Annotated in this window: 42 protein-coding genes, 3 tRNA genes and 1 pseudogene (1 of these 46 running past the window's edge); 23 read left to right on the forward strand and 23 right to left on the reverse strand. The window is 70.8% G+C overall.

Going from position 1 to position 57,671, the window contains the following annotated elements; translation table 11 throughout:
• Together OJ962_RS21645 and OJ962_RS21650 are read right to left on the reverse strand one after the other, a co-directional pair.
• Positions 1-993, reverse strand: a pseudogene (locus tag OJ962_RS21645) (hypothetical protein); the annotation flags it as partial.
• A gap of 697 nt (positions 994-1,690) precedes the next feature.
• Positions 1,691-1,990, reverse strand: a complete 300-nt coding sequence (locus OJ962_RS21650; protein WP_270006591.1) for a hypothetical protein — start codon at positions 1,988-1,990, stop codon at positions 1,691-1,693.
• Here OJ962_RS21650 and OJ962_RS21655 point away from each other — a divergent pair.
• The gene (locus OJ962_RS21655; RefSeq protein ID WP_270006592.1) at positions 1,989-11,204 is read left to right on the forward strand and encodes a polymorphic toxin-type HINT domain-containing protein; all 9,216 of its coding nucleotides are present in this window, start codon (positions 1,989-1,991) and stop codon (positions 11,202-11,204) included. The genes OJ962_RS21650 and OJ962_RS21655 overlap by 2 nt on opposite strands.
• Positions 11,205-11,452: 248 nt before the next feature.
• A complete protein-coding gene (locus OJ962_RS21660; protein ID WP_202952502.1) occupies positions 11,453-11,650 on the forward strand; it encodes a hypothetical protein in 198 nt (65 codons plus the stop codon).
• A 679-nt stretch (positions 11,651-12,329) separates the two neighbouring features.
• Here the strand turns inward: OJ962_RS21660 and OJ962_RS21665 are convergent.
• Positions 12,330-12,403, reverse strand: a tRNA-Gly gene (locus tag OJ962_RS21665).
• Positions 12,404-12,577: 174 nt separating this feature from the next.
• Between OJ962_RS21665 and ftsH the strand changes: the two genes are divergently transcribed.
• Positions 12,578-14,470 (forward strand): ATP-dependent zinc metalloprotease FtsH, encoded by a 1,893-nt coding sequence (gene ftsH / locus OJ962_RS21670; RefSeq protein WP_270006593.1) that lies wholly within the window; start codon positions 12,578-12,580, stop codon positions 14,468-14,470.
• Here ftsH and OJ962_RS21675 read toward each other — a convergent pair whose 3' ends face one another.
• Together OJ962_RS21675 and OJ962_RS21680 are read right to left on the reverse strand one after the other, a co-directional pair.
• Complete coding sequence (locus OJ962_RS21675) at positions 14,471-15,418, reverse strand: NAD-dependent epimerase/dehydratase family protein (RefSeq protein WP_202952505.1); 948 nt, start codon at positions 15,416-15,418, stop codon at positions 14,471-14,473.
• 10 nt (positions 15,419-15,428) lie between these two features.
• Positions 15,429-15,563, reverse strand: coding sequence for a hypothetical protein (locus OJ962_RS21680; protein WP_255525651.1), 135 nt, complete (start codon positions 15,561-15,563; stop codon positions 15,429-15,431).
• 197 nt (positions 15,564-15,760) lie between these two features.
• Between OJ962_RS21680 and OJ962_RS21685 the strand changes: the two genes are divergently transcribed.
• The 8 genes from OJ962_RS21685 to OJ962_RS21720 all read left to right on the forward strand — a co-directional run bounded on the left by OJ962_RS21685 (position 15,761) and on the right by OJ962_RS21720 (position 22,871).
• The gene (locus tag OJ962_RS21685; protein WP_202952506.1) at positions 15,761-16,756 is read left to right on the forward strand and encodes a C40 family peptidase; all 996 of its coding nucleotides are present in this window, start codon (positions 15,761-15,763) and stop codon (positions 16,754-16,756) included.
• Positions 16,757-16,801: 45 nt separating this feature from the next.
• The gene (locus tag OJ962_RS21690; RefSeq protein ID WP_202952507.1) at positions 16,802-17,041 is read left to right on the forward strand and encodes a hypothetical protein; all 240 of its coding nucleotides are present in this window, start codon (positions 16,802-16,804) and stop codon (positions 17,039-17,041) included.
• The gene (locus OJ962_RS21695; RefSeq protein WP_202952508.1) at positions 17,038-17,388 is read left to right on the forward strand and encodes a hypothetical protein; all 351 of its coding nucleotides are present in this window, start codon (positions 17,038-17,040) and stop codon (positions 17,386-17,388) included. The genes OJ962_RS21690 and OJ962_RS21695 overlap by 4 nt, the downstream gene beginning before the upstream one ends.
• On the forward strand, positions 17,381-17,755 hold the full coding sequence (locus OJ962_RS21700; protein WP_202952509.1) for a hypothetical protein: 375 nt from the start codon (positions 17,381-17,383) through the stop codon (positions 17,753-17,755). The genes OJ962_RS21695 and OJ962_RS21700 overlap by 8 nt, the downstream gene beginning before the upstream one ends.
• Positions 17,745-18,323, forward strand: coding sequence for a hypothetical protein (locus OJ962_RS21705; RefSeq protein WP_202952510.1), 579 nt, complete (start codon positions 17,745-17,747; stop codon positions 18,321-18,323). The genes OJ962_RS21700 and OJ962_RS21705 overlap by 11 nt, the downstream gene beginning before the upstream one ends.
• Positions 18,310-20,001, forward strand: a complete 1,692-nt coding sequence (locus tag OJ962_RS21710) for a hypothetical protein (RefSeq protein WP_202952511.1) — start codon at positions 18,310-18,312, stop codon at positions 19,999-20,001. Before OJ962_RS21705 ends, OJ962_RS21710 begins: the two co-directional genes overlap by 14 nt.
• A gap of 195 nt (positions 20,002-20,196) precedes the next feature.
• On the forward strand, positions 20,197-21,600 hold the full coding sequence (locus OJ962_RS21715) for an Nramp family divalent metal transporter (protein WP_270006594.1): 1,404 nt from the start codon (positions 20,197-20,199) through the stop codon (positions 21,598-21,600).
• A 233-nt stretch (positions 21,601-21,833) separates the two neighbouring features.
• On the forward strand, positions 21,834-22,871 hold the full coding sequence (locus tag OJ962_RS21720) for a hypothetical protein (protein WP_270006595.1): 1,038 nt from the start codon (positions 21,834-21,836) through the stop codon (positions 22,869-22,871).
• 49 nt (positions 22,872-22,920) lie between these two features.
• On the opposite strand, the gene OJ962_RS21725 is transcribed toward OJ962_RS21720, so the two are convergent.
• From OJ962_RS21725 to OJ962_RS21745, 5 genes are all read right to left on the reverse strand, one after another.
• Positions 22,921-23,328: a VOC family protein gene (locus tag OJ962_RS21725; protein ID WP_202952514.1), complete on the reverse strand. Its 408-nt coding sequence runs from the start codon at positions 23,326-23,328 to the stop codon at positions 22,921-22,923.
• A gap of 56 nt (positions 23,329-23,384) precedes the next feature.
• Positions 23,385-23,810 carry a helix-turn-helix transcriptional regulator gene (locus OJ962_RS21730; RefSeq protein WP_202952515.1) on the reverse strand — a complete coding sequence of 142 codons (426 nt, stop codon included), beginning with the start codon at positions 23,808-23,810 and terminating at the stop codon, positions 23,385-23,387.
• Positions 23,807-24,691, reverse strand: coding sequence for an alpha/beta fold hydrolase (locus tag OJ962_RS21735; protein ID WP_202952516.1), 885 nt, complete (start codon positions 24,689-24,691; stop codon positions 23,807-23,809). The genes OJ962_RS21730 and OJ962_RS21735 overlap by 4 nt, the downstream gene beginning before the upstream one ends.
• Before the next feature lie 22 nt (positions 24,692-24,713).
• A complete protein-coding gene (locus OJ962_RS21740) occupies positions 24,714-25,526 on the reverse strand; it encodes an alpha/beta fold hydrolase (RefSeq protein ID WP_202952517.1) in 813 nt (270 codons plus the stop codon).
• 7 nt (positions 25,527-25,533) lie between these two features.
• Positions 25,534-25,604 (reverse strand) — tRNA-Cys (locus OJ962_RS21745).
• A gap of 66 nt (positions 25,605-25,670) precedes the next feature.
• Between OJ962_RS21745 and OJ962_RS21750 the strand changes: the two genes are divergently transcribed.
• Positions 25,671-25,744, forward strand: a tRNA-Val gene (locus OJ962_RS21750).
• Between the two features lie 20 nt (positions 25,745-25,764).
• Here the strand turns inward: OJ962_RS21750 and OJ962_RS21755 are convergent.
• Complete coding sequence (locus OJ962_RS21755) at positions 25,765-27,660, reverse strand: M13 family metallopeptidase (protein WP_202952518.1); 1,896 nt, start codon at positions 27,658-27,660, stop codon at positions 25,765-25,767.
• 31 nt (positions 27,661-27,691) lie between these two features.
• Positions 27,692-29,716, reverse strand: coding sequence for an alpha/beta hydrolase domain-containing protein (locus tag OJ962_RS21760; protein WP_270006596.1), 2,025 nt, complete (start codon positions 29,714-29,716; stop codon positions 27,692-27,694).
• Positions 29,717-29,852: 136 nt separating this feature from the next.
• Between OJ962_RS21760 and OJ962_RS21765 the strand changes: the two genes are divergently transcribed.
• On the forward strand, positions 29,853-30,719 hold the full coding sequence (locus tag OJ962_RS21765; RefSeq protein WP_202952520.1) for an alpha/beta fold hydrolase: 867 nt from the start codon (positions 29,853-29,855) through the stop codon (positions 30,717-30,719).
• 56 nt (positions 30,720-30,775) lie between these two features.
• Entirely contained in the window at positions 30,776-31,420 is a 645-nt protein-coding gene (locus OJ962_RS21770) for a hypothetical protein (protein WP_270006597.1), read from the forward strand.
• Here the strand turns inward: OJ962_RS21770 and OJ962_RS21775 are convergent.
• The 5 genes from OJ962_RS21775 to OJ962_RS21795 all read right to left on the reverse strand — a co-directional run bounded on the left by OJ962_RS21775 (position 31,417) and on the right by OJ962_RS21795 (position 34,700).
• A complete protein-coding gene (locus OJ962_RS21775; protein ID WP_202952522.1) occupies positions 31,417-32,391 on the reverse strand; it encodes a hypothetical protein in 975 nt (324 codons plus the stop codon). The two genes, OJ962_RS21770 and OJ962_RS21775, sit on opposite strands and share 4 nt — an antisense overlap.
• Positions 32,392-32,463: 72 nt before the next feature.
• Positions 32,464-33,150 carry an SDR family NAD(P)-dependent oxidoreductase gene (locus tag OJ962_RS21780; RefSeq protein ID WP_202952523.1) on the reverse strand — a complete coding sequence of 229 codons (687 nt, stop codon included), beginning with the start codon at positions 33,148-33,150 and terminating at the stop codon, positions 32,464-32,466.
• Entirely contained in the window at positions 33,137-33,868 is a 732-nt protein-coding gene (locus OJ962_RS21785) for an LLM class flavin-dependent oxidoreductase (protein ID WP_238930955.1), read from the reverse strand. Before OJ962_RS21785 ends, OJ962_RS21780 begins: the two co-directional genes overlap by 14 nt.
• A 14-nt stretch (positions 33,869-33,882) precedes the next feature.
• Positions 33,883-34,386 (reverse strand): SRPBCC domain-containing protein, encoded by a 504-nt coding sequence (locus tag OJ962_RS21790; RefSeq protein ID WP_238930956.1) that lies wholly within the window; start codon positions 34,384-34,386, stop codon positions 33,883-33,885.
• Positions 34,383-34,700, reverse strand: coding sequence for an ArsR/SmtB family transcription factor (locus OJ962_RS21795; protein WP_270006598.1), 318 nt, complete (start codon positions 34,698-34,700; stop codon positions 34,383-34,385). The genes OJ962_RS21790 and OJ962_RS21795 overlap by 4 nt, the downstream gene beginning before the upstream one ends.
• A gap of 54 nt (positions 34,701-34,754) precedes the next feature.
• Here OJ962_RS21795 and OJ962_RS21800 point away from each other — a divergent pair, with 54 nt between their 5' ends.
• Positions 34,755-35,297, forward strand: coding sequence for a PASTA domain-containing protein (locus OJ962_RS21800; protein WP_202952524.1), 543 nt, complete (start codon positions 34,755-34,757; stop codon positions 35,295-35,297).
• 143 nt (positions 35,298-35,440) lie between these two features.
• On the opposite strand, the gene OJ962_RS21805 is transcribed toward OJ962_RS21800, so the two are convergent.
• Together OJ962_RS21805 and OJ962_RS21810 are read right to left on the reverse strand one after the other, a co-directional pair.
• Positions 35,441-37,831, reverse strand: coding sequence for an ATP-binding cassette domain-containing protein (locus OJ962_RS21805; RefSeq protein WP_202952525.1), 2,391 nt, complete (start codon positions 37,829-37,831; stop codon positions 35,441-35,443).
• 48 nt (positions 37,832-37,879) lie between these two features.
• Positions 37,880-39,280 carry a serine/threonine-protein kinase gene (locus OJ962_RS21810; protein ID WP_202952526.1) on the reverse strand — a complete coding sequence of 467 codons (1,401 nt, stop codon included), beginning with the start codon at positions 39,278-39,280 and terminating at the stop codon, positions 37,880-37,882.
• 182 nt (positions 39,281-39,462) lie between these two features.
• Here OJ962_RS21810 and OJ962_RS21815 point away from each other — a divergent pair, with 182 nt between their 5' ends.
• Positions 39,463-40,743, forward strand: a complete 1,281-nt coding sequence (locus tag OJ962_RS21815) for a M20/M25/M40 family metallo-hydrolase (protein WP_238931126.1) — start codon at positions 39,463-39,465, stop codon at positions 40,741-40,743.
• Here the strand turns inward: OJ962_RS21815 and OJ962_RS21820 are convergent.
• From OJ962_RS21820 to OJ962_RS21835, 4 genes are all read right to left on the reverse strand, one after another.
• Positions 40,706-42,151: an Ig-like domain-containing protein gene (locus tag OJ962_RS21820; RefSeq protein WP_202952528.1), complete on the reverse strand. Its 1,446-nt coding sequence runs from the start codon at positions 42,149-42,151 to the stop codon at positions 40,706-40,708. The genes OJ962_RS21815 and OJ962_RS21820 overlap by 38 nt on opposite strands.
• 139 nt (positions 42,152-42,290) lie before the next feature.
• Entirely contained in the window at positions 42,291-42,836 is a 546-nt protein-coding gene (locus OJ962_RS21825; RefSeq protein WP_202952529.1) for an LOG family protein, read from the reverse strand.
• Positions 42,833-43,897, reverse strand: a complete 1,065-nt coding sequence (locus OJ962_RS21830) for an aminotransferase class V-fold PLP-dependent enzyme (RefSeq protein ID WP_202952530.1) — start codon at positions 43,895-43,897, stop codon at positions 42,833-42,835. Before OJ962_RS21830 ends, OJ962_RS21825 begins: the two co-directional genes overlap by 4 nt.
• Positions 43,898-43,909: 12 nt before the next feature.
• The gene (locus OJ962_RS21835; RefSeq protein ID WP_270006599.1) at positions 43,910-44,509 is read right to left on the reverse strand and encodes a transglycosylase family protein; all 600 of its coding nucleotides are present in this window, start codon (positions 44,507-44,509) and stop codon (positions 43,910-43,912) included.
• Positions 44,510-44,712: 203 nt separating this feature from the next.
• On the opposite strand from OJ962_RS21835, the gene thrS reads away from it, so the two are divergent.
• The 7 genes from thrS to pheS form a co-directional block, all read left to right on the forward strand.
• Positions 44,713-46,671 (forward strand): threonine--tRNA ligase, encoded by a 1,959-nt coding sequence (gene thrS, locus OJ962_RS21840; protein WP_238930957.1) that lies wholly within the window; start codon positions 44,713-44,715, stop codon positions 46,669-46,671.
• 196 nt (positions 46,672-46,867) lie between these two features.
• Positions 46,868-47,443 carry a translation initiation factor IF-3 gene (gene infC / locus OJ962_RS21845; protein ID WP_202952531.1) on the forward strand — a complete coding sequence of 192 codons (576 nt, stop codon included), beginning with the start codon at positions 46,868-46,870 and terminating at the stop codon, positions 47,441-47,443.
• Between the two features lie 305 nt (positions 47,444-47,748).
• Positions 47,749-55,230, forward strand: coding sequence for an OmpL47-type beta-barrel domain-containing protein (locus OJ962_RS21850; RefSeq protein ID WP_202952532.1), 7,482 nt, complete (start codon positions 47,749-47,751; stop codon positions 55,228-55,230).
• Between the two features lie 73 nt (positions 55,231-55,303).
• Positions 55,304-55,507 carry a 50S ribosomal protein L35 gene (gene rpmI / locus OJ962_RS21855; RefSeq protein ID WP_202952533.1) on the forward strand — a complete coding sequence of 68 codons (204 nt, stop codon included), beginning with the start codon at positions 55,304-55,306 and terminating at the stop codon, positions 55,505-55,507.
• On the forward strand, positions 55,504-55,863 hold the full coding sequence (gene rplT / locus OJ962_RS21860; RefSeq protein WP_202952534.1) for a 50S ribosomal protein L20: 360 nt from the start codon (positions 55,504-55,506) through the stop codon (positions 55,861-55,863). Before rpmI ends, rplT begins: the two co-directional genes overlap by 4 nt.
• 106 nt (positions 55,864-55,969) lie before the next feature.
• Positions 55,970-56,722 carry a TrmH family RNA methyltransferase gene (locus OJ962_RS21865; protein ID WP_202952535.1) on the forward strand — a complete coding sequence of 251 codons (753 nt, stop codon included), beginning with the start codon at positions 55,970-55,972 and terminating at the stop codon, positions 56,720-56,722.
• On the forward strand, positions 56,719-57,671 hold the 5' portion of the coding sequence (pheS, locus tag OJ962_RS21870) for a phenylalanine--tRNA ligase subunit alpha (RefSeq protein WP_202952536.1). 109 nt of this gene lie beyond the right edge of the window; the window shows 953 of its 1,062 coding nt (coding positions 1-953); it begins with the start codon at positions 56,719-56,721; its stop codon lies beyond the right edge, outside the window. The genes OJ962_RS21865 and pheS overlap by 4 nt, the downstream gene beginning before the upstream one ends.

The following is a 57,671-nucleotide window of genomic DNA, read 5'->3' on the forward strand; positions in this document are numbered from 1 at the left end:
CGGTGCCCGCCTGCCGGCGGGCTCGGCAGCCGCGGGCGCGGACGCCGTGCGCGGCGCTCCCATGACGCGCCGGGCCGGTTCGACGTCCGGCGCCTGTGGTCGAGCCGCGGACGGACGTCGCCCTCCGTCATCGCCGCCGGTACCTTGCGCCGCCGCGCCTCCGCTCGGAGGCGGCGGAGGCGGTGAACCACCGACGGGCGGAGGCGTCGTCGGCGGCGGCGCGCCGCCCGAACCGGTGGGAGGGGTCGGCGGGCGCGTCACCCCACCCGCGGCGTCGATCGTGATCGGCGGCAGGTTCAGCAGCCGCCGCCCCTGCGCGTAGTCCCAGGTCGAGTTGACCAGCGGCACGGAAGTGCACTCGGGCGCCAGGCGAAGTCCTCGGATCGTCGCGGTGACGCTGCCGGCGTTGCGCCGGTACGCGCGATCGAGGCTCCACAACTCCGCGTTCGACGCGCGCGCCTGCGTGGCCACCAGCAGGTCGTCGTCAGAGAGCGCGTTGGACCTGAGGTTCGCCGCGTAGTCGCGGACCCGGTCCGCCATCGTGGAGCTCGATCCGGCCGGGGCGACCGTCAGCTGCAGGTCCGCCAGCATCGCGCGGTAGGCGGCACGCATCTGCGGGTCCTCGATGTCGTCCGTGATCTCTCGCATCGCCTGATGGGTGACGTACAGCCGGTGCCCGGCCTGCTGGAGCCCGCGCAGCGTGCTCGCCGCCGCTGCGTTGCCCCGATTGATCTGGTCGAGCACGTTGCCGTCGAGCATGATCGTCCGCGTCTGCGGCGGGGCGACCGTCCCCGTGCCGCCGCCTCCTCCGCCACCGCCGCCCTCGCCACGCCCGTTGCGCGCCAGAACACGGCCGAACGCTTGGTTGCCGATCGTCGCGGCGAGCGACCGCGCCCGCTCGGGCGTACCGGCCAGCGCCAGCTCCAATGGTGGCGCCCCGACGCGCTCGGGCACTGAGGCCGGCGTTTCCTGCAGCGCGCGCTCGTGTGCCACGGAGAGACGCTAAGCCGATCCTGCGGACAGGTCAACCGGCCGATTGCGCCTGCCTATAAGCCTGGAAACTGGGTTCCGGACCGCCAGATTCTGGCCCCGGTCACACGCGACGGTCCTGAGGGATCTATGGTCCGTGAAACGGTGCCGGCCGGGGCGCGGGAAAGGGAGAGCGGGTACGAATCGTCCAACCTTTGCCCGGCACACCCGGCCGGCGGACGAGTGCGGCGCCGATCTGCCGTGACGCGTTGAGTAGGCGCGTCACAGCGCGTCGCAGCTCGACGTTGACAACTTAGCCACTCGGTGCCCGTCGACGGCACTTTTTCGCGCGCGCCGGTCCGGACCGCACCGACCGTGCCTCGGTCTCGGTGTCCGCGCGCGTACCCGCGCCCGGGCACTTGAAACTCAACTTCCGGGCCATGTCCCTGCGCGGACATTCTTTCAATGAGGCGTCCGTGAGCGGTTGACAGAACCTGGATCGGCGTGTTGGGTTCTGACCGAGTCGCTGCGGGGGAGCCTGCGGCGGACCCCAATAAGAGAGCGGGTACGAGATGTTCGCCTCTACGGCGCGTCGGGTCGTTCGCTGGTGGCTGTCCCGGTTCGGTGGTGAGGACGCCAGGCCGACTCGATTCGTCGTGGTGGCGCTCGCCACGCTCGCGGGGCTGGCTGCAATCGCGACGGCTGGAGCTCCGGTCCGCGCTCAGCGCGCGTCCGAGACGGCGACACCTTCGAGCACCGCGCCGGCCGGGACACCCACCGGCACAGCGCCGGCCGCGACGCCGACGGGCACCGCGCCAGGGGTTACACCCACCGCCTCGCCAACTGCGACGCCGACACGCTCGGCGGCAACGCCGACACCGGCGCCGGCAGCACCAATCAGGCGGCCGAAGCATTCAAGCGAGCCGAACGCGGTCGCGAACCGGGCAGCGTCGAAGACCGCGTTCCGGACGCTCAGCGCCGACGCTGCCGGGCGCTTGGCCTTGGACCGGTTCCCCGGCATGGTCGGGCCTCGCCGGTCCGTGTTGGAGCGCGTCGGCTCACCGGCTGAGAGCTCGCGGCTGCAACGTCCCAACGCCGCGCTGCTGACGGACAAGCAGGGTGAGACGTCGGCGCTCGTCTCGTCGGCGCCGGTGCAGTCGGCGGTGGGCTCGGGTCGGCTCGCCCCCGTCGACCTGGGCTGGCGCGCGTCCGCGTCCGGCTTCTCGCTCAAGAATCCGCCGCGCGAGGTGGCCGTCGGCGCCTCGGCGCCCGACGGTGCTCGCTTCAAGGACGGCGGCATCGGGTTCGCACCCGTGGGAGCGCCGCGAGCTCCGGGCGAGATCGTGGGCGGCAGCGTCTTCTACGCCAACGTCGCGAGCGACGTCGACTACCTGGTCGCCCCGCGCACCAGCGGCCTCGAGGCCATGTTCGTGTTGCGTTCGCAGGACAGCCCGGAGCGCGTCGCGCTCGAGTACCGGCTGGAGCCGGGCCTGACCGTCCGCGCGCCGCTGGCGCCGGGTCGATCGGCCGAGATCGTGCGCGGTGAGACGGTGATCGGCGCCACGACGCCGGTGCGGGCCGTCGACGCCGAGGACGTCCCGGTCACGACGCGGGAGTCGGTCGTCGACGGCAAGCTGGTGATCGAGATCGCTCACCGCGGCGCGGGTCTGCACTACCCGATCCTCATCGACCCGACGGTCTACTACATCGAGAACGCGGTGGGCTTCTTCCAGCCGGATCTGAGCGCGCCGGTCCAGGGTTCCAACGGCTACCTCCAGTACTACCTGAACAACCAGTCCGGCACGGCTCCCGGCGACTGGGGCGAGTTCCGCTATGAGCCGCCGGGATCGGCGTACGTCGTGGCCGCCGGCGGCGAGCTCTATCGCTATGGCGCGGGCTACAGCGAGAGCGTCCTCGGACTCCGGGACTCCGGTGGTTCATGGGTACCCGGCAGCCCGGTCGCGGCGCCGGACGGCGCGGTCACCGTGTGTGTGATCTACAGCTGCGAGGAGCCGGAGTCCTACGACAGCCCGACGAACGATCTCTCCTACTTCTCGGGCACGCAAGCGGTGTTCCGGATGGACGTGTTCGCACCGACGTCATGGGAGGACCACATCGTGTTCGCGCCGTGGCTGCAGGTGGATGACCCGGACGTCCCGACGCTGTCCGCGGTCACCGGCGCATCCGGCGGCTGGGTGGGGACCGCCTCGCGCACCGTGTCGGCGACGGCGTCGGACGGCGGGCTCGGCGCCATCGCCTTCGAGCTCGTCCGCAACGGGACGGTGCTGGCGACGACGGACCGCACGGACTGCACGCCCGGCTCTCCTGCCACCGGTGGTTGGTACCCGTCCTGCTCGAGCAATTGGGCGGCTTCGCTCTCCTACAGCGCCAGCTTGTTGCCGGACGGCGCCTCCACGCTCGGCGTGCGCGCTCGCGACGCCGCCGGCCACGTCTCGGCGCTGCAGACGTGGAACGTCCAGGTGGATCGCAATGCGCCGACGGTGTCTTTCAGCGGGTCGTTCGCGAACCCGGTGGGTTCTGGCAGCGACATCGGCATCACGGGCACTGACAGCTCGGGCGGCTCAGGCATCGCCAAGGTGCACGTGAGCGTTGACGGCGTCGCGAAGCCGTCGATCGACTTTTCCTGCTCGGGCGGCTGCTGGAACTCCCGGACTGGCTACCACTCGTTGGATCCCGCCTCGTATTCCGAGGGGCTGCACACGATCACGGTGCGGGCGGAGGACGCTGCGGGGAACCTGTCGACCGCGCTGACGCGCAACATCTACGTGGTCCATCCGGACGGGCTCAACCGCGGCCGGTTCGGGCTCGAGAACTTCTTCGCCTACGAGAGCACGCCGACGGGCGCGGGCACCGCGGCGCACGTGAACGCCGCCAACGGCAATCTCGTCTGGCATTCGACCCCGGTCGTCAACCCCGGTCGCGGGTTGTCGAGCGTGGTCAACCTGACCTACAACTCGCAGGATCGCGGCGCCTACGTCGGCTCGCTGATCCGTGAGGGCGGCACGAAGGTCGTCGGCTATTCGATCACCTCCGCCGGCTATCTCAGCGGCACGGTGTACGGCGAGGCCGGACACGGCTTCTCGCTGGGCATCTCCGGCCTCACGCGCCTCAACGAGCCGCTGCGTCGTCTCGCCGGCGCGAGCGCCGATGATCCGTCCACGCTCGGCCTCACCGACGTCGACGGCACCTATCACGAGTTCTGGCGTGTTCCGAACACCAACCGGTTCTCGGCGCCGGCCGGGGTGGAGCTGGCGTTCCGGATCTACTCGACCACCGACCCGGCGCGCAAGTTCGCCGCGACGCGCCCTGACGGCGTGACGTTCTTCTTCGACACCGAGGGCTACCAGACCTACATCACGGATCGCAACAACAACACGATCCGCTTCGACTACGAGCGCTACTCGAAGGTCACCGGCAACGTCTCGGACTGCAACGGCTCGCCCTCCGCGAACCTGCTGTGCACCAAGCGCGTGATCCGGGTGGTCGACCCCTACGGCGTCCAGCACGGTGGGGCCGAGACCGCCAAGCGATCGCTGACCATCAGCTACCGACCCGGGCCGACACTGCCCACCGGCAGCCACACCCTCGACATCCACGACGTCCAAGCGCTCGCCGGCCCGGTCGGAGGTCGCGCCGGCCGCATCTCGCGAATCGTCGACCACGCCGGCCGCGTCACCGACTTCGGCTACGACGCCGACGGCTACCTGACGACCCTCAAGCAAGGCGAGGTCGTCTCGCCCAACGGCACGCCCAGCACCGCGCACGTGCGCACCACCACGTTGACCTACGCGGGCTCGGGCCCCAACCGTCAGCTCGCCAGCGTGATCGACCCCCGCGGCAACGACACCACGCTCGCCTACGAGACCCCGGCGGCGCCCGGCGCGGCCGGCGTGAAGAGCGTCGGCATGCGCTCCACCTCGATCACCAACCGTCGCGACCACGCCACCGCGTTCTCCTACGACGACCCCAACCGCTGCTTCACCGCCACCGCCCCGGTCAACCGCGACACCAAGTACTGCACCGACACCGTCGGTCGCGCCGTGACCATCACGGACGAGCTCGGCACCGTGACCGAGATGGGCTGGAGCACGGACAACTACATGACGCGCTACGAGGTCGCGGCCAACCGGCCCGAGGCGGCTGAGACGGAGATCACCTACACCCGTCTCGGAGACCCGGTCACGATCACCGACCCGCTCGACCGCGTGACCACGCTCAGCTACCGCTTCGGCACCGAGAGCGGCCCGACCAACGGCGGCCTCGACGACGGCACGCAGTACGTCACCGACCTCACGTCGCTGCGCCGGCCGGCGCGCGGCAACACGTTCCTGTTCCCGGCGCCGACGGTGACGTTCGGCCTGGACAACGCGGGCAACGTGACCAGTCGCACCTACGCGGGGTTGGCGCCGGCGCAGACCGAGTACGGCAGCTACGGCCTCATCAACTGGGAGGAGGACGAGCACGACAACCGCACGAGCTACTCGAGCTACGACGCCAACGGCATGCCGACGGTCGTGGTCGATCCGCGCCAGAACGCGGGCGAAGCCGGCTACGACGGTACGTGGCGTTACAACTACGACCCGGTCGGCAATCTGCTGGCGGTCACCGACCCGCGCGGCGGGACGTCCGCAACGCCGGGCCAGCCGTACACCACGTCGTTCGTCTATGACGCGTTCGACCGCGTGCGCGAGTCGTGGACGCCGAAGTGCACGGACCCGAGCAACGACCCGGACGAGGGCTGCCCGACCAAGACGTGGAGCCATCGTCTGACCGAGTACGACGCGAACGGCAACCCGACGCGCTCGACCGACGCCGAGGGCGCACACACCGACCGCGAGTTCACGGCGATGGACGCCGTGTCGTTCGAGCTCGCCCCCGCCGTGAACCATCACGGCGAGCAGGACCCGGCTCGTGAGAAGACGTCCTACGACTACGACGCGCGCGAGAACGTGACGCTCGTCACCTCGCCGGAGGGCAGTCAGTCCGCGAGCGTGGCCGGGGATCACGCGACGGCGTACGAGTACGACGCGATCGACCGGCTCGTCGTCGAGCAGCGCCAGAGCCGCGGCGACGCGGTCAAGAACCTGATCACCTCCTACGCCTACGACTGGCGCGACAACGTCGTGGGAGTCGCCGACCCGCTGGCCAACAAGGTCGGCGACGCGAAGACGAACGCCGCGTCGGCCAGCGCCCAGCGTTGGCTCTACCGCTACGACCTGGCCGACAACCGCGTCGACCAGATCGAGAACCCCGACGCCAGCGGCGGGGTCCCCGCGCTGCGCACGTTCCGGACCTTCGACGCCAACAACAACCTCGCCAGTGTGATCTCGCCGCGCGGCATGACCCTGACCGGCCCGAACGGCACCGCCGCCGAGTTCACGACGACGTTCCAGTACGACGTGCACGACGACGTCACGCTGATAACGCGCGGGGGTCAGCGCACCACGGCGTACGCGCGACGCGACGACGGCAGGATCACGGCGATCACGTCCCCGCGCGGCGTCGCCAGCACGACGGTCGCAGGCGACTTCCAGACCGCGTACACGTACGACCGCAACGGCGACGTGGCCACGGTCACGCTCCCGCGTGCTCCGGGCCAGGTCCCGTCGCGCGCCGCCAAGGTCAAGTACGGCCGCAACGCGGTGGGCGACCCGATCGACATCAAGGACCCGCGCGGCAACGACGAGGCCAACGGCACGCCCGCGCCGCCGGCGCACTACTTCTCCAACCGCTTCTACGACACCGGCGAGCTGCGCTGGACGGACCGCCCGAGCTGGTGGACGGTCGAGCCCGGCGGGCAGCCCGAGGTCCGCGAACGCACCCCGGACGAGTGGCTCTTGTTCGATGGCAGCCGGCCGCAGCTCCCTCAGGGCCCCGGTGACTTCGGCAAGGTCACGGGCATGCCGCTGCCGGACCTGCTGCCGATGGCCGGCGGGACGGAGCTCCGGTACGACGGCGAGATGCGTCTCGAGAGCGTCGTCGACGTGGCCGGCAAGGTCATCGATCTGCGGCGCGACGACCTGGGCCGGATCAAGGGCATCGAGTACCCCTACAAGGCCGACGACTCCTCGACGACGTCGGTCGACGAGGAGGTCCGCATCCCCGCGGAGTTCGGCTTCGATCGCAACGGCAACCTGGTCATGTCCGAGGACGGCGAGGGCGAGCAGACGGTCACCGAGTTCGACCAGTTCGATCGCTGGGTCAAGCGCACGTCGCCTGGCGCCCTGACCGACGGCGGCGACCCGGACGACGATCCGCTGCCGACCGGCGGCTTCCTGGAGGAGGTCACCGAGGCCACCTGGGACGAGAACGGCAACCAGACCGTCTTCGAGAACGCGCGCAACAACGCGACGACCAGCACCTACGACGCGGTCGACCGTCTGCGGAGCGTCAAGGACCCGCTCGATCACGTCACGACCTACGACTACGACGCCAACGGCAACCAGACGTGTGAGCGCATGCCGCGAGGGAACACGTCCACGTCGACGACGTGCGCCGCCGGCGACTTCACCACGATCCGCGACTACACCCGCTTTGACGAGCTCAAGACGGTGTCGCAGCAGGCGGGCTACGAGAGCGAGGCCGACCAGGTCCTCACGACGACGTTCGCCTACGACCTGGACGGCAACCAGATCACGGTGACCGCGCCCGGGGCACGGCGCGGCCCCGGCGGCGGTCTTCGCACGCAGGTCACCGAGCGCCGCTACGACGGTGCCGGGCGGCCGTTGATCGTGATCGAGGGGAGCAAGCACACTGGCGACCAGGAAGACGCCGCCTTTGACGATCGCACCGTGACGGTCATGGAGTACGACCTCTCGGGCAACCTGCGCCGGGTCGTCAATCCGAGGGGGGCACCGAACCCCGACAACATCAACCTCGACAACCCGGGCGCGGCGCTCGCGGCCCTGACCAACGACGACGGCTCCTCGATCCCGCCCGTGGGCAGCAATCCGCCGGCCACCGCCGCCACGTATCACGCCACGGTGTTCTCGCTCAACGAGGACAACCATCTCCGCTCGACCTGGCTGCCCGTCGGCGCCAACAGCACCAACGACAGCGAAGACGACGTGCAATGGCGCTCGATCGTCGAGCGCGATCAGCGTGGCCGGGTGAAGTGGATCGACGCCCCGTACCGGAGCACGACGGCCAACCGCGCGCGCACCGGCTACTACTACTACGACAACGGCTGGATCCGGGAGTCGACCGACGAGTACGTCGTCGACCCCAACGAGGACGACGATGACGACGGCCTCCGCGAGGGCGCGTACACGTACGACTTCGACAAGCGCGGCCTGCAGGTCAAGTGGGACGCGGAAGGTCCGCGTAGCGTCACGCGCCACTACTACCCGAACGGCCAGCTGCTGCGGCGGATTGCCACCGGCGATGACACCGGCCCGCGGCGCTACAGCTACGGCTACAACCGCAACCGCTCGACGATCAGCATCCGGCAGACCAATGACGGCCGCGAGACGCACAGCGTCTACGACGTCGCCGAGCGCCTCACCGAGGTCAACGAGGTCGACACCAACGACAGCTGGGACGACGACAAGGACACCTTCTACGACTACGACGCGGACGACAACATCACCGTCCGCAAGACCGACGGCAACCTCGGCACCAACCCGGCGTACTCCGGCGGCAAGACGTCGACGTTCGAGTACGACTCGATCGGCCGCGAGCGCAAGGTCACGGTCGACACAAGCAACCAGGCGGACCGGATCACCCGTACCACGTGGTGGCCGGCCGGCCGCAAGGCCAACGTGCTGCGCCAGAACGGCGAGGTCTGCCAGCGCACCTACTTCGACACCCAGGGCCGCGTCACCGCGCGTGGCCGGACCACCAACGCCGATGAGCGCGGCTGCGAACACGCGGAGACGAACTACCGCTACTTCGAGTACGACGGCAACAGCAACCGCAAAGACGAGTACCGCTGGAGCAATGCCACTCCGCCGACGAGGGTGTTCTACAACCGGCACGAGTACAACTCGCGCAACCAGCTCGTCTGGTGGAAGCGTGGCGTCGACGCGCGGCCGGTCGACCGCCCGCATCCGGAAGCCGACGAGCCTGTCGTGGGCTCCGAAGTCAAGTACAAGCTCAACGGCGCCGGCGCCACTACCCAGATCCGCGACGAGCGGGCCAACAACCACGTCATCGAGACCGACTTCGACGTGGTCGGCTATCGCCTGAAGACAGCGCGCTATCAGGACACGCGGATCAACAACAACGCCGAGCAGACGCAGTACTTCAAGTACGACTCCGCCGGCAACCTGGCCTGCTCGAGCAGCACCGACAGCAGCAACAACGTCGACAACTGCGCGGGCGGAACCCGCCTCCGCTACGACGGGTTCAGCCGCCTCACCTCCACCGAGGGCGCGAGCACCGACAAGCGCTACGAATACGACGGTCTCGACCGTCGTGACAACGAGTGCGTCCGCGCGACGTCCGGCTGCGCCTCGGGGACGACGCGCGAGCACAGCTACGTCGGCATGACCGAGCAGCTCTCGCGGACCCGCGACCCGAGCGACAGCAACGACACGGTCAACACCTACGACTACGACTCCGCACTCGGGCGCATCGGCCAGGCCAGCGACGACGCCGACCAGAACCGGCACGACTACCACAGCTACTTCACCGACCCGGCCAACGGCAACGTCATCGGACTCGAGGACCCAGCGGGCACGATCGACCCGGACGACCGCTACGACCTGAATCCGTACGGCGAGCAGGAGAATCCCAACAGTCCGAGCGTCGAGGCGGGCGAGAACCCGTTCCGGTTCCAGGGCCACCACTACGACGGCGGCATCCGCGCCTATGACATGCAGGCTCGGTCCTACCTGCCGTCGATCGGCCGCTTCAGCACCGCGGACCGCTTCGAGGACGCCCTCGGGGACTTCGCGCTCCAGTCCGATCACCTGACCCAGGAGCGCTACGCCTTCGGCGCCGGCAACCCCGTCAACCGCGTCGAGTTCGACGGCCACCGGGCCGCCGACGGCGACTGCACCGGGATGACGGACGGCAAGGGCGGCTACCGCAACTGCAAGGCACGGCCGCCGGCGCCCACCGACACCCCCCCGCAGCCCAATCCCCCAGATCACGGACCCGGCTCAGACCCGACCAACAACCCCGCGCAACCTCCAGCCTCGCCTGACGCCGGCAAGACGCCTACTGGCGGCCCGCCGCCGCGGTTCTCCCTGCGCAACATCGGCACGTCGGACTCGCCGCCGGAGGGGTACGAACTCGATCGCGACATCGAGGACGTCCACCTGACGCTCGACGGCCTCGGCCTGTTCCCGTGGCTTGGTGAGCCGGCGGACCTTGCCAACTGCGGCATCTACGCCGTCCGCGGAAAGAAGCTCGACGCCGGCCTCTCGTGCGGAGCTGCGGTGCCCGGCCTGGGCTGGGGCGCAACGGCCGGGAAGTGGAGCAAGCGGGGAGTCGACGGCGCAAAGAGTGGTGCCAAGGTCGCTGTCGACTCGGTCCCCCCGCAGAGCGCGGGGCGGCAGCTCCTCAAGTCGTGCACTGCCATTGGCGGACTGCGCTCGTTCAGCGCAACGACGGGTGTCCTGATGGCGGACGGGACGCTGCGGCCGATCTCACAGATCCGGGTTGGCGATCGGGTAATGGCCGCGGATCCCTTGACCGGCGTGCGCGGGTGGCGACGTGTGCTGGCGGTCTGGAGTCATGACGACACGCTCGTCGATCTGACGATTGGAAGCGAGCGACTGACAACCACTGAGGACCACCCGTTCTGGAACGCCACTGACGGCGAGTGGCAGGACGCCGCCGATCTCACGCCCGGCGATTCGGTCTTCACGGTCACGGGGGAGCGAATCAGCGTCGGCGGCGTGCGGCCCGAGTCTCTCCGGCAGGGGCGCGCGTACAACCTCAGCGTTGAGGATCTCCACACGTACTTCGTCGGTGAAGCCCGCGTGCTGGTGCACAACGACTCGTGCGCTGTTGAGCCCGCGTCCGACGTCCTAAGGTACGCTCCGACCCACGGCCTGAGAGCAGAGACCAGCGCGTACATGCAGAGTCTCAGCAACGACGAGCTTTTGGCGCTGGTCAACAATGCTGAGAGTCGCGAGGGCATCTTGGTGACGCCCGGCGGGAAGCTGATCGGTGGCCACCACCGAGTGGGCGAGCTGCGTCGGCGCATCGAAGGAGGAAGCTTGGATCCGAACGTGAAAGTCCGGGTGGAGACGTTGGACTACTAGTGGCCGGGTCTCCGCCCATTCCGCCCGGCGCCGCCGTTGAGAAGGGAGATCCGGATTTCTGCCTAGCCGTGATCGACCGCAGCCAACTCGCTGTGCTTGAGCAGGAGGCTCAAGCAGCGGGTTGGCCGGCTCGGTGGGGCTCCGCAGCGGCTCTCGAACGTCAGGTTGGGCTTGGCCCCGTCTACGTCCGGCCGATCGTTCGGGAGCGTAGGGACGAGTCTGGTCTGGTCCTGGCATACCGCTGTCTCGTGCTGTTCAGATCGGCGTCTGATCAACGGCCGATTGTCATGACGCTCGATGTCGGGGCCAGCTCTCTGCGATCTCTCGACGTCGTTGAGTTGCAAACGAACGCCGGACGCGCGGCGCTGGACATCTTCTCGCTGCTGCTGCGCGTGACCGATGTTTCGCCGCATGATCTCGGTGGACTTCCAACGCCGTCGACATGATGGTGTGCGACCGAATACGGGCGCTGGTGAGTCGCCAGCGTCCGCAGTCCGATGGTGAAACGCCAGCGGTGTGCCGAGCGACGTTCGGAACCGTGCTCGCGAACTCCGCGAATGTCTGCGGCGTTCGTCGTCGAGGAGCGCAAGTTGTGTGGGGCGCCCCAGTCCGTACAGTGCCTGCTGGGTCTTGCGGGCGACCCTCGGCCACCATAAACGCACGTGGCTACGACACTCGACCGCCCCGACCGGCCGGATGATGGCCGGCCGTGGGCGCTGTACGAGGGTGATCGGATGCTGGGCCAGGGGGTGCGCGAGGCGCGCACGGCGGGCCAGCCCTGCAACACCCGCTGTCCGTGGCGGTCACGATGTTGGTCTACCGCGGGTGCTCGACATAAGCGACGACGCCACCTACATCTCGAAGGGCTCCTCGGCCGCGACCTCGACGACATGTCTCGTTGCTGTCGGCCGCGCGCGGCGCGTCGAAGGCCTCAGCGACACGAGCCCGCTGCCGCCGCGCCGGCCAGCCCTGAGAGGCGACCGGCTCTGACAGTGACGGCGTCGTCCCGCGCCGGCTCGACGGCCGGACGGCTCGCGGTCGGCGACAAGACCGCTCCATGCGCGCCGCGGCGCCGGACTCCGCCCGAGACGACGAAAGCCCCGGAGATCCGGGGCTTTCGTGAGGAGCGGATGAAGGGACTCGAACCCTCGACCTTCTGCATGGCAAGCAGACGCTCTAGCCAACTGAGCTACATCCGCGCGGTGGGCGTCGAGTATAGCCGCCCTTAGGAGCTCTTCCAGGGCGGCCAGTACATTCATTTCATGGCGGACTCCCCAACCGAGCGACGGCCCCGGACTCCGTTGCCCCCGCGGCAGGACGGTAAGCCCCCGGCGCAGCGGCCCGGGAACCAGCCCCAGGGGCGCGCGCCGCGGATGCCCGGCGGGCGCAACTTCTGGATCATCGTCCTCAGCCTGCTGGTCCTCAACTACGTGCTGATGGCCGTGTTCTCGCCCGGGCAGAAGCCGAGCGTGACGATCCCGTACAGCAGCGCGCAGGGCGCGCCCGGCTTCACGCAGATGGTCGACCAGGGCAAGGTCGCGCGGGTGAAGATGGAGGGCGCGACGGTCACCGGCGAGTTCAAGCAAGAGCAGCGCTATCCGGACGCCGAGGCCGAGCCGGCGAAGAACTTCGACACGGAGCTGCCGACGCCGGTCGTCTACGACGGAACGGCGCTGCTGGACCAGCTCAACGAGAACAACGTGGAGATCACGGCCACGCCGATCAACGACGGGCGCGGGTTCTTTACGTCCCTGCTGCTCGGGTTCGGCCCCGTGATCCTGCTCGTGTTCCTGTTCATCTGGCTCTCCCGCCGCGCCGCGGGCGGCCAGATGGGCGCGCTCGGCCAGTTCGGGCGCTCGAAGGCGCGCCGCGTGGAGGGCGACCAGACGAAGGTCACGTTCAACGATGTCGCGGGCATCGACGAGGCCAAGATGGAGCTCACGGAGGTCGTCGACTTCCTCAAGAACCCGCAGAAGTACCAGGCGCTCGGCGGGCGGATTCCGCGCGGCGTGCTGCTCGCCGGCCGCCCGGGCACGGGCAAGACGCTGCTCGCGCGCGCCGTCGCGGGCGAGGCGGGCGTGCCGTTCTTCTCCATCTCCGCGTCGGAGTTCGTCGAGGCCATCGTCGGCATCGGCGCGTCCCGCGTCCGCGACCTGTTCAAGCAGGCCAAGGAAGCGTCTCCGGCGATCATCTTCATCGACGAGCTCGACGCGATCGGCCGCCAGCGCTCCTCGGGCGGCGGTCCGTTCTCCGGCGGCAACGACGAACGCGAGCAGACGCTCAACCAGATCCTCACGGAGATGGACGGGTTCGAGACGGGGGACACGGTGATCGTGCTCGGCGCGACCAACCGCCCCGAGATCCTCGACGCCGCGCTGCTGCGCCCCGGCCGCTTCGACCGGCGCGTGACGGTCCCGCCGCCGGACAAGGAGGGCCGCAAGAAGATCCTGCAGGTCCACACGCGCAGCCTCCCGCTCGACCCGGACGTCGACCTCGACGACATCGCCGCGATCACGCCCGGCATGGTCGGCGCGGACATCGCGAACCTGTCCAACGAGGCGGCACTGCTCGCGGCGAGAAGAGGCCACGCGAAGGTCCAGCGCGTGGACTTCACCGACTCCCTCGAGAAGATCGTGCTCGGCGCGCCGCGCGGCATCGTGCTCTCCGAGGAGGAGAAGCGCCGCACCGCGTACCACGAGTCCGGCCACGCCATCGTCGGCATGCTCACGCCGGGCGCGGACCCGGTGCGCAAGGTCTCGATCATCCCGCGCACGATGTCGCTGGGCGTGACGATCTCCAGCCCCGACTCCGAGCGCACGAACTACGACGTCGACTACCTCACGGGCCGGATCAAGGTCGCCCTGGGCGGCCGGATCGCGGAGGAGCTGGTGTACGGCTCGATCTCCGCGGGCGCGGAGTCCGACATCCAGCAGCTCACCGGGATCGCGCGTCAGATGGTCGGCCGCTGGGGCATGAGCGAGGCCGTCGGCCCGATCGCGGTGATCCCGTCCGACGCCCAGGGCCCGCTGCTGCCCGGCGTGTCCGAGGTGTCCCAGGCCACGCAGCAGCTGATCGACTCCGAGGTCAAGCGGATCGTCGACGAGCAGTACGCGCAGGTCGTCACGCTCCTCGCCGAGAACCGCGACAAGCTCGACAGCCTCACCGAGCGCCTCCTGGAGGAGGAGACGCTCGACATGGATGACGCCTACGCGGCGGCCGGGCTCACCGCCCCGCGCGCGCCGGTCGACGTCCCGCTGAACGCCTGATCAACCCAGCGCGGCGCGGCCGCGCTGCACGCCCGTCTCACCCCGCGCGAGCCGCTCGCGCGGGGCGTCGAGCAGCAACCCGTCCTCGTTGAGGTAGTCGCGCCACGTGTGCGCGGGCTTGTAGCCGATCAGCCGCTCGGCCTTGGCGTAGGAGATCCCGCCGGCGTCCGCACGGGCCAGCTCGCCGACCGCCACCGCCTCACCGAAGTGGTGGGCGATCAGCTCGCGCAGCGGCCGCCCGGTGCCGTTGTCGGCCGAGACGACGTACAAGGCCTCATGACCCGCCGTCCGGGCCTCCGCGGCCAGGCGCAGGCCGTGCGCGAGGTCGTAGATGTCGATGTAGCTCCAGAACGACTCGCTGGGCGGCGCGCTGAACGGGTCACTCACCCAGGGCTTCAGGGAGCGCTCGTAGTTGCCCTCCCACTGCACCCAGGACGGTCGGATGGACACGGCGGTGACGTCCGAGCGGGCGACCATCGCGTCCATCAGCTGCTCGCCGAACACCTTCGCGAGCGCGTACGGGTCCTGCGGGCGCGCCGGCACCGACTCGTCGATCGGCGCGGCGGCGGCGTGGAACGGCCGCTCGGCGAACGCCATCCCGGTCACGGTCTCGCTGGAGACGTTCACGACGCGGTCCACGCCCATCCGCACGGCGGCCTCGGCCACGTTGAACGTGGCCATCACGTTGTTGCGGAACACCGTCGAGCCGACGTTGCGCGTCGGCTCGGGCAACGCGGCGCAGTGGATGACCACGTCGGCGCCGCGCACGACCGCGAACGCGTCGCCCGCGTCGGTCAGGTCGGCCTGCACGTAGTGGGCGCCGAAGTCGCCGCCCTCGTAGACCGGGGCGACGACGTCGCAGCCCGTCACCTCGTGGCCGGCCGCGATCAACTCGTGGATCGTCGCCGCGCCCACCTTGCCGTGGGCGCCGGTGACCAGGATTTGCATCCCGCGTGTACTACCAGTCGCGGACGACGAACACCGCGTAGGCGAACGCCAGCGCCCCCACCAGGCCCGCCACGACCGGGATCTGCGTCCCCGCGACGGCCGCGAACGTCGCGTGGCCGGTGGCCGCGTAGGCCGTCGCGGCCAAGCAGCTCGGACGCGCACAGGCCGATGCACAGCCGCCCGAAGATCTCGGGGGCGCCGAGATACGGCAACGTCAGCCAGGCGCCGAACGTCAGGTAGATCGTGAGCCCGATGGCGAGCTCCATGCCCACCATGGTTGCGCGGTCGGACCGATGACGCAACGTTCAATCGTCCCGCGGGTTCAACCGATCTAGAACGCAGATGCGCCGATTGATCGTTGCCGCCGCCGCCACGCTGGTCGTCGCGGCCCCCGCCGAAGCCAAGACCCGCGCCAACTGGAACCTCGACCAGCAGGAGCGGGTCGCGGAGCAGGGCGTGCTCGGGCGCCTGGCCGACGGCCGCTTCCACGGCGAGCGCCCGCTCACCGGCGCCCAGCTCTCCAACGCGCTCACCGTCATCACGGGCGAGCCGGTCGCAGCGTCGTCCGCCGCCAAGCTCTCCGTCATCGCCTTCGACGCGCGCCTGGTCCGCGCGCTCGGCCTCGACGACGTCGCGCAGCACGTGCAGCGCACCGCCCGCGACGCCGGCCTGCGCCCGCCGCGCCACTTCGGCACCGAGGTCGTCGCCCGGTTCCTGGGCCTGCGGACGAACCACCCGTTCAAGGACGACGCGCTCGAGCTGTACCCGTGGGAGCCGATCACCCGCGCCGAGGCCGCGCACTCGCTGGACACGCTGCTGCGAATCGGCGACTGGGGCGCCGAGCACGCCCGCGCGCAGCTCTCGACGTTCAGCCTCCCGCGCTACGGCGCCCAGACGCGCAAGGCCCTGCGCGTCGCGGTGAGCAAGATCGGCATGCCGTACATCTGGGGCGGCGAGACCGACGCCAAGTCCTCCTACTGGGGCTATCAGGCGCACGGCGGCTACGACTGCTCGGGCTTCGTCTGGCGCGTGTTCAGGCTCTCCGGCCATCCCGCGGGCCGGCGCGTCGGCGGGCGCACGGCGGCCCAGCAGGCGGGGGAGATCCCCAAGGCCAAGCGCATCCGGCTCGACGCCGTCCGCGCCGGCGACCTCGTGTTCTTCGGGCGCGCGAGCTTCACCGCCAAGGCGACCGAAGCCGGCGTCGATCACGTCGGCATCGCCCTCAGCGACCGCTGGATGATCCACGCGTCCGGTCAGGGCGTCTACGTCTCCTCACTCGAGGAAGACTGGCGGCGCGATCGCTTCACCTGGGCCCGCCGGATCGTCAACCCGAAGTGACGCGGGTTTTCGGTGCGTTGAGCGCCGGGAACCCCTCGCTCCATCATGGAGCGACACCCTGAAGGCCTGAGCGAGCGCGAGCTCGCCGAGCAGGACGCCGCCGCCCTTCCCGACCGCGAGGCCATGTCGACGATCTCGCCCGACATCACGGGCTCGTTCGACAACTTCGCCATGCCGATCAACGAGGCGCTGGCGGTCAACAACAACTCGGTCTCCTCGGTCGCCGCGGCCGACGCGGACCAGACCGTGATCATCGGCCAGGTCGACCAGGAGGACCCGTCGTGAGCGAGAAGGGCCTGACCCCGGAGGAGATGGCCGCCGAGGACGCGACCGCGCTGCCGGACCGCGAAGCGATGTCCACGCTGCCGGCGATGCCGCCGATCCTCGACCTGGACGCGAACATCGACGCCGCGCTCGACCTCGCCGCGCCGGTCAACGCGAGCGTCGCCGCCAACGCCAACGCGGCGCTGCCGATCGACGCCGCGGCCTCGGCCAACGTCCTCTCCGAGGGCGCGCAGGCCGGCGCGAGCGCGACGCAGACGTCCGTCATCGGCCAGAGCCTCGAGGGCGAGGCCAACGCCACGTCCGACCAGGTGTCCGACATCGAGCAGGGAGAGCCGACCGATGGCTGATGAGCTGACCCCCGAGGAGCTCGAGGCGCAGAACGCCGCCTCGCTGCCCGACCGCGAGGCGATGTCGACGCTTCCGCCCTCGTTGCCCGGGAGCGAGGCGCTCGACCTCGCCGGGGCCGGCGGGCTGCTCGACCTCGACGTCAACGTGGACCTGAGCGCCGACGCCGCCGCCCCGGTGGGCGCGGCGGTCGCGGCCAACGCGAACGTCGCGGCGCCGATCGACGCCGCCGTCGCGGCCAACGTCGCCTCGCCGGACGCCACCGCCGCCGCGGCGGCGACCCAGAACTCCACCATCGTCCAGGACCTCGACGGCGTCGCGAACGCCGAGACGAACCAGGACTCGAACATCGGTCAGGGTGGCGACTAGGGCGCTTGCCGCCCTCGTGGCGGCGCTGATCTGCGCGGCGCCCGCGAGCGCCGCGCAGGCCCGCGACAACACGGCGACGGCCACGATCGAGACCGACGGCGGGCGCGACTTCGACTTCGCGTGGTCGCTGGATCGCCAGCGCGGCGGCGTCGTCGAGCACCGCAACGTCGCCCAGGCGGGCGCGCGCTGCAGCGACTGCCGCTCGACGGCGATCGCGTTCCAGATCGTCATCGTCGAGGGCCAGCCGGAGAAGTTCGCGCCGGTCAACCAGGCCGTCGCCGTCAACGACCAATGCACGCGCTGCGTCGTCTACGCGGGCGCGCGCCAGCTCGTCCGGGTGGTCGACAAGCCGGTGCGCTTCACCGCGAAGGGCCTGCTCACGCTCGCGTCGGTGCGGCATGAGCTGCGCAAGTTGGAGGATCAGGACCTGACCGTGGATCAGCTCGCGGACGCGCTCGAGGCCCAGGAGGCGCGGGCCCTCGACGTGCTGCAGAACGAGCTCGTTCCGCGCTCGGGCAAGTCGTGGAAGGTGCTGCGCTCCCGCGACCGCGGCGATGACGACAGCTGAGACCGTCCACCGGCCGCAGCCCGCGGAGGGCGTCGAGCTGATCGGCGTCTACGAGGGCTCGGGGTTCAAGGAGCCGCCGCACATCGTGCGGCGCTCCGACGGCCAGGTCATCCAGCTCACACAGCTCCTGTACCTGGTCGCCGAGGCTGTCGACGGCACGCGTACCTACGAGGACATCGCGGCCGTGGTGACCGAGGGCTACGGCCGGACGGTCAGCGCCGACAACGTCCAGTTCCTGGTCGAGAAGAAGCTGCGCCCGCTCGCCGTGCTGGCCGCGGCGGACGGGACCTCGCCGAAGCTCGAGAAGCGCGCGCCGCTGCTCGGCCTGAAGTTCCGGCGCGCGCTCGTGCCCGAAGGCCCGGTGCAGCGCGTCGCGGCCGTGTTCCGGCCGTTGTTCTGGCCGCCGGTGCTGCTGCTCGCGCTCGGCGCCGTGATCGCGCTCGACGTGTGGGTGTTCTTCGCCCACGGCGTCGCAGGCGGGTTCCGCGACGCGCTGTACTCGCCGCTGCTGCTGGTCGCCATGTTCGCGACGGTCGTGGTCGCGACCGCGTTCCACGAGATCGGGCACGCGTCGGCGTGCCGCTACGGCGGCGCGCGACCGGGCGTGCTCGGCGCGGGCGTGTACCTCGTCTGGCCGGCGTTCTACTGCGACGTCACCGACGCCTACCGCCTCAACCGCCCAGGCCGGCTGCGGACCGACCTCGGCGGCGTCTACTTCAACCTGCTGTTCGCGCTGGCGGCGGGCGCGGCGTTCGCCGTCACGCGCTGGGACCCGCTCGTGCTGGTGATCGTCGTCATGCACACGATCGCGTTCCAGCAGCTGCTGCCGCTGCTGCGCTTCGACGGCTACTACGTCGTCTCCGACCTCACCGGCGTGCCGGACATCCTGTCGCGCATCAAGCCGATCTTCGCCTCGCTCGTGCCGGGGCGGGAGGCGGACGCGCGCGTGCAGGAGCTCAAGCCGTGGGTGCGCGTGGTGGTGTCCGCGTACGTGCTCGCGCTCGTGCCGGTGCTGGCGTTCATGCTCGTGGTCGCGATCATGGGCGCGCCGCGGATGTTCGCCACGGCGTGGGACTCGCTCGGCCTCCAGCTCGACCGGTTGGGCGACGCCGACGGGCCGCTCGCGGTCGCGGCCGCCGTGCTGCAGGTGCTGGCGCTGGCGCTGCCGTGCGGGGCGATCGCGTTCAGCCTCGCCCGCGCCGGACGCCGGCTGCTGGCCAGGCCACGGGTCGCGACGGTGGTCGCGCTCGGCTTCAGCGCCTTTGCTGCCTACACGTGGTGGCCGAACGGCGACTACGAGCCGATCCGGCCGGGCGAGAGGGGCACCGTCGGCGAGGCGGTCGGCGGCGTGCGCGAGATCCCGGGCGGCCGGCCCTCTTACACGCCCGCGCGTGAGGCGCGCTACGGCGGCGTGCCGACCGAGCGCGAGGCGCGCGAGCCCGCGCCGACCCCGACCGCCACGCCCACGGCCACGGCCACCCCGACGGCGACGCCGGAGAAGACCGAGACGCCGACGCCGACGCCGACGCCGACCGAGACCGCGACGCCTGAGCCGACCGAGACGCCGACGGCCACGCCCGAGCCGACCGAGACGCCCGCGGTGGAGCCCCCCGCGACCGCCACGCCGACCCCCACGGAGACCCCGGTCGCGACGGCGACGGCCACCGCCACGCCCTAAGAACGTTTGACCTTTTGACGGTCCGGCAACAAAGCCACTGTTCCTTGACACAGGCCGCGGCCCACGAGCGGGCCGTGGAGGAGAGGTGAGGACATGGCGGGAACCGTGGGACGCGGAGCCGAGACCGAGAACACTCGGACAGGTGGGCGGTTCGACCGGGGGGAGGCGCCGGGGGAAGCCCTCTACGCCCCTGAGGTGCGCAGCGATGTGCTGCCGCCGATGGAGTACATGGACATGCCGGAGCCCTTGCCGCTGCGCAAGGTGCTCGGACCGAGCGTGATCCTCGCCGGGGTCGGCGTGGGCTCGGGCGAGTACATCCTGTGGCCCTACATCACGACCAACGTGGGCCTCGGCTTCCTCTGGCTGGCGGTCGTGGGCGTCACGTTGCAGTACTTCCTCAACATGGAGATCGAGCGCTACACGCTCGCCACGGGGGAGACCGCGATCGCCGGCTTCGCGCGCTACTGGAAGCCCTGGGGCCTGGTGTTCTGCGTGGGCGCGATCGTGCCCAACCTCTGGCCGGGCTGGGGCACCGCGGGCGCGACCACGTTCACCTATCTGGTCGGCGGCAACCCGACGACGATCGCGGTGATCGTCTGCATAGCCATCGGGGTGGCCTTGACCACCTCGCCGGTGGTCTACAAGGCGCTCGAGACCGCCGAGTTCTTCAAGGTCGGCCTGACGCTCGTGTTCCTCGCGGTCGCCGTCGTGGCCGCGATCGAGGTGTCGGCGTGGGGCGAGCTGCGCGAGAACGCCAACACGCTCGGCACGCTGCCGACCGGTGACGTCGCGATAGCGACGCTCCTCGCGGGTCTCGTGTTCGCGGGCGCGGGCGGCGCCAACAACCTCGTGCAGTCCAACTGGATCCGCGAGAAGGGCTTCGGCATGGGCAAGTACGTGCCCAAGATCGAGTCGCCGCTGACCGGCGAGCCGGAGCCGCAGCCCTCGACGGGGCACATGATCAAGCAGGACGAGGAGAACCTGAAGCGCTGGAAGGGCTGGTGGAAGGTCGCCAACAAGGAGCAGCTCGTCTCCTTCTGGGCGATCTGCCTCGCCTCGATCATCACGTTCTCCGTGCTGGCGTACTCGACCGTCGGCGTCGGCGCGAACCTGTCCGAGAGCCCCGACTTCGACTTCATCCTCGCCGAGGGCAACGCCCTCAAGGACGTCGTCGGCCCGTGGTTCGGCACGTTCTTCTGGATCTTCGGCACGATCTCGCTCGTGCTCGTGGCGCTCGGCGTGATCGACTACGTCGCGCGCCTCGTCGCCGACGTGCTCAAGACGCTGCACCTGCGTGACAACGAGAAGTGGAGCGAGTCCAAGATCTACACGTTCGTGGTGTGGGGCATGTGCACCGCCGGCGTGTGCGTGCTGCTGTCCGGCATGGACCAGCCGCTGGTCCTGCTCGTGCTCAGCGCCTGCCTGAACGGCATCGTGATGTTCGTCTACTCGTGCCTGCTGGTGAAGCTCAACCGCACCGGTCTGCCGAAGGCGATCCGCGTGGGCGGCGTGCGCCTGGGCGTGCTGCTGTTCTGCGTCGCGTTCTACGGCTTCTTCGCCGGCTGGTACGTCATCGTCCAGGTCGGGGAGCTGATGTGATGCTCGGACGCAGGCTGTTCGCCCGCTTTGTAGTGTTCGCCGCGACGTTCGCGGTGCTGTACGTCGCCGCGGCCGTCCTCGGCCTGCTGTCGACCTGAACCTTCGTCTGGACGATCGGCCGAGTTGACCTTCGGCCGATTCAAGTCAAGCTTGTCAGGACCAGGACGGGACCCGCATGGAGGCGCGGCAGCTTGTCAGCACGAAACAGCAGCACTAAGGCGATTTTGGTGGCGGTGCTCGCGCTCTGCGCGTGGCCGTCGATGGCGTCGGCGCAGTCCCGCCCGTGGGTGAGCGGGACCCCGTCCATCAGCGGGACCGCGCACATCGGCAAGACGCTGACCGCGAGCGGCGCCTCCGCCGGCGGCCCGCAGGGCGTGCTGATCGAGTACGTCTGGCTGCGCTGCGATCAGACGAGCACGTCGCCGGAACGCTGCGTGTGGCTCACCGACGACCTCGGCTCCACGTACACGGTCACCGCGAACGACAACAACAAGTACCTGCGCGTCGTGAAGGCCGCGGCGATGTGGTGGGACGTCGTGCGCGGGCTCGACTTCGACAAGATCGAGTACCGCTCGTCCGCCCCGACCGCCAAGGTCACGGCGGCGCCGACGCCCACGCCGACGCCGACCCGCACGCCGGTCCCCACGGCCACGCCGGTCAAGACGCCCGTCAAGACGCCGGTGCCGACGGCCACGCCGGTCAAGACGCCCGTCAAGACCCCGGTGCCGACGGCCACGCCCGTCAAGACGCCGAGCCCGGTCGTGACGGTCACGCCGGGCGGCGAGGTCCCCGGCACGCCGACGCCGACCCCGGCCCCGGACGCGCAGCCCACGCCGCAGCCGGACCCGCCGGCCGCGTCGCAGAGCACCGCTGCGGTCCCCGCCGCCGGCGGCGTGCTGGGCGCGACGGAGCGCGCGACCAGGATGATCAAGCCGTACCCGGTCGTGCGCATCAGCGGCCGCCTCACCACCGGCGGGGCGAACATCACGGTGCTGTCGGTGAAGGCGCCGAAGGGCGCGACCATCACGGTCACCTGCTCCGGCAAGGGTTGCCCGACCAAGTCGGTCGCGCGCGCCACCAAGCTGTTCCGGATCACGCAGTTCCAGCGCGTGCTGCCCGCGGGCATCAAGCTCCGGATCGCGATCTCCAAGCCCGGCTACATCACCAAGGTCTCGACGATCCAGATCCGCAAGGGCAAGGCGCCGCTGCGCACGGACCAGTGCCAGCAGCCGGGCGAGTCCAAGCTCACCCGCTGCCCGAAGGGAAAATGAAGGCGGGACATCCCCTCCGCCCCACCCCGATCATCTGACCTTAGGCGCGCTACTCCGTCGGGGGCTGGTCGATCCGGACCATGTTGCCGGAGGGGTCGCGGATGGCGAAGTCCCGCACGCCCCAGAACTGATCCGTCGGCTCCTGGATGATCTCCGCGCCGGCCGCGCGCACGCGCTCGAACGTCTCGTCCACGTTCGCGGTGGTGAAGTTCACGCCGTTGAGCGCGCCCTTGGCCACCAGCCCGGCGACCGCCTCTCGGTCGGCGGGCGAGCCGTCCAGGTAGTTGGTCAGCACGATGTTCACGCTCGGCTGCGAAGGAGCGCCGACCGTGATCCAGCGCGAGCCGTCGTTGGCGACGTCGTTGCGCACCTCGAGGCCGAGCGTGTCGCGGTAGAAGGCGAGCGCCTCGTCCGGGTCGTTGACGACGACGAAGCAGGTTGAAAGGGAGAGTTCCATGCCCGGGAGGCTAAGCCGCGACCGCCCGCTTGGCTTCTCCATTTCTGCTCCTGCCGTCAGGGAAGACCGGCAAGCGTCTTCGTGTTGCGTGCCGGGCGCGTGAGTTGCTTGGCGACGCACCCCGGCACCCGCACGAGCGCGCTGTGATCGCTCACCCGGTACGCCGACGGCGTCATCCCGACCAGCTCGGTGAAGCGCGCGCTGAACGAGCCCAGTGACGTACAGCCGACCGCGAAGCACACCTCGGTGACGCTCATGTCGCCGAGCCGCAGCAGCGACTTCGCCCGCTCGATCCGGCGCGTCATCAGGTACGAGTACGGCGTCTCGCCGTAGGTCTCCTTGAACTGGCGGCTGAAGTGCGCCGTCGACATCAGCGCGGTGCGCGCGAGCTTGGGGACGTCGAGCGGCTGCGCGTACTCACGGTCGATCTGGTCGCGGGCCCGGCGCAGATGAGCGAGGTTGGCGAGCTCCTCCGGGTTCACACCGCGAGCGTATCGCCGCAGAGCGTGGCGAGGATGTCGCGCGCGCGACGGCGGAAGAAGAAGTGCCCCTCGCCGGGGTCGAACCACGCGCGGCAGCGCGGCAGGCTGGCCACCAGGTGCAGCGCGTGGTCGGCGGGGACGAACGCGTCCGCCATCCCGTGCCAGACGTGCACCTCGCCGCGCACCTCGTCGAGCGGGAAACCCCACGGGCGCGAGGTCACCAGGTGGTCTTCGACCAGCCCGGCGACCCCGCCGCGCGCAGCGGTCAGGAAGGAGCTGTGCGCGTGGCTGTTGGTCGCGGCGTGGACGCGGTCCACGGGCGGCGCACCGACGGTCATCGCCCGCTGCAGGAGCACGGGGTGGCGCTGGACGAGCGCCACCGCCCGGTCGCCGAGCCGCGCCGTGAGCTTCGGCGCCGCCGCGAGCGCGCGCAGCGGGAGCCGGATCCGGCGTGGGAGGCCGGGTACGTCGACGGGCGCACACAGGGGCGAGAGCGAGGAGACGACCGCGGCGGCGGTGAGCCGGTCGTCGAACCCGTGCGCGCACGCGACCGCGTACGGGCCGCCCGCGGAGACGCCGACGACGCCGAAGCGGTCGATCCTGAGCGCGTCGGTGAGCTGCTCGAGGTCGCGGACGAAGTCCTGCAGGCAGCGGCCGGGATGCGCGGTCGACTCGCCGAACCCGGGACGCTGCGGCATCAGCAGGCGAATGCCCAGCTCCTCCAGCGCTTCCGCGAACTCGCCGTGGCAGTCGAGCGGGGCACCGAGCGCGCCGTGGATGTAGATCACGGCCTGACCGTCGAGCGGGCCGGCGTCGCCGAACGCGAGCCGACGGCCGTCCGCGAGGCGCACACTGGTGGTCGAGACACGCAGCTGGTTCACGGCAAATTCCCTGCAAATCACCCTAGTCCGTGACGCCCTCCGTGATGTTTTCAGTCGGTGACAACGCGCGCAGGGTTCGCACGAGCGCGGCGGCGAAGGCCTGCGGGCGCTCCATCATCGGGATGTGCCCGGTCCCGGGGACGCGCTGCACCGGCGCGCCCGGCCGCGCGGCCAGCAGCGTCTCGACCCCGCCCGACGGGATGATCCGGTCGCGCTCGCCCCAGATCGCGCCGACCGGCATCGGCAGCCGCGCGAGCCGCTCGCGCAGGTCCGCCGAGGCCGCCGCGCGCAGCGCGTCCGCGATCCGCTCCGCGCCGGCCGACGCGTGAAGCATCGCCCGCACCTCGGCGGGCGGGATCGAAGCCGGATCGGCGGTGCCGGGCGACATCAGCAACCGCCGGCCCCACTCGGTGTCGGCCAGCGGCGCCCCGAAGCGCCGGACCGGGATCGCCCGCTCGGCGGCCGCGCCCACCACCCGCGCGAGCGGCGCGGGCATACGCCGCAGCCCGGCGGGCGCGACCAGCACGAGTTTCCGCACCCGCTCGGGGTGGCGCTCGGCGAGCGCGATCACCAGCGACCCGCCGAGCGAGTGGCCGACCAGGTCGATCGGACCGTCGATGTGCGCGAGCCCTTCGGCGATCACGTCCGCGACCGCCTCGAGCTCGAACCCGGGCCCCGCGGGCGGCGACTCACCGAACCCGGGCACGTCGAGCGCCGTGATCTCGCGCCCGTCGCGCAGCAGCGGCACCACGCGCCGCCAGATCAACCGCGTCGTCGCGAGCCCGTGCACCAGGACGAGCGGCTCGCCGCTGCCGTGAGTGTCGAACGCGAGCAACGAAAAGAGGCGCCGACCGGAATCGAACCGGTGTACACGGCTTTGCAGGCCGCTGCCTAGCCACTCGACCACGGCGCCGGGGTAGGGCGGATGATCTTAGCCCGTCGGCGGGCGGACGCGGTTGCTACTCTGATCGCCCCGTACGGGCGATTAGCTCAGTTGGTTAGAGCGCACGCTTGACATGCGTGAGGTCACTGGTTCGAATCCAGTATCGCCCACTCGCGAGCCCGGCGGTGCGCTACCAGATCTCGATGCGCTCGCCCGGTGGCCGCATGATCGGCGCGTCGTCGGCCAATCCGAACGCCTCGCGAAACGCCTCGAGGTTCGAGACCGGGCCCAGGACCCGCAGGCTGCGCGGGCTGTGGGGGTCGATCCCGGCGAGCGTGCGCGTGTACTCGGGGCTGATGTTCGCGCGCCAGAGGGTGGCGTTGGACAGGAAGAAGCGCTGCGCCGGGGTGAGGCCGTCGACGGCGGGCGCACCGGCGGACACCCGGGCGTGGGCGCGCTGCGCGAGCGCGAGGCCGCCGAGGTCGGCGATGTTCTCGCCCAGCGTCAAACGGCCGTTGACGGGGAGGTCGCCGAGCACGGTGTAGGCGTCGAACTGGGCGACGAGGCGGTCGGCCAGCGCCTTGAAGCGCTCGGCGTCCTCGGGCGTCCACCACTCGCGCAGCGCGCCGTCCGCGTCGTAGCGGCGGCCCTGGTCGTCGAAGCCGTGCGTGACCTCGTGCGCGGTGACCATGCCGATGCCGCCGAAGTTGACGGCGTCGTCGGCCGCGGCGTCGAACAGCGGCGGCTGCAGGATCCCGGCGGGGACGACGATCTCGTTCAGTGACGGGTGGTAGTAGGCGTTGACGATGTGGGCGGGCATCTCCCACTCCTCGCGGTCGACCGGCTCGGTGAGCTTCGCCAGCTGGCGGTCGAGCTCGAAGCGGGTCGCCCGGAGCCGGTTGGCGGCGTAGGTCGTGCGCCCGAGTGACAGGCCGGACCAGTCGCGCGGCCGATCCGGGTAGCCGATCTTGACCCGCATGGCGTCGAGCTTGGCCTCGGCGCGCAGCTTGGTCTCGGCGCTCATCCAGTCCCGCGTCCGGATGGACGCGCGCATCTCCTCGAGGATCGCGGCGACCATCGCCGCGGCCCGCTCCTTGGCCTCGGGCGCGAAGTGGAGCGCGACGTAGCGCTGCGCGAGCGCCTCGCCGAGGTCCTCGCCGATCGCGTCGATCACCCGCTTGCCGCGCTCGTGCTGCTCCTGCTGGCCCCGGATCCGCCGGCCGTAGAACGCGAAGTCCTCGTCGTCGATGCGCTTGGGGAGCGCGTTGGCGACGGTCCGCACCACCGTGAACGCCAGGTAGGCGCCCAGCACCTCGGGATCGACCTCCGCCAGCACGCCGGGGAGCGCTTCCAGCAGCCGCGGATTCTCGACGTTCACGCTCTCCGCCGCGCCCGCGCCGATCGCGAGCAGATAGCCGGGCGCGTACTCCTCGACGTCGGCCGGCGTGCGGCGGTTGTGCGTGCGGTCGACGTCCCGGCGCTCCTCCGCCTTCAGGTGCAGCCCCGCGAGCCGGGTCTCGAACGCGAGCACGTCCGCCGCCCGCGCGGCGTCGAAGCCGACGTGGGCGAGCTGCGCCGCGATGTGCTCGACGTACGCCGCGCGCAGCGCGACGGCGTCGTCGGCGGGGTCGAAGTATCGCTCGCGGTCGCGCAGACCGAGCCCGGCCTGCACCAGCCACAGCAGGTAGCGGCCGGAATCGTCGTGGTCGACGGTCACGTACCAGCCGAACAGCGCGAAGATCCCGGCGCGGTGCAGCGCGGGCAACGCGGCCGCGGGATCGTCCTCGATCGCCCGCAGCAGCGGCGCGATCGGCTCCAATCCGGCGGCCTCGATCGCCTCCAGGTCCATGCCGGCGGCGAACGCGTCCCCGAGCAGCCCGTCGAGCGCGTCCGCGGGCGCCTCGGCGGCCCGCTCGAGCAGCTCGCGCAGCGCGAGCTCGTTGCGCCGGCCGACCTCCTCGAACGCGCCCCACGAGCCGTAGCCCGCAGGAATCGGGTTGGCGTCCAGCCAGCCGCCGTTGGCGAAGCGGTAGAAGTCGACGCCGGGATCAGCCGACGGGTCGCGATCGGAACCGAGCAGGGCCATGCCTCAAGGGTATGGCCCTGCCGGCCGCGGCCTACGGGTTGGTGGTGGACAGCGTGAACGTCAGCGTCTTGGAGTAGGTCCCGGTTCGCAGCGGGTCCTTGTCCTTGATCAGCTGCTTGAACGTGATGTCGACCTTCTCGCTCGGCACCGGGCCGGTCCAGGAGGACTTGGAGAACGCGACGCGCAGCGGTTCGGGGAGCGTGAACGCGCCGTTGGTCAGGTGGCCCGGCTCGGAGACCGACAGCGTCGTGTCGGCCGCGGCGCTGGTCACCGTCGCCTGGGTCGAGGTCGTGTAGTCCTGCGTGACGCCCGGGATGAACGGCGGGAACGACGCCGCACCGGCGAGCTCCAACGACAGCGTCCCGGCGGTGACGCCGGCAACGGTCGTCTGGACCGAGACGGAGGTCGGCGCGTCGATCTGCTTCCACAGCAGCGCGCTGACCGCCTTGGTCTGGCGCAGGATGCCGTCGCGCGCGGCGGCGTCCGTGACCGAGTGGGACGTCAGCGAGGACGCCATGTCCAGGTAGAGCATCGCGCGGTACTTGTCGTCGGCCTCGCCGGCCGCCTGCGCGGAGGCGATGAGGGCCTTCAGCTGCGCGGCGTTGCCGCCGAGCCGCGTCCCGTACTCGTCGATCAGGTCGCGGATGTCCGTGTACCAGGCGGGATCGCGCGTGAAGTCGGCCGGGATGAAGCCCTTCTCGGCGTTCTCGAGCGTGACGGCGACGACCTCGTCGACGTAGGCCTGCACGGTCGGGTACAGCTCGGCCAGCTGCGAGTCGGTCAGCGGCACGGAGCTGCCGTCCAGGAAGCAGAAACCGGGGCCGGTGTTCGAGCCGCTGTTGACGCGCACCGGCACCTCGTGCTGGGCGAGGCGGATGCCGCCCTGTCCGAGGCCGAGGCTGTCCCGCTCGACCGTGTTGGTGCCGCTGGTCGTGATGACGGGTGCGGTCGGCGGCGCGATCCCGTACGCGACCCACTTGACGGTGTGGTCGACGAGCGCGTTCTGCACCATGTGCTGGGGCACGCGCGAGAGCGACGGCAGCGCGCACGTGTTCGGCTCGCCCGGATAGCCGCCAGGGTAGGTGCCGATGTCGCGCTTGCGCAGCGGGCCGTAGTCCGTGATCAGCTTCCAGTCGCCGTGCGAGGCGCCCGCGACCTCCCAGTTGCGGTAGGTCGCCGAGTCGGCCTGGCGGGAGTTGTTGCCGATGCCGCTGGAGATGTCGCCCTCGGAGTTGATGCGGAACACCGGTGTCGGCAAATCGGTGCGGATGGTGCCGCCGTTGCCGTGCAGGATGATCGCGTCGAGGATGTTCGACAGCGGCTGGATCGAGTTCGCGTACGTGCGCAGACGGCCGCCGGACTGGGAGTGGCCGGTCGCGATCACGTAGTCGGGCGCGGCCAGCGGCCCGAGCGGGTCGGTGCCGGCCGGGCTGCGCAGCGCCTTGACGGCCTGCGAGAAGATGTCGAAGGACAGCGTGTCGTCGGTGATCGTGTTGCCGGCGGTCGCGTCGAGCGCGCCGTAGCGCGTCGGGCTCCACGCCTTCAGGCCGGTGGCCGAGTGCAAGCCCACGCGCTGGGCGGAGATGCCGACCCAGACGTAGCCCTGGCGCAGCAGGTGCTCGTGCGTCTGGAACCAGTCGACCTCCTGGTCCCACTGGTTGCTGACGTTGTTCCACTCGGCGATGACTGTGCCGTTGAACTTCGCGGCCGAGGTGGGACGGCGCACGACGATGCGCGTCGTGTACGGATGCCCGGTGCTGGTGACCGTCGCGGTCGTGGTGCTGTTGCCGGTGGCGTAGCGGGTCGCCTGCCCGGAGATCAGGAACTCCTCTTCCACGTAACCCGCCTTGGCGAGGTCGACGTCGGTGGCCAGGAACGGGTAGCCGTGTGCGGGATCGCCGACCGGCGACGTCCTCGCGACCGGGCCGCTGACGGTCGGCGCCGGAACGGTCGCCCCGGTGGCCGTCGACGGTCGCGGCGGCTCGCCGTTGGGACCGGGCGGCACGGCGGCCGCGGGCGCGGCGAGCCCTGCGGACGCCGTCAGCGCAATCAGCAACGCCGCGCTGCGAGCAGTGCGTGCGAACAAAGTTCTCCTCCACCTCAAGTTCGGGACCTGGCGAGCGAAGTATCCCTGCGTTCACTTACACGTGTCAACGCCGATGACTTTCCAGCTGACCGGGAGTCTCTGCGCCATGACCACCACGCACGTCCTCCCGCACGCCGGTGCCGACATCACCTACGACGTCCACGGGTCGGGCGAAGGCCCGCCGCTGATGCTGATCGGCCAGCCGATGGACGCGAGCGGCTTCCGGGCGCTCGCGAAGCTGTTCCCGGACCGCACGGTCATCACCTACGACCCGCGCGGGATGGGCCGCAGCACGCGCCACGACGGCCGCGTCGACGCCTCGCCGACCGTGCAGGCCGAGGACGTGCACGCGGTGATCGAGGCGGTCGGCGGCCCGGTCGACCTGTTCGCGAGCTCCGGCGGCGCCGTGACCGCGCTCGCGCTCGTCGCCGCCCACCCGGAAGACGTGCTCACGCTCGTCGCGCACGAGCCGCCGCTGATCGACATGCTGCCCGACGCCGAGGCCGCCCGCCGCGCCACCCAGGCCGTCCAGGCCACCTACCAGGCCAAGGGGTGGGGCCACGGCATGGCGGCGTTCATGCGGCTGACCACGTGGGAGGGTGAGTACACCGACGCCTACTTCGCCCAGCCCGCGCCCGACCCCGCGATGTTCGGCATGCCGACCGAGGACGACGGCACGCGTGAGGACCCGCTGCTGAGCGACCGCGGGGCCGCGATCCGCGACTACCGCCCGGACCGCGAGGCGCTCGCGGCGGCTCCGACGCGGATCGTGATCGCGGTGGGGGAGGAGTCGCGCGCGACGTTCACCGGCCGCACCGGCGACGGCACCGCCGCCTACCTGGGCCAGGAGGCGACCGTGTTCCCGAGCCACCACGGCGGCTTCCTGGACGGCGAGTTCGGGTGGGCCGGTCAGCCCGAGGCGTTCGCCGCCAAGCTGCGCGAGGTGCTACGAGAATCGTCCGTCAGGGCTTGACGCTCGTGCCCGCGCGCCCGACTCTGCTCTCGATGCAGCGGGAGGAGCCTCAGTTCGTGGCCACGATCGGCGATGCCCCGCCGGTCGAGCACCCGACCGCGATCCTCGCGCCGACCACCGAGTTCCACGCCGCGGCGCCGCCGTACGCCCCGCCCGCGCGCCGCACCCCCGCCTGGCGGCGCCGGCGGGGCGGCCGGCGCGTGATGTCGCGCGTGCTGCTCGTCGCCATCGTGGCTGCCGTCGCGGTGTGGACAGCGGGCGTCGGCGGGGAGCTGTTCGGGCTGCTGCGCGAGGGGGCGTCCGCGCGCGCCGTCCCCGCGGAGGGCGGCTCGCTGCTGCGCGCCGTGGCCCTGGAGCGGGCGCTCACCGGGATCCCGGACGGTGCCCGCGTGGAGACGCTGCGGGTGACGACCGACCACCTCGACGCGCGCGTGGTCGTCAACGGCCGCGTCCGGCTGGTCCGCGTCACGTCGAAGGGCTTGGTCACCGACCTGCCCGCGGCCGAGAAGCCGACGGGCGAGGCCGTGCGGGTGGACCCGCGCGCGCCCGCGCGGATCGTCCGCACCGTCACGCGCCGGACGAACCGGCGCGTCACGTCGATCTCACACGTCGCCCTCGAGGGCACGCGCTGGCAGCTCACCTTCAGCGACGGCGCGCAGTTCTCGGCCAACGTGCACGGCCGAGACGTGCACCGCGGCTAGTAGATGCGCTGGTACGTGGCCCAGACGTTGGCCCCGTAGCCGGTCTCGTTCGGGTTGTTCTGCTGGGCGACGCGCTCGACGATCTGCTGCTCGGTCGGGCGCGGGGTCTGCGCGAGCTGAGCGTCGACCCGGCCGCGCACGACCGGACCGGCGAGCGCCGTGCCGCCGGACGAGGTCGCGACCGCGTTCACGCGCTCGCCCACGTTGCCGGGCATCAGGTTCACGGCCAGCCGCTGCCAGGCGGCGCGGTTCTCGCCCCAGTTGCGCGGCGTGCGGATGTAGGACGTCAGTGAGCCGACGCCGAGCCCGAGCCGGTCGCCCTCCGGGATCTCCTCCGCCGCCTGCTTGGCCGTCTTGGTCTTGCCCAGCTCGCCGTGCTTGGTGTCGATCGTCTCCTTGAGCTCGACCGCGCTGAACATCGTGCGCACGTGCTCGTCCGACAGGCCGGTGGGCGTGATCTGCGCCTGGCGGTCGCGGATGAAGTCGTCGGGCGACGTGCCCGCGGCGGCCGCGGTGGTGATCGCGGTCAGCAGCGTCGGGACGGCCTGCACGCGCAGGATCGCGGCGTCGATCTCCTCGCGCGTGAGCGGCGGCTCGGCCAGGTTGCGCAGCGAGACGTGGCGGCGCAGCGCGTCGAGCGCGTACGGCATGGTCGCCTGCTCGATCGTCGCCATGCTCGCCTTCACGCCGGCGACGGTGTCCAGCGAGGACTCCTGCGGGTTGGGGGCGTCACCGCCCCGGTTGGTCTCCCAGATGCCGATGCAGTTGGCGATGCGGGACGTGAGCTCCTCCGCGCTGGGCAGCGTGGCGGCGGCCGCTGGGGCGGCCTGGCGCGACAGCATCGCCGCGACGCTGGCGTTGCCGGCCGAGCGCTGCAGGTCCAGCACCTGGTGTTGTGGGGAGGTGGCCGCGCGCGACAGCACGGCGGATTCGGAGCGCTCGGCAGGCCGCTCGCGGACGGTGCGCCTCATCGCGCCGAAGTCTGCACGGTGAGGCGCCCACGTGCGCCGCGTTCCTGTGAACTGTCCGCGTGCCGACCGCGCTCAGAGCTCGCGCGCCTCGGGGTCGTGGCCGAGGACCGACCGCCCGCCGTCGACCGGGATCACGGCGCCGCTGACGAACCCGGGCGCCAGCAGCGAGGCCACGACGTCCGCGACCTCCTGCGGCGTGCCGATCCGGCCGAGCGGGTGCAGCCGCGCGAGCTCCGCGGTGAGCTCGGGCCGGGCATCCGAGCGCGGCGTGGCGATCGACCCGAGGGCGACCGCGTTGCAGCGGATGCCGTGCGGCCCGTAGTCCACCGCGACCGCGCGCGTGAGCCCTTCGAGCGCGGCCTTGGCGACGGCGTAGGGCAGCGCGCCGCGGACCGGTCGCAGCGCCTGGTGGGAGGAGACGTTGACGATCGCGCCTCCGCGGCCGGCGTGCAGCCAGTGCCGCACCGCGACGCGGCAGCCCGTCACGGCGAGCGCCAGGTTCGCCGTGATCAGGTCGAGCACCGGCTCGTCCTCGTGCAGCCACGCGTCACGGAACACCGCCGCATTGTTGACCCACCCGGCCAGCGGGGCGACCGTCTCGGCGCGCGCGATCGCGTCCGCCGCGACCGCCTCGTCGGCGGCGTCCTCGCCGTTGACGACGTCCAGCACGACGACGTGCCCGGGTAGCCGGTCCACGATCGCTCGCCCGATCCCGCCCGCCCCGCCGGTGACGATGAACGCGCGTTCAGGGTCCGGCATCGATCACCGCCTCCACGGCCGCGACCGTGGGCTCGGGCCCGAAGCCCGTCAGCACCCACGTCGCGCCCGCCTGGAACCACGGCGCCGGGTCCACGTCCGGCTGGTTGACGACGATGATCGGGAACCCTTCGCCCAGTGCCACGGCCATCTCGCGCACGTCGTCCGGGGATCGGGTCTCGACCGGGAAGTAGCCCTGCCACTTCGCCGCGCGCGCCAGCGGCTTCTTGCGCGGCCAGCGCCCGCCGACCCAGATCGGGATGCGGCCGTGGACGGGGCGCGGCTCGAACTCGCCGTCCCAGTAGCGCACCAGGCGCTCGAGCCCGTCGTCGAGGAGCCGCGCGCGCTCGCGCATGTCGCCCTCCTCGCCGAAGCGCGCCGGGTCGAACTCGCCCGTGGTCTCGGAGCCGATGCCCACGCCGAGCACGAGCCGGCCGCCGCTCAAGCGGTCCACGGAGACGGTCTCGCGCGCGAGCTGGTGCATCCGGCGACGTGGGAGGGGCGTGATCAGCGGGCCGATCAGCACGCGCGAGGTGACCATCGCGACCGCGCTCAGGCACACCCACGGGTCGGCCAGCTCGCGGACCGGCGGCTTGTAGGCCACGTGGTCCCAGACGAAGAACCCGTCCCACCCGCGCTCCTCGGTGCGGCGGGCCAGCTCGGCCACGACCCGCGGCTCGCTCAGCTCCCCGAACGGGGCCACGAAGATCGCTCGCTTCATGGCGCCGCAGTCTGTCAGCCCGCGGCCATGTGCGACCCCGTCTCCAGCACCGACTTGAGGTCGCTGAGCACCCACGCCCAGCCCCCGCCGCCGCCCTCGGCCTCGATCCCGCCCGCGACCACGTGCGCGTTGCGCGGCGCGTTCTCGAGCTCGTGGGTGACCGTGAGCTTGGTGACGCCTTCGCCGACGGATTCGATCTCGTAGGTGAGCGTCGTGAAGCCTTCGGCGGCCAGGTCGGCGTCCATCAGCATCCGCCACGTCTGCTTGAGCCGGCGCGGCGGATCGACCTCGAGGAACTCGCCGTCGATGATCGTGTCGGGCACGTGCGGGAACTCGCGCATCCCGGCGCCCGGCCGCATGTTGGCCTTGCCGCCGACCTGCAGGTCGAAGTCGGCGACGCCCTGGTACCCGTAGCGCTCGGTCCACTCAGGCTTGGTGATCGCGTCCCACACGGCCTCGGGCGAGGTGCGGATGTAGACGCGGTAGACCTGGGTCGTCTCAGCGGTCATGGTGCTCATGCGTTCTCCAGCTCGTCTTTGAGGTCGAGGAGCGCCGACACGCGGTGCTCCGTGTACTTGTCGATCCAGCGGTCGTGGATCTGGCGGATCGGCACCGGGTTCAGGTAGTGCAGCTTCTCCCGGCCCGAGCGCCGCGTGACCACGAGGTTCGCCGCCTCCAGCAGCTTGAGGTGCTTCATCACGCCGAAGCGCGTCATCTCCAGCTCGGATTCCAGCTCGGTCAGCGTGCGGCCGTCACGCACGAACAGCCGGTCGAGCAGCAAGCGCCGCGTGGGGTCGGCGAGGGCCTTGAACACGCGGTCGTCGTCGGTCACACCCACAATATACGTGACCAAATGGTCACATGTCAAGAAGTAGCCTTGACTGCGATGCGCGCGCTCGTCCTGCTTCTCGCCGCCGGCCTGCTCGTGGCCGGCTGCGGCGACGAGCCGCGGGCGACCGCGAACCCGCCGCGCGTGACGCTCAAGCTCACGACGCCCGACGACGGCGGGACGACGTTCGAGGACCGCGTCGAGGTGCGCGGGACCGTCTCACCGGCGGACTCGGCGGTGCTGATCGCGGGGGAGAGCGCCGAGGTCGACGCGGGCGAGTTCCACGCCGAGGTGCCGCTGGACCCGGGCGCCAACATCATCGACGTCAGCGCGAGCTCGACCGGCCGGCGCCCGGCGACGGACGCCGTCCGCGTCACGCGCGACATGCGCGTGCGGATTCCGGAGCTGGTCGGGCTGGAGTTCGATCAGGCCGCGGACGCGCTCGGCAAGCTCGGCCTGAAGGCCGTGGAGGAGCAGGGCGGCAGCTGGCTGGACCGGGTGATCCCCGGCATCAGCCGCGTGTGCGCCGTCGATCCGGTGGAGGGCACGCTCGTCGACCGCCGCTCCACCGTCACGCTCCTCACCCAGCGGGACTGCTAAACACCGGCTCACGCCAGTACGCACGATTCTGCGGTCGCCGATCACCGCCTGGCGCCACCCGGCGACCGGTCATGGGCCACCAGCACACTTCCGGTCACCGGTCGCCCCCAGCCGGCGCCGGCGACCCCGAGCGATCGCGCGTACTAGCGCTCACCGGTGCCCACGTAGTCCGCGAGGTGCTCGCCGGTGAGCGTCGAGCGCGCCGCCACCAGGTCGGCCGGCGTGCCCTCGAACACGACCGTGCCGCCGTCGTTGCCGGCGCCCGGGCCCATGTCGATGATCCAGTCGGCGTGCGCCATGACGGCCTGGTGGTGCTCGATCACGATCACGGACTTGCCGTCCTCCACGAGCCGGTCGAGCAGGCCGAGCAGCTGCTCGACGTCGGCCAGATGCAGGCCCGTGGTGGGCTCGTCGAGCACGTAGATGCCGCCCTTCTCGGCCATGTGCACGGCCAGCTTCAGGCGCTGGCGCTCGCCGCCCGACAGCGTCGTGAGCGGCTGGCCGATCTTGACGTAGCCGAGCCCGACCGCGTGCAGGCGCGCGAGGATCTTGTGCGCCGCGGGCACCTTGCCGTCGCCCTCGCGGAAGAACGCCTCGGCCTCCTCGACCGACATCCCGAGCACCTCGCTGATGTCCTTGCCGCCGAACGTGTACTCGAGCACGGAGGCGTCGAAGCGCTTGCCCTCGCACTCCTCGCACGTGACCGAGGTCGAGGCCATGATCCCGAGGTCCATGTAGATCACGCCCGCGCCGTTGCAGTTCGGGCACGCGCCCTCTGAGTTGGCGCTGAAGAGCGCGGGCTTGACGCCGTTGGCCTTGGCGAACGCCTTGCGGATCGGGTCCAACAGGCCGGTGTAGGTCGCGGGGTTCGAGCGCCGCGAACCGCGGATCGCGCCCTGGTCGACGGTGACGACGCCCTCGTGGCCCTCGACCGACCCGCGGATCAGCGAGCTCTTGCCCGACCCCGCCACGCCGGTCAGCACCACCAGCACGCCGAGGGGGATGTCGACGTCCACGTCGCGCAGGTTGTTCATGTTCGCGCCGCGGACCTCCAGCTTGTCCTTCGCCTGCCGGACCGTGTCCTTCAGCGACGCCCGGTCGTCGAGATGGCGGCCCGTGATCGTGTCGCTCTCGCGCAGCCCGTCGACGGTCCCTTCGAACATGATCTCGCCGCCCAGCGAACCGGCCTTGGGCCCGATGTCGACGACGTGGTCGGCGATCGCGATCGTCTCCGGCTTGTGCTCGACCACCAGCACCGTGTTGCCCTTGTCGCGCAGCTGGAGCAGCAGGTTGTTCATCCGGTTGATGTCGTGCGGATGCAGGCCGATCGTCGGCTCGTCGAAGACGTAGGTGATGTCCGTCAGCGCCGAGCCGAGGTGGCGGATCATCTTCGTGCGCTGCGCCTCGCCGCCCGACAGCGAACCGGACGGCCGGTTCAGCGACAGGTAGCCGAGCCCGATGTCCACGAACGAGTCGAGCGTCTCGCGCAGCGCCTTCAGCAGCGGCGCGACCGACGGCTCGTCGAGCGTCTGCACCCATTTGGCGACCTCGCGGATCTCCATCGCGGCCACGTCCGCGATCGAGACGCCGTCGATCTTGGACTCGCGCGCTTCGCGGCTCAGCCGCGTCCCGTCGCACTCCGGGCAGGTCTTGAACACCACCGCCCGCTCGACGAACGCGCGGATGTGCGGCTGCATCGCCTCGACGTCCTTGGACAGCATCGACTTCTGGATCTGCGGGATCAGACCCATGTAGGTGAGGTTGATGCCCTCGACCTTGATCTTCGTCGCCTCCTTGTAGAGGAGGTCGTGCAGCTCGCGCTTGTTGAAGTCCTTGACCGGCTTGTCGGTCGGGAAGAAGCCCGAGCCGCGGAAGATGCGGCCGGTCCAGCCGTCCATGCTGTAGCCGGGGATCGTCAGCGCGCCGTCGTCGAGCGACTTGTTCTCGTCGTAGAGCGCGGCCAGGTCGAAGTCGTTGATCGCGCCGCGGCCCTCGCACTTGGGGCACATGCCGCCGGTGCGGCTGAAGCTCGCGCTCTCGGTGATCGTCTTCTCGCCGCGCTGGATCGTGAGCCCGCCGCTGCCGGACACCGACGCCACGTTGAACGAGTACGCGCCCGGCCCGCCGATGTGCGGCTGCGCGAGCCGGCTGAACAGGATCCGCAGCATCGCGTCGGTGTCGGTGACCGTGCCGACCGTCGAGCGTGGGTTCGCGCCCATCCGCTCCTGGTCGACGCTGATCGCGGTCGTGATGCCGTCCAGCACGTCCACGTCGGGCCGCGCGAGCGCCGGCATGAAGCCCTGCACGAACGCGCTGTAGGTCTCGTTGATCAGCCGCTGGGACTCGGCCGCGATCGTCCCGAACACGAGCGAGCTCTTGCCCGACCCCGAGACGCCGGTGAAGACGGTCAGCCGCCGCTTCGGGATCTCGATGCTGACGTCCTTGAGGTTGTTGACGCGCGCGCCGTGCACGCGGATCAGGTCGTGGCTGTCAGCGGCGTGAGCCGTGGGCGATTGCGTCTCCGTCGTGGCCATGCCGGGCACGCTAGCGCCCATTGCGGCCACTTCGCTTCTCGGATACTGCTAACCGGGATCCGGCTCGGACGCGATCAGCTTGATGCGCGCCCGCGTGCGCTCGCGGATGACGTTGAACGTGATGCGGCCCGTGACGCGACCGGTCGTGTAGCGCGCGGTGAGCCGGCCGACGGGCCCGCCGGAGACCTCCAGCTCGCTGAGGTCGAAGCGCGTGATGTTGCTCTCGGCGAACTGCTGCTCGTACGCGGCGGTGACCTCGTCGCGGCCCTGCTGGCGCTCGTTGGGCAGCACGCGCTCGGCGTCGGTGGTGATGATGCGCCGGATGCCCGCCGGCTCCTCCTTGGCGTACGCGTTGGCGAACGAGCGCGCGAGCCGCTCGATCTCGTCCTCGCTCACCGGGGAGCCGGGCGGCGGGACCTTGGCGTCGCCCGGGATCACCGCGACCGCCACCGCGGCCGCCGCGAGCAGGCCCACGAGGGGGAGCAGCAGCCAGCGTGGCCGCTTGCGAGCGCGGTAGGTCTTGACGGGCGGGAGCTCCTCGATCGGCGCCTCCGGCGGCGCGTCGACGGTGCCCGACCACAGGCGCTGCATCGTCGGCGCGGCGGCGCCGCGCGCGACCGACCGCTCCTCCTCGGTCACCGAGCGCCCTTCGGCGGCCGCGAGCGCGGCGCGACCGAAGTCGCCGGCCGACGGGAAGCGGTCCGCCGGGTCCTTGGCCAGCGCACGGGCGAGCACCCGGTTGAAGTCGCCGGGCGCGGGCGGCGGCGGGTCGTGCAGGTGGGCGAGCATCGTCTGCGGGACGGTCTCGCGCACGAACGGCGGGCGGCCGACGAGCGCGGCGTAGAGCACGCAGCCGAGCGCGTAGACGTCGGCGCGCGCGTCGCTCGGGCCGGGCCGGAACTGCTCGGGCGCCATGTAGTCGACGGTGCCGAGGAAGTGCCCGCCGGTGGTGACGTTGGTCTCGGAGTTCGCGAAGCGCGTGAGCCCGAAGTCGGCCAGGTAGGCGTGCTCGCCGCTGAGCAGGACGTTGGCGGGCTTGACGTCGCGGTGGACCAGCCCGGCGGCGTGCGCGGAGTCGAGCGCGCCCGCGACCTGATGGACGATGCGCGCGGCCCGCGCGTGGTCCATCCGGCCGTGCGCGCGCAGCTCCTTGTGCAGGTCGGTGCCCTCGACCCAGCGCATGACGATGTACAGGCGCCCGTCCTCCTCGCCCGCCTCGTAGACCGGGATCACGTTCGGGTGATCGATCGCCGCCGCCATCCGCGACTCGCGCTGGAAGCGCTCGCGGAAGTCGCTGTCCGCGGCGTGCTCGGGCGCGATCAGCTTGAGCGCGACGGGGCGGCCGAGCGACAGCTGGGTCGCCCGGTAGACGATCCCCATGCCTCCGCGGCCGGCGACGGACTCGATCCGGCACCCGGCAATATGAGCGCCCTCGAGCACATCGGTCACGCGCTCAAGTGTGACGGACCCGGCGACCGTTTCCGTGCGCTGCGAGCCAGTCCGCGAGGCGTTCGCCCAGTTCGGCGCGCTTGTGGGCGTGTGTGACGTTCAACTCCGCCGCTCTGGCCGGCGCCGTCGACCGCGAGGGTGATGCGCGCTCGACCCGCCGCACGGCCTCTAATGTGCCCGCGATGGACCCGATTGATGCCGGACGGTTGCGTGAGGACCTCGAGCGGCTCGTCCGCATCCCGTCGATCGCGTTCGAGGGCCATCCGCGGGCGCCGCTGGACGAGGCGGCCGCGCTCGTCCGCGAGCTGCTCCCGGGCTCGCGCTTCGTCGACGTGCCGGGCGAGGCGCCGAGCGTCTACGCCGAGTACGGCTCCGGCGAGCCGACCGTGCTGCTGTACGCGCACTACGACGTCCAGCCCGCTCCGCCCGAGGGCTGGAAGAGCGACCCGTTCGAGCCGACGCTACGCGAAGGCCGTCTCTACGGGCGCGGCGCCGCCGACGACAAGTCCGGGGTCGTCGCGCACCTCGGCGCGCTGCGCGCGCACGGGTTCGATCCGCCGGTGCGCGTGAAGGTCCTGATCGAAGGCTCGGAGGAGAACGGACGCCAGCGCATCCTCGAGGTCGTCGAGCGCGAGCCGGACCTGATGCGCGCCGACGTGCTCGTGATCGCGGACGGCGGCAACTGGAAGCTGGGCGAGCCGACGCTGTGCACGACGCTGCGCGGGCACGGCAAGCTCACGGTGACGCTGCGCACGCTGAAGAACGCGCTGCACTCGGGGATGTTCGGCGGCGCGGCGCCCGACGCGCTGCTCGCGCTCACGCGGCTGCTCGCGACGCTGCACGACGCCGACGGAGCGGTCGCCGTCGACGGGCTCTTCGAGGGCGAGTGGGCGGGGGCGGACCTGCCCGAAGCGGACTTCCGCCGCCAGGCCGGCGTGCTCGACGGCGTGCAGTTGATCGGGCCGGGAAGCGTCGGCGACCGCCTGTGGGCGCGGCACGCGATCTCCGTGCTCGGCCTCGACGCACCCGCCGTCGAGGGCGCCGGCAACATCGTCATCCCGGCCGCGCGCGCGAAGGTCGCGGTGCGGGTTCCGCCGGGCGCGGACCCGCGGGCGTCGATGGCCGCCGTCGAGGCGCACCTGCGGGCGCGGGCGCCGTGGGGCGCGCACGTGGAGATCGAAGTCGAGCCCGCGTCCTCGCCGCTGGCCCTGCGCGCCGACGCCGCCGCCGCCCGCGCCCTCGAGGCGGCGTACGGCAAGCCGGTCGCGGTGATGGGCAACGGCGGCTCGATCCCGCTCGTGGCCCACCTCGCCGAGGTCTATCCGGACGCCGCGATCGTCCTCTGGGGCGCGCAGGACTCCGACGCGGCGCAGATCCACGCCGCGAACGAGTCCGTCTCGCTGGAGGAGCTCGAGAAGTCCGCGCTCACCGAGGCGCTGCTCTTGAAGCAGCTCGCGCCATGACCAGCCCGTTGCCGGCGAAGCGCGCGCTGAAGCGCAGCTTCGCGCGGCGGCTGACCCGCACCGTCGCGGCGTAGGTGCAGCGGCGCGTGAGCTTCACGCGCGTGGTCTTGAGCGTGCGCTTGCCGACGGTGGCGCGCACGGTCACCGTGCCGCGGCAGCCCGCGCCGCTCGAGGCGAGCCGCCCGCTGACCTTGAAGCCGCGCTTGACGGTGATGGTGAAGCGCGGCCGGAAGCGGTTGACGATCACCGGACGTTGGATCGTGGTCGTCTGGCCGGCCGTGTCGACCGCGACCGCCGAGAGCGTGTTGCGACCCACATCACCCGCGGTCGCCTGGTAGGCGCACGAGTACGGCGGCGCGGTGACCTCGCACAGCACGCGGTCGTCGTCGAGGAAGCGCACGAGCGCGAGCCCGCGGTCGTCGGCCGCGTTGACCGTGAGCGTATTCGGGGGGTCGGCAGCCAGCCGCGCGCCGGTCGCGGGCGCGGCCCACTCGATCGTCGGCGGGCGGTCGTCGAGCGCGTTGCCTGCGGGCGCGACGTTCACGTTCTCGCAGTCGTCGCCGAGCACGTCCAGCGTGTCCGCCGTCACCGCGTCGGCGCCGGGCCCGCAGCGGACGCGGTCGCTGAAGCCGTCGCGCACGTCGATCGCGTCGTCACCCGCGTCGGCGTCGACGCGGTCGATGCCCGCGCCGCCGACGATCGTGTCGGTGCCGGCGCCGGTGGACAGCTCGTTCGGGCCGGCGCTGCCGATCAGCGTCGAGCCGCTCGGGACCACGATGCCCTGGCCGAGGATCGCGACGTCCTCGATGTCGGAGCCGTAGTTGTCGCCCTCGCCCGGGAGCCCGTCGTTGGCGGCGTCGTCGAGCGAGACGGTCGGGGCCGGCGCGGCGGCGAGCATCACGTGCGTGGCGCCGTCGAGCCCCGGGCCGCCGCTGAGCGCGTCCCCGCCGGTGCCGCCGTTGAGCGCGTCGTCGCCGGTGTTGCCGTACAGCGCGTCCGTCCCGGTGCCGCCGTCGAGCACGTCGTCGCCGTCACCGCCGTCGAGCGCGTCGGCTCCGCCGCCGCCGTGCAGCTGGTCGGTGCCCGGGCCGCCGTCGAGGCTCACCGGGCCGCTGAAGTTGCGCGTGTCGACGAAGTCGTCGCCGTCGCCGAGGCTCACGACGATCCGCTCGATGCCGGTGCAGAAGTCCTGGCTGCCGCACCCGGTGGTCTGGATCGGGTCGCCGTCGCCGTCCCGGGTGATGCGCACCTCGCGCGGGCGGTCGGAGTTGGGCACGTTGAACGTCACCGTGTTCACGCGGCCGGCGGCGGCGGTGTACGTCAGGGTGGAGCCGGTTTTGACCAGCGTGGCGGCGTGGGCGCTGCTCGGAAGCGCCAGCAGCAGGACGATCAGGACGGCAGCGCGCATGCCGCAACGATACGGCTGATCCCGCCCGCCCGTCGCGACGAGCGGGACCAGTGAAGGCGCCGGCTGGAACACGGGCGCTGACCGGCTTGTTTCCGGCGAGGCGCCTGGACCAAACGGCACGTCACAAGCTATTGACGGGTCACGTCCGTCCTCGGACCAGCTCGTCCAGCAGCGTCTCGGGGTCGGCCGCGACCTTCAGGCCGGCGCGGGTCTCCGGGCGCAGGAAGCCCTCGGTGACCGAATGGTCGAGGAACGTCGTGAGGCCGTCGTAGTAGCCGTTGGTGTTGACCAGGCCGAGCGGCTTGTCGTGGATGCCGAGATAGCTCCACGTGTAGACCTCGATGAGCTCCTCGAGCGTGCCGATCCCGCCCGGGAGCGCGACGAATGCGTCGCTGAGCTCGGCCATCCGCGCCTTGCGCTCGTGCATGTCGGCGACGGTGTGGAGCTCTGTCAGCCCTGGGTGGGCGACCTCGCGGTCGACCAGCACCTGCGGGATGACGCCGACGACCTCGCCGCCGTGGGCGAGCGCCGTGTCGGCGACCGCGCCCATCAGGCCGACGGACGCGCCGCCGTAGACGAGCCGCAGGCCGCGCTGCGCGAGCACCGCCGCGAGTTGCCGGGCGGCTTCGAGGTACGCCGGGTCGTTGCCGGCGCTCGAGCCGCAGTACACGCAGACGGACTTCACGGCTCGAGCGCCTCCAGCAGGCGGTCGAGGTCGGACTCGTCGTTCCACGCGCCGACCGACGCGCGCAGGTACGGCGTGCCCGGCAGGTCGCGGACGGCGACGCCGCGCTCGAGCAGCTGCTCACGCTTGGCCTCGGGTTCGTCGACCTCGAAGGCGATCAGGGTCGAGCGGCCGCGGGGCGCGACCGTGTAGCCGGCGTCGGCGAGCGCGGTGGCGAAGCGGTCGGCGAGGTCGGCGGCGCGGGTGATGATCGCGTCCAGGCCCTCAGCCTCCAGGACCTCGAGCGCGGCGGCCGACAGCGCGACCGCTTCGCGCGGGAGCGGCAGGTCGAAGCGGCTCGCGACCGACTTGAGCGGGCTCTGCAGGCCCAGGCTGGTGTCCTCGAACGAGAAGTACGTGGGGTTGACGGTCCGCACCCGCTCGCCGAGCTCGGGGTCCAGGTAGAGCATCCCGGTGCCGTCGGCGCCGCACAGCCACTTCTGACCGGCGGCGGCGTAGGCGGCGCAGTTGAGCTCGCCGACGTCGACCCGCACGGCACCCGAGCCCTGCGCGCCGTCGAGGATCACCGGCACCGGCACCTCGGCGAGCTCCGCGGGGGCGAGCTCGCCCGTGATCCAGCTGACATGGCTGGCGGCGACGAGCGTCGTCTTCGCGGTGACCGCGTTGGCGAGCTCGGCGAACGGCACGGCCTTGATGGTCGCCCCGCGGTGGCGCGCGCCGATCAGCGGGCCGATCAGGCCGGGGTGCTCGGCGTCGGAGGTGACGATCTCGTCCGCCGGGCCGATGTCCATGCCCGCCAGCACGGCGCCGAGCCCCGCGCTCGTCCCGCTCGTGACCGCGACGTGCTCCGGGGCGGCGTGCATCACGCGCGCGTATCCCTCCCGCAGGCCGGCGGCGAGGTCGTGGCGGCGCGCGAAGTGCGCGTGCAGGCGGCCCTCGCTGAGCTGGGCGTCGAGCTCCGCACGCGCCGTCTCGGCGGCGGCAAGCGGAATCGGCCCGTCCGTACCCGCATTCAGGTACGCGATCGACTGCAGCACGGGGAACTGGTCACGGAACGCCATGGCCGGCGGACCCTAGCGTCCGCAGACCGGCCAGGGCGAGGCGCCCTCCCGCGCGTACAGGATCGCGGCGCGTCGGTTCTGCTCGGCCTCCGACGCTGCGGCCGGGTTGCCCGAGCCGCCGACGCTCTGCCATGTGCTGAGCGTGAATTGGTACTTGCCGTAGAACCCGTTGCCGGTGTTCGTGGCCGGGTCGCCGCCCGACTCGCACGCGGCGATCGCCTCCAGCGCGGGGGAGGCAGTGGCGTTGCGCGCCTTCGCCCGCGCCCGGGCCGCCCGCCGACGGTCCTTGCGCTCCTCGCGCCGGATGTCGCTCCGGAGCGATCGGATCCGGCGCGCGAGCGTGGCGGGAGCATCACCGCTCACGCGGCGCCGGTACTGCGCGGGCGAGAACCCCTCGCCGCGCTCGTTCGCGAGCCGGCGGGCCAGCGGCCACGCCTTGCGCGTCAAGCGCTCCTGGGCGAGCGCGGTCCGTTCGTACTGCATCTGGTCGGCCACGGTGAGATGGCCGGCGAGGGGGACCTGGAAGTCCGACTGGGCGGCGGCGTGCGCCGTCGCGGGTACTGCGAGAGTCGCGGCGCCCACGGCCAGAAGAGCGGTCGTGGTCGTGCGCATGGTGAAACCTTTCGTCGCTTGCGGCGAGCGGGACACCGTAGCGGCCTCGGCCCAATCAGGTCCGGTTCCCGGAGGGGTGCGTGACGTTGGTCCCGCTCAGCGCAACTCGCGTTGTGCACCCCGTGTGCGCAGCGCTTGCGCGGCGCCAGCGGTGTGGTCGCCGTTGACGTCGGTTTGAACCCGCAAGTCCGCGGCTCACTAGCATGGCCGCCGTGCGCGTCCCGCTTCCCGACGGCTCTGTCCGTGAGCTTCCCGACGGTTCCACCGGAGCCGACCTCGCCGCCGATATCGGCCCTGGCCTGGCCCGCGCGGCGCTGGCCATCCGCGTCCTGGACGCCGACAAGACGGAGAAGCGCGACGGAACGGCCTACGACGACGGGCGCATCATCGACCTCGACGTGCCGCTGACGGACGGGCAGCCGATCGAGATCGTGACCGCGAAGGCGGGGGACGGAGACGCGCTGAAGCTGCTGCGCCACGACATCGCGCACGTGCTGGCCGAATCGGTCCTCGAGCTCTATCCCGGCACCAAGGTGAGCATCGGCCCGCCGATCGCCGAGGGCTTCTACTACGACTTCGAGTTCCCGCCCGGCGTGACGATCAACGAGGACGACTTCCCGAAGATCGAAGCGCAGATGAAAAAGCACGTGAAGGCGGCGGAGCCGTTCGTGCGCTCGGAGGCCACCACGGCCGAGGCGATCGACCGCTACCTGCGCGAGGACCAGCCGTACAAGGTCGAGCTGATCGAAGACCTGGTGACCAACCAGGGCGTCCAGACGGTCGGCATCTACCAGAACGGCGAGTTCCGGGACCTGTGCCGCGGCCCGCACGCGCCCGACACGGGCCGGGCGAAGGCGTTCAAGCTCACCTCGGTCGCCGGCGCGTACTGGCGCGGCGACGCGAACCGCCAGATGCTCACGCGCATCTACGGCACCGCGTTCGCGACCAAGGAGGAGCTCGCCGAGCACCTGGAGCGCCTCGAGGAGGCGCGCAAGCGCGACCACCGCAAGCTCGGCAAGGAGCTCGAGCTGTTCATGTTCTCCGAGCTGTCGCCGGGGTCGCCGTTCTGGTTCCCGAACGGCATGGCGATCTGGAACGAGCTCACCAAGCTCTGGCGCACGGAGAACTCGCAGCGCGGCTACAAGGAAGTCAAGACGCCGATCCTGTACACGAGCGAGCTGTTCAAGCGCTCGGGCCACTGGCACGTGTACGGCGAGAACATGTACTTCACGGACGTCGAGGGCGACCAGCAGGGCCTCAAGCCCATGAACTGCCCGGCGCACACGCAGCTCTACGACAGCCAGCGCCGCAGCTACCGCGACCTTCCGATCCGCTACTCCGAGCAGGGCCTCGTGCACCGCCACGAGCCGTCCGGCACGCTGCACGGCCTGCTGCGCGTCCGCCACATCACGCAGGACGACGCCCACATCTTCTGCACCGAGGAGCAGATCGAGGAGGAGGTCATCCGCTGCCTCGAGTTCGGCTTCGCGATCTACGAGCGGTTCGGCTTCGAGCCGCGGCTGGAGCTCTCCACCCGCCCGGAGAAGCGGATCGGCACCGAGGACATGTGGGACCGCGCCGAAGCGGCGCTCCAGAACGCGCTCGACAAGCGCGGCCTCGCGTACGAGATCAACGAGGGCGACGGCGCCTTCTACGGCCCGAAGATCGACCTGCACATGACCGACGCGATCGGCCGCTCCTGGCAGCTCGGCACGGTGCAGCTGGACTACGTGATGCCGGAGCGCTTCGACCTCACGTACACGGGCGCGGACAACGCCGACCACCGCCCGGTGATGATCCACCGCGCGCTGATGGGCTCCTTCGAGCGCTTCATCGGCATGCTCGTCGAGCACTACGCGGGTGAGTTCCCGGTCTGGCTGGCGCCGGTCCAGGCGATCGTGCTCCCGGTGGCGGACCGGCACGTCGAATACGCGCGCGAGCTGCAAAGCGCGCTGGACGGCTTCCGCGTCGAGGTCGACGACCGCACCGAGTCGATCGGCCGCAAGATCCGCGAGGCCGAGCTGCGCAAGATCCCGTACATGCTCGTGGTCGGCGACCGCGAGGTGCAGGAGCGGACGGCGTCGGTGCGCCGGCACAAGGAAGGCGACCAGGGCGCGCTCGATCTCGAGGGCCTGAAGGCGCAGCTCTCGGCGGCCGAGTAGGGGGTGACCCGCGGGCATCCGTGCCCCTCGGGTAACCCTCTGCCGTTGACGAATCCGTGTCTCGGGCTCAGCCGGAGTATTCGGTCCTCGGAACGGGAACTTGAGCCGCAGCGATGTTTCGCCCTATACTTCGTGACGTTGAATACGCGTTCCCATACCGCGCCGCGTTCTTGACGTACGGCGCCTACACCAGCTAATGCCGGTCCCTCGCAGGTTTGACCGGCAGCCGCCGGAGCGTGATACCACCCGCGTCAACGAGCGCATCCGCGTTCCCGAGGTTCGTCTCATCGACGACACCGGTCAGCAGGTCGGCATCATGCGCACCCAAGACGCTCTGCGGCGAGCCCAGGAAAAGGACCTCGACCTGGTCGAGGTGGCGGCGGAGGCCAAGCCCCCCGTTGTGCGCATCCTGGACTACTCGAAGTACAAGTACGAGCAGGCGCAGAAGGCCAAGTCGGCCCGCAAGCACCAGCAGACGATCAACGTCCGTGAGATCAAGTTCCGGCCGAAGATCGCCCAGCACGACTACGACACCAAGAAGGGCCACGTCGAGCGCTTCCTGAAGGCGCGCGACAAGGTCAAGGTCACCATCATGTTCCGCGGGCGCGAGATGGCGCACCCGGAACGCGGCGAGATGATCCTCAACCGCCTCGCCGAGGACCTCAACGAGCTCGCCGTCGTCGAGCAGCGGCCCCAGCAGGACGGCCGCAACATGACGATGATGCTCGGGCCGGCGAAGGCCGCGCCGAGCGACACGAGCAAGCCCGCTTAGCGCTTCCGCGAGCCGCCCCGATCGGGGCGGCTCGCCCGCTTTCCAGCGCTTTTCTCGCCCGCCGCACTCGGCCGCGTCAACGCGGCGTGCCGTTTCTCAGGCCTAACTGCGGCCTTCTAGCACGCGTCCGACAGAAGATGGTTCACCATCCGGCGAAGGACGTGTAGTATCGCGCCCTGAGAGACAAAAGGCTGTCCAGGCCGAGGAGGAGGGCAAACTCTGTGAGGGCTGTTGGGTTGCTGGACGCGACGTCACGTCTGCGTCCAGGTTGGCGTGTGGTGCCTTTGGCGCTGCTCGTCTTGTGTTTGTGGTTGCTCGCTGCGGCGAGCGCATCGGCGCAGACGCCGAGCAAGGTGCTCGTGTTCCACGGGGGTGCGAACGCGACCAACGACGCCGGTGTCGCGGCCATCACCGCGATCGGCGACGCGAACGACTTCGACGTCGACGCGGGCAGCGACGCGACGGCGATCACTGCGGCGAACCTCGCGAACTACCGCGCGGTCGTCTTCCTCAACAGCGCGGGTGACCGCCTGAATGCGGCGCAGGAGGGTGCGCTGCAGGCCTACATCGAGGGCGGCGGCGGCTTCGTCGGTATCGGCTCCTCCGCGGAGGCCGAGACCGGCAACACGTTCTTCAACGGCCTGATCGGTGCTCGCCCCGCGGCGAACAGCCCGACGACCGCCAGTACGCAGGTCGTCGCATCCGGCGACCGTGTGCACCCCGCCACGCGCGACCTCCCGCTGGAGTGGACGCGCGAGGACATCTGGTACACGTGGACCACGCGCCCGACGGGCACGGTCCACACCGTCGCGCGCTACCGCGCGCCCGGCGCCCCGGCCGGCGACGGCACCGCCACGGGCGGCACCGACTGGCCGATCTCCTGGTGCCGTGACTTCCAGGGCGGCCGCTCGTTCTACACCGGCATGGGCCGCACCGCGGCCGCGTTCGGGCAGGAGAACCTGCGCAAGCACCTGACCGGCGCCATCGAATGGGCGGCCGGCCTCGTGCGCGGCGGCTGCAAGGCGACGATCAACTCCAACTACAAGAGCGAGCGCGTCACCAGCGGCGTCGGCGGCCTCCCGGTCTCCGGCGAGTCGCACGGTGTCGCGCCGGTCAAGAACGGCTGGGTCTTCTACATCGGCCGCGCCGACTGCCGCAGCAACGAAGAGCGCGGCAAGATGATCGGCCAGCCGTCGAGCCCGCGCATCCTCGACTTCGCCAACCGCAACGTCGGCGTCGGCTGCGGCACGATCCACCTGTGGGATCCGAAGGCCGCCACCGGCACCGTCAACAGCGGCATCACGCAGGTCGGCGTCATCCCGGTCTACGGCGATCGTGGCGGCGGAGACGAGATCAACGGCAAGATCGAGACCGGCCTGCTCGGCATCGCTCCGTCGCCGGACTTCACCACCACCGGCCATATCTATCTGCAGTACTTCCCGACCTTCAACCCGGACAACCCGGTGCTGCCGGGCCTCGCCGACGGCGACGCGCGCCGGATCACGAAGATCGGCAAGGGCCGCATCTCGCGCTTCACGGTCGACCTGACCACCAAGAAGCTCAAGATGGACTCCGAGGTCAAGATCTTCGAGTACGACTCGCAGGTCTACTCCTGCTGCCACCGCGGTGGCGGCATGGCCTTCGACTCCAAGGGCAACCTCTACGTCACGACGGGCGACTCGAACTCCTCGCAGAGCACGAGCGGCACGTCCGGCAACCACCCCGGCATCAAGTGCCCGGTCGGGCCCGCCACCGAGGTGTCCAACAACCACTGCGGCGCCGCCAACTACTCGATCCGTGATGCGCGCCGGACGGCGGGCAACACGAACGACTACAACGGCAAGATGCTGCGGATCAACCCGATCGAGCAGCTCGCCGACGGCGCGCCGGTCACACCCGGCGTCGGGACCACGTACAGCATCCCGGGCGCGGACGCACCCAACGGCCCGAACCTGTTCAGCGGCACCGAAGAGGGCGGCGGCAAGACCAAGCCCGAGATCTACGCGATGGGTCTGCGCAACCCGTCGCGCATGGCGATCGACCCGAAGACCGACGTCCCGTACGCCGCGTGGGTCGGTCCGGACGCCACCACCCCGTCGCGGACGATGGGACCGTCGACGTACGAGAGCGCGACGCAGCTCCCGAGCGCCGGCAATTACGGCTGGCCGTACTGCATGGGCAACCAGCAGGCCTACCGTGACCGCGTCGGGACCAACGGCGCGCTGCGCACGACCAACGGCCCCGGCTTCGTGGACGGCGGCCCGGTCGCCGGCCCGACCGCCGGCCCGACGCCCGGCTGGTACGACTGCAAGAACCTCGTCAACGACTCGCCGAATAACACCGGCCTGACGACCCTGCCGCATACCACGGGCACGGGCAAGGACGCCGGCACGGCGCGCAAGCTGAACCTCTGGTACAGCCGCGGCAACCCGGGCGGCAACGGCTGCCCCGAGTTCCCCCGTCCGACCGGGGCGAACAACGCGCCGGACTACGGCGCCACCAACACGCAGCTGTGCCCGTACCTGACCGCCTCCGGCGCGACGGTGTTCTCGGGCCCGGTCTACCGCTACGACGACGCGGCGACCGACAACTCGGTCCGCTGGCCCAAGTACTGGGACGGCCGCTGGTTCCTGAACGACTTCAGCAACAGCAGCGCCAAGCACGGCCTGCTGCTCGACCCGGCGACTGACCAGGACGGCGCTCAGCCCGTGTACGCGGACTCGCTGCGCGACGGCTCTGGCTTCCAATGGGGCGCGAGCTACATGGACTCGAAGTTCGGTGCGGACGGCGCGCTCTACGTGCAGGTCTACCAGGGCTTCTTCGACACGGGCAACGACGTCGGTCTGTTCCGGCTGTCCTACACGGGCGGCCCGGACACGCCGACCGCCGACCCGCAGTGGCGCTCGACGTCCACCGCGCGTCAGGTCGCGTTCTCGCTCGGCGCCTCCGGTGGCGTCAGCTACGAGTGGGACTTCGGTGACGGCACGGCCAAGTCGACCGAGGCCAACCCGACCCACACGTACGCGCAGACCGGCACCTACACGGCGAGCCTGACCGTCACGTACGCCGACGGTGAGAAGCAGACCAAGACCTCGCTGGTCACGGTGGGCGCGGACTCCGCGGCCCCGACCACGACGGTCCAGATCAACGGCCAGACCCCGGCGGCGAGCTACACGGCGCCCGTTGAGGTCACCGTGCGCGCGACCGACGGCACCGGCGCCACCGGCGTCGAGTGGATCGAGCATCGCGTCGACGGCGGCGCGTGGACCCGTGCCACCAACACGGGCAACGCCGAGCCGTTCGAGGCGAAGTTCACGGTGCGCGGCCAGGGCTCGCACACGGTCGAGTACCGTGCCCGCGACCGCGCCGGCAACCAGACCGATCCGGTCGGCTCGGTCACGTTCACGATCAACCTCAACACGGGCGGCACCTCCTGCCTCCCGCAGTCGGATGAGTTCAGCGGTTCGGCGCTCGACGCCAAGTGGACCGTGCTGCGCTCCGCGGGCGGCGGCCCCACGGTGTCCAACGGGCACGTGAACCTCCCGATCCTGCAGGGCGACTTCATCGCCAACGACGCGCTCGCCTCCAATACCGTCCTCACGGACGCGCCGAACGGCGAGTGGACGGCGACGGCCAAGCTCGAGACCAGCGGCCTCAACGCCAACGGTGAGCAGGCCGGCATCGTGCTGTGGAAGTCCGAGCAGCCGAACACGTTCGCCAAGCTCGTCGCGATCCAGTCGAGCAACGGCACGCACCAGTTCGAGTTCATCGTCACCCAGAACGGTGCGGTCAACCCGCCGATCGGCTCGAGCATCACGCCCGCTCCGGGCGGCCAGCTGCCGGCGTACGTGCTCCTGCGTGCCCGCAACAACGGCACGAACATCATCGGTGAGTTCTCCACCGACGACGGCGCGAGCTGGACCCGCGTCGGCACGGCGACCCACGCCGCGCCGATCACGGGTGCGCTGAAGGTCGGCCCGGTCGCGTTCCGCGGCTCCAACGGCGGCGGCACCGCGTCGTTCGACTACCTGCGCGTCCACAGCGGCTCGGCCGAGGACACACCGGTCAACTGCACCGCCGGCTGCTCCCCGCAGTCGGATCAGTTCACCGGCTCGGAGCTCCACCCCAAGTGGGAGATCCTGAACCCGTCCTCCGGGAACGCCCCGAGCGTCTCCGGCGGCCACCTGACGCTGCCGGTCATCCAGGGCGACCTGTACGGCGGCACGGCCACGGCCCAGGTGCTCTATCAGGACGCTCCGACGGGCTCGTGGGTCGCCACGGCGAAGATCGCCCACGAGAACATCAACCGCAACGGCGAAGCGGCCGGTCTGGCGCTGATCAACAGCACCAACCCGAACCACTTCCTCAAGACGGCTCTGCAGTACAAGAGCGACGTCGATCCGGAGACGGCGGGCGACCAGCCCGGCAAGTGGGCGGAGCGCGTCCTGACGGCCAACGGCGAGGCGGTCACCCTGCCGCCGGCGACGGTGCCGTGGCCGAACTCGGGTGGGCTCTCGACCGCCGGCGACTACGTCTGGGTGCGGTTCGTGCATGACGCCACGGCGGGCACGATCACGACCTGGACGTCGACCGAGGGCTCGACGTTCACCTCGTTCGGCGCGCCGATCAGCGTCTCGCAGTACCTGAGCCAGCCGGGCGGCCTCAAGCTCGGCCTGTTCGCCAAGCACGACGGTGGCGAGAACGACACGGTCCAGCTCGACGCGTTCAACGTCGTGCCCGGGACCGCCGACCCGCAGACCGCGGGCGACAACTGCGGTGGGGTCACCGCCTGCGTCCAGAACGACGAGTTCGACGGCGCGGCGCTCGATCCCAAGTGGGAGATCCGCAACTCGACGCCGGCCAACGTGGCCGTCGCCGGTGGCAAGCTCTCGCTGACGACCGCGCAGGGTGACGTCTCGGGCGCCAACTTCACGGCCCGCAACATCGCCCTGCAGGACGTGCCGACGGGCCCGTGGTCGGTGACCACGAAGCTCGACCACACGGCGATCAACCAGAACGGCGTTGCCGGCGGCCTCGTGATCTACGGCTCCGACAACCCGAACTACTTCGCCAAGATCGGCGTCCAGTACAAGACCAACGACCTCGGCGGGAACCCGATGAACGGGATCTGGGCCGAGCGCGTGCTGACCTCCAACGGGTCGATCAACGCCGGCTACGGCGGCAACTACCCGAACACCGGGAAGCTGACCCCGCAGACGGCCGACCTGTGGCTGCGAGCCACGTACGACGGCACGAACCTCGTGACCGAGTACTCCTACGACGGCACGACGTTCGCCTCCATCGCCCAGGCGGTGCCGGTCAACGCGTCGACGTTCGGCGCCGGCGGCATCACCAAGGTCGGCCTGTTCGTCAAGCACGACGGTGGCAACACCGCGCGGCCGATCAGCTTCGACTCGTTCAAGGTCGCGGCCGACAGCTGCGGTGGCGGCGGCGACTCCTCGCCGGCGCGCACGACGCACACGCTCAACCCGGCCTCGCCGGACGGGACGAACGGCTACTACAAGTCGAACGTCACGGTCACGCTCAACGCCACGGACAACCAGGGCGGCACGGGCGTCGACTACATCGAGTACCGCAACCAGGGCACGACCGCCTGGACGCGTTACAGCGATCCGATCGTCGTCGAGACGGCCGGTCGCAGCACGATCGAGTACCGCTCGGTCGACAAGGCGGGCAACACCGAGGCCACGCGCACGGTGACCTTCCAGATCGACAAGGCGGCGCCGACGACCACCGCGAAGCTCAACGGTGAGGCGCCGAAGGCCAACTACGACGGCCCGGTCCAGGTGGATCTCGACGCCACCGACGGCACCGGCTCCGGTGTCGCCAAGACCGAGGTCCGCGTCGACGGCGGCGAGTGGAAGCCGTACGAGGAGACGGAGACGATCCTCAACTCGGCGGCCGACCTCGCCAAGTGGGCGCAGGCTGGGGCCGGCGGCCTCAACTGGGTCGACGACCCGAACGGCGGCTACGCCCGCACGTTCGGCAACTTCGGCATGCCGTGGTACCCCGTCAAGGACTACGGCGACTTCTCGCTGAAGATGCAGTGGCGTGACTCCAGCACCGGCACCAGCGGCAACGGCGGCGTCTTCGTGCGCTTCCCGAACCCCACCGAGGCGGTCACGCGTCCGGCCGGCCAGCGTCACGCTTGCCAGGTCGGCTCGGCGCAGAGCGATCCGGCCTGGGTCGCGATCTACTGCGGCCACGAGATCCAGATCAACGACAACCAGCCGTCGGAGCCCCAGAAGACGGGGTCCGTGTACAACTTCCAGCCGCTGAACACCACGCAGGCCAAGGTGCAGCCGCGCGGGACGTGGGTCGACTACGAGATTCGCGTCGTCGGCCAGACGTACACGATCATCCGCAACGGCGAGGTCCTGCAGACCTTCGAGAACACGCGGGACAAGCCGTCCTCGCGACAGGGTGACCCGTCGACGACGGATCGCCAGTTCGCGCGCGGCTACATCGGTCTGCAGAACCACGGCACGAGCGACGTGATCGACTACCGCAACATCCGCGTCGAGCCGCTCGGCCAGGATGTCGCCAAGGGTCCGATCACCGTCTCGGGCGACGGCGCCCACAAGGTCGAGTTCCGCTCGACCGACAACGCGGGCAACGTGGAGACCACCAAGTCGGTCGACTTCACGATCGGCGACGAGCCGTCCGGTGACGACACGGCGCCGAACACCACGGCGGCGCTCAACCCGGCCCAGCCGGGTCCGGGTGGCACGTACACCGGTCCGGTGGGCGTGACGCTGTCGGCGACCGATCCGGCCGAGACCGGCACGGGCGGCGGTCCGGCGGCCACGCACACCGTCAAGGCGATGCCGGCCGTGTTCGACCCTGCCGCCGTGTCGGCCAAGGTCGGCGACACGGTCCGGTTCACCTGGAACGAGGGCGGCACCACGCACGATCTGTGGAAGCTCAACCCGGGTGACGCGCCCAACGCGGACGGCACGTCGTTGCTGCCGCCGCCGGGCTACGCCTTCCCGACCACCCCGCCGACCGATGTGGTCGTCGATCAGGTGGGGACCTACACGTTCGTGTGCAAGGTCCACGGCCACCGCGAGGAAGGCGAGTGGAAGGGCATGGTGACCAAGGTCACCGTCAGCGAGAACAGCTCGTCGGTGCCGGGCTCGGGCGTCGACTACACCGAGTACCGCGTCAACAACGGTGCGTGGGTCAAGAACACCAACACCGGTACGGCGTCGCCGTTCGTGACCACGTTCCAGGCGCAGGCCGAGGGCGCGTACTCGATCGAGTACCGCTCGGCGGACAAGGCCGGCAACGTGGAAGCGACCAAGACGGTGGCCTTCACGATCGATGAGCCGTCCGGTGGCGACTCGGTCGACGAGGACGTCGACGTGATCGGCACGGTGCCGCGTGTGCTCGGGATCACGATCGAGGGCGCGCTGAACTTCGGCGCGATCACGCCGGGTCTCGACCAGGTCTACACGGCCGGGGCGACGGTCAAGGCGACGTCGAGCGTCCGCTCGTCGAAGCTCACGATCTCCGATCCCACGAGCACGGCCAAGGGCCACCTGGTCAACGGCTCCTCGGTCATGCCGCAGGCGCTGCAGGTGCAGGACAACGCCGGGGCGTTCGTGCCGCTGACCAGCACGGTCGAGCTCGACGCCTGGGGGCACCCGCTCGCGAACGAGTCGGTGCCGCTCAACCTCAAGCAGCCGGTCTCCGCCGGTGACCGCCTGCTCGAGGGCAACTACACCAAGCGCGTGACGCTGACTCTGTCGGCCACCACGCCGTAGCAAGCGACCCGCCCCGCTCCCGCGATTTCTCGTGGGAGCGGGGCCTTTGCTTCGCTATACTGCGCCGCCGGTTATGCCCAAGATGAAGTCGCACTCCGGCGCCAAGAAGCGCTTCAAGGTGACCGGCACCGGCAAGGTGCTGGCCCGTCACTCCTTCTCGAGCCACATCCTCGAGAAGAAGTCACCCAAGCGCAAGCGGCACATGGCTCTTGCGATCGTCCTCGTCAAGGGTGACGCGTCCCGTGCCAAGACGATGCTGAACGGGAACGGCCGATGACCCGCGTCAAGCGTTCAGTCCACGCCAAGAAGAAGCGCCGTGCGGTCCTCGAGCGCACGAAGGGCTTCCGCGGCGAGGCGAACTCGAACTACAAGCGCGCCAAGGAAGCGATGTTCAAGGCGGACGCGTACGCGTACCGCGATCGTCGCAACCGCAAGCGTGACTTCCGCCGTCTCTGGATCACCCGCATCAACGCCGCCGCGCGTGCCGAGGGCATGACGTACGCGACGTTCATCCACGGCCTGCAGGCCGCCGGCGTCGAGCTGGACCGCAAGGTCCTGGCCGACATCGCCGTGCGCGATCCCGAGACCTTCCGCCGATTCGTCGAGCGCGCCCGCGAGGCCTCGGCGGCCTAGGCAACCTCGAAACCGCCGAGCCTTCAATAGGGCGCCCCTCCGAGTCGGAGCGGCGCCCTTTTTTTTGGCCACCGGGGGCTGCCGCCCCCCGAGACCCCCGCTTTCAGTGACCGAAGAGATCAAGAGCCCCCACAACGAAGCCCTGAAGGAGATTCGCAAGCTCGCCGGCAAGAAGTGGCGGGACAAGCTGGGCTCCTTCGTCGCCGAGGGCGAGGACCTGCTGGAGGCCGCCGAGGCGGCGGGCTGGCACGCGAGCGCGCGCTACGTCACCTCCGGCTCCGGCCTGGAGGGGATCCCGGTCGCTTCCCACGTGATGCCGAGCGTCTCGCAGCTGGGCTCGTCCACGCGGGCGATCGGCGTCTATCCGATCCGCTGGGCGCAGCCCGTCGGGCCGCTGTGCGTCGCGCTGTGGGGCGTGGGGGACCCGGGCAACGTCGGGACGGTCATCCGGTCCGCGCTGGCGTTCGGCGCGAGCTCGGTCGCGCTCGGCCCGGGCAGCGCCGATCCCTGGTCCCCCAAGGCCGTGCGCGCCTCGATGGGCGCGATCTTCTCCGTGCCCGTCGCGAAGGTGCGCAACGCCGCCGAGCTGCCCGGCCGCAAGATCGCGCTGGCCGCGCGCTCCGGTGAGCCGCTGCGGGCGGTCGCCAAGCCGAAATCGGCACGCGCCGGCGAAGCCGGCCGCGCCGATGTGGCGCCCGTCACGATCGTCGTCGGTGCCGAGCGCGAAGGCCTCTCCGACGACTTCATCGCGGGGTGTGACGAGGTCGCCCACATCCCGATCGCGCACGCCGACTCATTGAACGCCGCCATGGCCGCAACTGTCGCTGTCTACGAGCTAACTAGGATCACGCCCTCATGAGCACAGCCACCGCCGACCGGATCGCCGCGTTGCGCGCCGAGGGCGAGGCCGCGGTCGCCGCCGCCGCTTCGACCGCGGACCTGGAAGAGATCCGCGTCCGCTTCCTCGGCCGTAAAGCTGAGCTGCCGAACCTGCTGCGAGACGTCGGCAAGCTCCCGCCGGAGGAGCGAGGGCCCGTGGGGAAGGGCGCCAACCAGGCGCGCCAGGCGCTGCAGGCCGCGGTGGACGCGCGCCAGGCCGAGCTCGAGGCGGTCGAGCTCGAGCAGCGGCTCGCCGCCGACGTGGTCGACGTCACGCTGCCGGGCACGCCCGTCACGCCCGCGGGACACCTGCACATCCTCACCGCGACCCGGCGGGAGATCGAGGACGTGTTCGTCGGGCTCGGCTTCTCCGTGGTCGAAGGGCCGGAGATCGACCTCGCCTACTACAACTTCGACGCGCTCAACCACGACCCGAGCCACCCGGCGCGGTCGCTGGCAGACACGTTCTACGTCGCGGACGACGTCGTCCTGCGTACGCAGACCTCGCCGATGCAGGTCCGCCAGATGGAGCTGCAGCCGCCGCCGCTGTACATCATCGTCCCGGGCCGCGTCTACCGGCCCGACAACGATGCGACGCACACGCCGCAGTTCCACCAGGTCGAGGGCCTGGCGGTGGACGAAAACCTGACGCTCGGCGACCTGCAGGGCACGCTGCTCGCGTTCGCCCGCGCGATCTTCGGCGACGACCGCGAGGTCCGCCTGCGCCCGCACTTCTTCCCGTTCACCGAGCCGTCGGTCGAGCTCGACGTGTCCTGCTTCAACTGCAAGCAGGGCTTTCTCAAGGACGGCTCGCGCTGCCCGCTGTGCAAGGGCACGAGCTGGATCGAGATCCTCGGCGCCGGCATGGTGGACCCGAACCTCTACGGCTACGTCGCCGAGTCCGGCTACGACCCCGAGCGCCACCAGGG

Source organism: Solirubrobacter deserti (genome assembly GCF_027587175.1).
In the GTDB taxonomy this organism is placed as follows: domain Bacteria; phylum Actinomycetota; class Thermoleophilia; order Solirubrobacterales; family Solirubrobacteraceae; genus Solirubrobacter; species Solirubrobacter deserti.

What these genes read in the sequence shown, in the direction of transcription:
- ftsH (WP_270006593.1), top strand. Translation starts at nt 12,578, where the DNA reads ATGCCCGGCGGGCGCAACTTCTGGATCATCGTCCTCAGCCTGCTGGTC.
- OJ962_RS21820 (WP_202952528.1), bottom strand. Translation starts at nt 42,151, where the DNA reads ATGCGCGCTGCCGTCCTGATCGTCCTGCTGCTGGCGCTTCCGAGCAGC.
- OJ962_RS21780 (WP_202952523.1), bottom strand. Translation starts at nt 33,150, where the DNA reads ATGCCGGACCCTGAACGCGCGTTCATCGTCACCGGCGGGGCGGGCGGG.
- OJ962_RS21685 (WP_202952506.1), top strand. Translation starts at nt 15,761, where the DNA reads ATGCGCCGATTGATCGTTGCCGCCGCCGCCACGCTGGTCGTCGCGGCC.
- OJ962_RS21765 (WP_202952520.1), top strand. Translation starts at nt 29,853, where the DNA reads ATGACCACCACGCACGTCCTCCCGCACGCCGGTGCCGACATCACCTAC.
- OJ962_RS21785 (WP_238930955.1), bottom strand. Translation starts at nt 33,868, where the DNA reads ATGAAGCGAGCGATCTTCGTGGCCCCGTTCGGGGAGCTGAGCGAGCCG.
- infC (WP_202952531.1), top strand. Translation starts at nt 46,868, where the DNA reads ATGCCGGTCCCTCGCAGGTTTGACCGGCAGCCGCCGGAGCGTGATACC.
- OJ962_RS21835 (WP_270006599.1), bottom strand. Translation starts at nt 44,509, where the DNA reads ATGCGCACGACCACGACCGCTCTTCTGGCCGTGGGCGCCGCGACTCTC.
- OJ962_RS21790 (WP_238930956.1), bottom strand. Translation starts at nt 34,386, where the DNA reads ATGAGCACCATGACCGCTGAGACGACCCAGGTCTACCGCGTCTACATC.
- OJ962_RS21710 (WP_202952511.1), top strand. Translation starts at nt 18,310, where the DNA reads ATGACGACAGCTGAGACCGTCCACCGGCCGCAGCCCGCGGAGGGCGTC.
- rplT (WP_202952534.1), top strand. Translation starts at nt 55,504, where the DNA reads ATGACCCGCGTCAAGCGTTCAGTCCACGCCAAGAAGAAGCGCCGTGCG.
- OJ962_RS21650 (WP_270006591.1), bottom strand. Translation starts at nt 1,990, where the DNA reads ATGCCGGGGAACCGGTCCAAGGCCAAGCGCCCGGCAGCGTCGGCGCTG.
- OJ962_RS21830 (WP_202952530.1), bottom strand. Translation starts at nt 43,897, where the DNA reads ATGGCGTTCCGTGACCAGTTCCCCGTGCTGCAGTCGATCGCGTACCTG.
- OJ962_RS21725 (WP_202952514.1), bottom strand. Translation starts at nt 23,328, where the DNA reads ATGGAACTCTCCCTTTCAACCTGCTTCGTCGTCGTCAACGACCCGGAC.
- OJ962_RS21675 (WP_202952505.1), bottom strand. Translation starts at nt 15,418, where the DNA reads ATGCAAATCCTGGTCACCGGCGCCCACGGCAAGGTGGGCGCGGCGACG.
- OJ962_RS21805 (WP_202952525.1), bottom strand. Translation starts at nt 37,831, where the DNA reads ATGGCCACGACGGAGACGCAATCGCCCACGGCTCACGCCGCTGACAGC.
- thrS (WP_238930957.1), top strand. Translation starts at nt 44,713, where the DNA reads ATGGCCGCCGTGCGCGTCCCGCTTCCCGACGGCTCTGTCCGTGAGCTT.
- OJ962_RS21755 (WP_202952518.1), bottom strand. Translation starts at nt 27,660, where the DNA reads ATGGCCCTGCTCGGTTCCGATCGCGACCCGTCGGCTGATCCCGGCGTC.
- OJ962_RS21775 (WP_202952522.1), bottom strand. Translation starts at nt 32,391, where the DNA reads ATGAGGCGCACCGTCCGCGAGCGGCCTGCCGAGCGCTCCGAATCCGCC.
- OJ962_RS21655 (WP_270006592.1), top strand. Translation starts at nt 1,989, where the DNA reads ATGGTCGGGCCTCGCCGGTCCGTGTTGGAGCGCGTCGGCTCACCGGCT.
- OJ962_RS21800 (WP_202952524.1), top strand. Translation starts at nt 34,755, where the DNA reads ATGCGCGCGCTCGTCCTGCTTCTCGCCGCCGGCCTGCTCGTGGCCGGC.
- OJ962_RS21690 (WP_202952507.1), top strand. Translation starts at nt 16,802, where the DNA reads ATGGAGCGACACCCTGAAGGCCTGAGCGAGCGCGAGCTCGCCGAGCAG.
- rpmI (WP_202952533.1), top strand. Translation starts at nt 55,304, where the DNA reads ATGCCCAAGATGAAGTCGCACTCCGGCGCCAAGAAGCGCTTCAAGGTG.
- OJ962_RS21700 (WP_202952509.1), top strand. Translation starts at nt 17,381, where the DNA reads ATGGCTGATGAGCTGACCCCCGAGGAGCTCGAGGCGCAGAACGCCGCC.
- OJ962_RS21815 (WP_238931126.1), top strand. Translation starts at nt 39,463, where the DNA reads ATGGACCCGATTGATGCCGGACGGTTGCGTGAGGACCTCGAGCGGCTC.